Annotated in this window: 51 protein-coding genes and 2 pseudogenes; 30 read left to right on the top strand and 23 right to left on the bottom strand. The window is 66.0% G+C overall.

Going from position 1 to position 56,233, the window contains the following annotated elements; genetic code table 11:
• Positions 1-300: 300 nt before the first annotated feature.
• Positions 301-1,293 carry a serine/threonine-protein kinase gene (locus tag VXJ37_RS16095; RefSeq protein ID WP_331324042.1) on the top strand — a complete coding sequence of 331 codons (993 nt, stop codon included), beginning with the start codon at positions 301-303 and terminating at the stop codon, positions 1,291-1,293.
• On the opposite strand, the gene VXJ37_RS16090 is transcribed toward VXJ37_RS16095, so the two are convergent.
• Positions 1,290-1,967, bottom strand: coding sequence for a histidine phosphatase family protein (locus tag VXJ37_RS16090; RefSeq protein WP_331324041.1), 678 nt, complete (start codon positions 1,965-1,967; stop codon positions 1,290-1,292). The genes VXJ37_RS16095 and VXJ37_RS16090 overlap by 4 nt on opposite strands.
• Before the next feature lie 134 nt (positions 1,968-2,101).
• Positions 2,102-3,544: an adenylosuccinate lyase gene (purB, locus tag VXJ37_RS16085; RefSeq protein WP_331324040.1), complete on the bottom strand. Its 1,443-nt coding sequence runs from the start codon at positions 3,542-3,544 to the stop codon at positions 2,102-2,104.
• A gap of 185 nt (positions 3,545-3,729) precedes the next feature.
• Here purB and VXJ37_RS16080 point away from each other — a divergent pair, with 185 nt between their 5' ends.
• Both VXJ37_RS16080 and VXJ37_RS16075 read left to right on the top strand, forming a co-directional pair.
• Complete coding sequence (locus tag VXJ37_RS16080) at positions 3,730-4,017, top strand: hypothetical protein (RefSeq protein ID WP_331324039.1); 288 nt, start codon at positions 3,730-3,732, stop codon at positions 4,015-4,017.
• Positions 4,017-5,363 (top strand): hypothetical protein, encoded by a 1,347-nt coding sequence (locus VXJ37_RS16075; RefSeq protein WP_331324038.1) that lies wholly within the window; start codon positions 4,017-4,019, stop codon positions 5,361-5,363. Before VXJ37_RS16080 ends, VXJ37_RS16075 begins: the two co-directional genes overlap by 1 nt.
• A gap of 59 nt (positions 5,364-5,422) precedes the next feature.
• On the opposite strand, the gene VXJ37_RS16070 is transcribed toward VXJ37_RS16075, so the two are convergent.
• Positions 5,423-6,340: a hypothetical protein gene (locus tag VXJ37_RS16070; RefSeq protein WP_331324037.1), complete on the bottom strand. Its 918-nt coding sequence runs from the start codon at positions 6,338-6,340 to the stop codon at positions 5,423-5,425.
• A 193-nt stretch (positions 6,341-6,533) separates the two neighbouring features.
• Complete coding sequence (locus VXJ37_RS16065; protein WP_331324036.1) at positions 6,534-6,959, bottom strand: phage holin family protein; 426 nt, start codon at positions 6,957-6,959, stop codon at positions 6,534-6,536.
• Positions 6,960-7,063: 104 nt separating this feature from the next.
• On the opposite strand from VXJ37_RS16065, the gene VXJ37_RS16060 reads away from it, so the two are divergent.
• The 5 genes from VXJ37_RS16060 to VXJ37_RS16040 all read left to right on the top strand — a co-directional run bounded on the left by VXJ37_RS16060 (position 7,064) and on the right by VXJ37_RS16040 (position 12,658).
• The gene (locus tag VXJ37_RS16060) at positions 7,064-8,182 is read left to right on the top strand and encodes a histidinol-phosphate transaminase (protein ID WP_331324035.1); all 1,119 of its coding nucleotides are present in this window, start codon (positions 7,064-7,066) and stop codon (positions 8,180-8,182) included.
• A gap of 150 nt (positions 8,183-8,332) precedes the next feature.
• Positions 8,333-9,565, top strand: coding sequence for a pyruvate dehydrogenase (acetyl-transferring) E1 component subunit alpha (gene pdhA / locus VXJ37_RS16055; RefSeq protein WP_331324034.1), 1,233 nt, complete (start codon positions 8,333-8,335; stop codon positions 9,563-9,565).
• Positions 9,565-10,545, top strand: a complete 981-nt coding sequence (locus VXJ37_RS16050) for an alpha-ketoacid dehydrogenase subunit beta (RefSeq protein ID WP_331324033.1) — start codon at positions 9,565-9,567, stop codon at positions 10,543-10,545. Before pdhA ends, VXJ37_RS16050 begins: the two co-directional genes overlap by 1 nt.
• A 7-nt stretch (positions 10,546-10,552) precedes the next feature.
• Entirely contained in the window at positions 10,553-12,037 is a 1,485-nt protein-coding gene (locus tag VXJ37_RS16045) for a dihydrolipoamide acetyltransferase family protein (RefSeq protein WP_331324032.1), read from the top strand.
• A gap of 3 nt (positions 12,038-12,040) precedes the next feature.
• Entirely contained in the window at positions 12,041-12,658 is a 618-nt protein-coding gene (locus VXJ37_RS16040) for a phosphatase PAP2 family protein (protein ID WP_331324031.1), read from the top strand.
• 46 nt (positions 12,659-12,704) lie between these two features.
• On the opposite strand, the gene VXJ37_RS16035 is transcribed toward VXJ37_RS16040, so the two are convergent.
• The 4 genes from VXJ37_RS16035 to VXJ37_RS16020 all read right to left on the bottom strand — a co-directional run bounded on the left by VXJ37_RS16035 (position 12,705) and on the right by VXJ37_RS16020 (position 15,695).
• Positions 12,705-13,040: a hypothetical protein gene (locus VXJ37_RS16035; RefSeq protein WP_331324094.1), complete on the bottom strand. Its 336-nt coding sequence runs from the start codon at positions 13,038-13,040 to the stop codon at positions 12,705-12,707.
• A gap of 171 nt (positions 13,041-13,211) precedes the next feature.
• Positions 13,212-13,640 (bottom strand): universal stress protein, encoded by a 429-nt coding sequence (locus VXJ37_RS16030; protein WP_331324030.1) that lies wholly within the window; start codon positions 13,638-13,640, stop codon positions 13,212-13,214.
• 44 nt (positions 13,641-13,684) lie between these two features.
• Complete coding sequence (locus tag VXJ37_RS16025) at positions 13,685-14,977, bottom strand: aminotransferase-like domain-containing protein (RefSeq protein WP_331324029.1); 1,293 nt, start codon at positions 14,975-14,977, stop codon at positions 13,685-13,687.
• A 160-nt stretch (positions 14,978-15,137) separates the two neighbouring features.
• The gene (locus tag VXJ37_RS16020) at positions 15,138-15,695 is read right to left on the bottom strand and encodes an NAD(P)H-dependent oxidoreductase (protein WP_331324028.1); all 558 of its coding nucleotides are present in this window, start codon (positions 15,693-15,695) and stop codon (positions 15,138-15,140) included.
• A 119-nt stretch (positions 15,696-15,814) separates the two neighbouring features.
• Here VXJ37_RS16020 and VXJ37_RS16015 point away from each other — a divergent pair, with 119 nt between their 5' ends.
• The 6 genes from VXJ37_RS16015 to VXJ37_RS15990 all read left to right on the top strand — a co-directional run bounded on the left by VXJ37_RS16015 (position 15,815) and on the right by VXJ37_RS15990 (position 23,805).
• A complete protein-coding gene (locus VXJ37_RS16015) occupies positions 15,815-16,426 on the top strand; it encodes a TetR/AcrR family transcriptional regulator (protein ID WP_331324027.1) in 612 nt (203 codons plus the stop codon).
• Between the two features lie 266 nt (positions 16,427-16,692).
• Positions 16,693-17,676 (top strand): ABC transporter permease, encoded by a 984-nt coding sequence (locus VXJ37_RS16010; RefSeq protein WP_331324026.1) that lies wholly within the window; start codon positions 16,693-16,695, stop codon positions 17,674-17,676.
• A gap of 2 nt (positions 17,677-17,678) precedes the next feature.
• The gene (locus tag VXJ37_RS16005; protein WP_331324025.1) at positions 17,679-18,668 is read left to right on the top strand and encodes an ABC transporter permease; all 990 of its coding nucleotides are present in this window, start codon (positions 17,679-17,681) and stop codon (positions 18,666-18,668) included.
• Entirely contained in the window at positions 18,665-20,863 is a 2,199-nt protein-coding gene (locus VXJ37_RS16000) for an ABC transporter ATP-binding protein (RefSeq protein WP_331324024.1), read from the top strand. The genes VXJ37_RS16005 and VXJ37_RS16000 overlap by 4 nt, the downstream gene beginning before the upstream one ends.
• Positions 20,864-20,913: 50 nt before the next feature.
• The gene (locus VXJ37_RS15995; protein WP_331324023.1) at positions 20,914-22,629 is read left to right on the top strand and encodes an ABC transporter family substrate-binding protein; all 1,716 of its coding nucleotides are present in this window, start codon (positions 20,914-20,916) and stop codon (positions 22,627-22,629) included.
• A gap of 93 nt (positions 22,630-22,722) precedes the next feature.
• Positions 22,723-23,805 (top strand): Gfo/Idh/MocA family protein, encoded by a 1,083-nt coding sequence (locus VXJ37_RS15990; protein ID WP_331324022.1) that lies wholly within the window; start codon positions 22,723-22,725, stop codon positions 23,803-23,805.
• Positions 23,806-23,858: 53 nt separating this feature from the next.
• On the opposite strand, the gene ald is transcribed toward VXJ37_RS15990, so the two are convergent.
• Complete coding sequence (gene ald / locus VXJ37_RS15985) at positions 23,859-24,977, bottom strand: alanine dehydrogenase (protein ID WP_331324093.1); 1,119 nt, start codon at positions 24,975-24,977, stop codon at positions 23,859-23,861.
• A 233-nt stretch (positions 24,978-25,210) separates the two neighbouring features.
• Between ald and VXJ37_RS15980 the strand changes: the two genes are divergently transcribed.
• The gene (locus VXJ37_RS15980) at positions 25,211-26,431 is read left to right on the top strand and encodes a PucR family transcriptional regulator (protein ID WP_440589826.1); all 1,221 of its coding nucleotides are present in this window, start codon (positions 25,211-25,213) and stop codon (positions 26,429-26,431) included.
• Between the two features lie 24 nt (positions 26,432-26,455).
• Here the strand turns inward: VXJ37_RS15980 and VXJ37_RS15975 are convergent, their stop codons facing one another.
• Genes VXJ37_RS15975 through ptsP form a run of 3 tightly spaced genes read right to left on the bottom strand, consistent with a single transcriptional unit; the run spans position 26,456 to position 29,460 of the window.
• Entirely contained in the window at positions 26,456-27,241 is a 786-nt protein-coding gene (locus VXJ37_RS15975; RefSeq protein ID WP_331324021.1) for an alpha/beta fold hydrolase, read from the bottom strand.
• A gap of 59 nt (positions 27,242-27,300) precedes the next feature.
• Positions 27,301-27,738, bottom strand: coding sequence for a helix-turn-helix domain-containing protein (locus VXJ37_RS15970; protein WP_331324020.1), 438 nt, complete (start codon positions 27,736-27,738; stop codon positions 27,301-27,303).
• A gap of 36 nt (positions 27,739-27,774) precedes the next feature.
• Positions 27,775-29,460 (bottom strand): phosphoenolpyruvate--protein phosphotransferase, encoded by a 1,686-nt coding sequence (ptsP, locus tag VXJ37_RS15965; RefSeq protein WP_331324019.1) that lies wholly within the window; start codon positions 29,458-29,460, stop codon positions 27,775-27,777.
• A 161-nt stretch (positions 29,461-29,621) separates the two neighbouring features.
• Between ptsP and VXJ37_RS15960 the strand changes: the two genes are divergently transcribed.
• The 6 genes from VXJ37_RS15960 (at position 29,622) to VXJ37_RS15935 (ending at position 36,067) form a co-directional block, all read left to right on the top strand.
• Positions 29,622-30,350, top strand: coding sequence for a TetR/AcrR family transcriptional regulator (locus VXJ37_RS15960; RefSeq protein WP_331324018.1), 729 nt, complete (start codon positions 29,622-29,624; stop codon positions 30,348-30,350).
• A gap of 87 nt (positions 30,351-30,437) precedes the next feature.
• Complete coding sequence (locus VXJ37_RS15955; protein ID WP_331324017.1) at positions 30,438-32,483, top strand: PTS mannitol transporter subunit IICBA; 2,046 nt, start codon at positions 30,438-30,440, stop codon at positions 32,481-32,483.
• A complete protein-coding gene (locus tag VXJ37_RS15950; RefSeq protein WP_331324016.1) occupies positions 32,483-33,646 on the top strand; it encodes a mannitol-1-phosphate 5-dehydrogenase in 1,164 nt (387 codons plus the stop codon). The genes VXJ37_RS15955 and VXJ37_RS15950 overlap by 1 nt, the downstream gene beginning before the upstream one ends.
• 177 nt (positions 33,647-33,823) lie before the next feature.
• Entirely contained in the window at positions 33,824-34,315 is a 492-nt protein-coding gene (locus VXJ37_RS15945; RefSeq protein ID WP_331324092.1) for a GNAT family N-acetyltransferase, read from the top strand.
• A gap of 41 nt (positions 34,316-34,356) precedes the next feature.
• Positions 34,357-34,797 carry a MarR family winged helix-turn-helix transcriptional regulator gene (locus VXJ37_RS15940; RefSeq protein ID WP_331324015.1) on the top strand — a complete coding sequence of 147 codons (441 nt, stop codon included), beginning with the start codon at positions 34,357-34,359 and terminating at the stop codon, positions 34,795-34,797.
• Positions 34,798-34,840: 43 nt separating this feature from the next.
• Positions 34,841-36,067: an MFS transporter gene (locus VXJ37_RS15935; protein ID WP_331324014.1), complete on the top strand. Its 1,227-nt coding sequence runs from the start codon at positions 34,841-34,843 to the stop codon at positions 36,065-36,067.
• Between the two features lie 92 nt (positions 36,068-36,159).
• Here VXJ37_RS15935 and VXJ37_RS15930 read toward each other — a convergent pair whose 3' ends face one another.
• The 3 genes from VXJ37_RS15930 to rraA form a co-directional block, all read right to left on the bottom strand.
• Entirely contained in the window at positions 36,160-37,599 is a 1,440-nt protein-coding gene (locus VXJ37_RS15930; protein ID WP_331324013.1) for a sugar porter family MFS transporter, read from the bottom strand.
• 200 nt (positions 37,600-37,799) lie between these two features.
• Positions 37,800-39,464 (bottom strand): MDR family MFS transporter, encoded by a 1,665-nt coding sequence (locus VXJ37_RS15925; RefSeq protein WP_331324012.1) that lies wholly within the window; start codon positions 39,462-39,464, stop codon positions 37,800-37,802.
• 96 nt (positions 39,465-39,560) lie between these two features.
• A complete protein-coding gene (gene rraA, locus VXJ37_RS15920) occupies positions 39,561-40,055 on the bottom strand; it encodes a ribonuclease E activity regulator RraA (protein ID WP_331324011.1) in 495 nt (164 codons plus the stop codon).
• A gap of 133 nt (positions 40,056-40,188) precedes the next feature.
• Between rraA and VXJ37_RS15915 the strand changes: the two genes are divergently transcribed.
• The 5 genes from VXJ37_RS15915 (at position 40,189) to VXJ37_RS15895 (ending at position 44,723) form a co-directional block, all read left to right on the top strand.
• Positions 40,189-41,475, top strand: coding sequence for an MFS transporter (locus VXJ37_RS15915; protein WP_331324010.1), 1,287 nt, complete (start codon positions 40,189-40,191; stop codon positions 41,473-41,475).
• A gap of 136 nt (positions 41,476-41,611) precedes the next feature.
• Positions 41,612-42,220: a TetR/AcrR family transcriptional regulator gene (locus VXJ37_RS15910; RefSeq protein ID WP_307309097.1), complete on the top strand. Its 609-nt coding sequence runs from the start codon at positions 41,612-41,614 to the stop codon at positions 42,218-42,220.
• A 287-nt stretch (positions 42,221-42,507) separates the two neighbouring features.
• A complete protein-coding gene (locus VXJ37_RS15905; RefSeq protein ID WP_331324009.1) occupies positions 42,508-43,707 on the top strand; it encodes an NAD(P)-dependent malic enzyme in 1,200 nt (399 codons plus the stop codon).
• A 97-nt stretch (positions 43,708-43,804) separates the two neighbouring features.
• Entirely contained in the window at positions 43,805-44,308 is a 504-nt protein-coding gene (locus VXJ37_RS15900) for a DUF456 domain-containing protein (RefSeq protein ID WP_331324008.1), read from the top strand.
• A 40-nt stretch (positions 44,309-44,348) separates the two neighbouring features.
• Positions 44,349-44,723 (top strand): nuclear transport factor 2 family protein, encoded by a 375-nt coding sequence (locus VXJ37_RS15895; RefSeq protein ID WP_331324007.1) that lies wholly within the window; start codon positions 44,349-44,351, stop codon positions 44,721-44,723.
• Positions 44,724-44,743: 20 nt separating this feature from the next.
• Here the strand turns inward: VXJ37_RS15895 and VXJ37_RS15890 are convergent, their stop codons facing one another.
• The gene (locus VXJ37_RS15890) at positions 44,744-44,974 is read right to left on the bottom strand and encodes a hypothetical protein (RefSeq protein ID WP_331324006.1); all 231 of its coding nucleotides are present in this window, start codon (positions 44,972-44,974) and stop codon (positions 44,744-44,746) included.
• A gap of 135 nt (positions 44,975-45,109) precedes the next feature.
• Here VXJ37_RS15890 and VXJ37_RS15885 point away from each other — a divergent pair, with 135 nt between their 5' ends.
• Positions 45,110-46,087, top strand: a complete 978-nt coding sequence (locus tag VXJ37_RS15885; protein ID WP_331324005.1) for a hypothetical protein — start codon at positions 45,110-45,112, stop codon at positions 46,085-46,087.
• 14 nt (positions 46,088-46,101) lie between these two features.
• Here the strand turns inward: VXJ37_RS15885 and VXJ37_RS15880 are convergent, their stop codons facing one another.
• Positions 46,102-46,743, bottom strand: coding sequence for a LysE family translocator (locus tag VXJ37_RS15880; RefSeq protein WP_331324003.1), 642 nt, complete (start codon positions 46,741-46,743; stop codon positions 46,102-46,104).
• Positions 46,744-46,848: 105 nt separating this feature from the next.
• Between VXJ37_RS15880 and VXJ37_RS15875 the strand changes: the two genes are divergently transcribed.
• A complete protein-coding gene (locus VXJ37_RS15875) occupies positions 46,849-47,304 on the top strand; it encodes an Lrp/AsnC family transcriptional regulator (RefSeq protein WP_331324002.1) in 456 nt (151 codons plus the stop codon).
• Between the two features lie 21 nt (positions 47,305-47,325).
• Here the strand turns inward: VXJ37_RS15875 and VXJ37_RS15870 are convergent, their stop codons facing one another.
• The 3 genes from VXJ37_RS15870 to VXJ37_RS15860 all read right to left on the bottom strand — a co-directional run bounded on the left by VXJ37_RS15870 (position 47,326) and on the right by VXJ37_RS15860 (position 49,969).
• The gene (locus VXJ37_RS15870; protein WP_331324001.1) at positions 47,326-47,886 is read right to left on the bottom strand and encodes a hypothetical protein; all 561 of its coding nucleotides are present in this window, start codon (positions 47,884-47,886) and stop codon (positions 47,326-47,328) included.
• An 86-nt stretch (positions 47,887-47,972) separates the two neighbouring features.
• The gene (locus tag VXJ37_RS15865; protein WP_331323999.1) at positions 47,973-49,445 is read right to left on the bottom strand and encodes a WXG100 family type VII secretion target; all 1,473 of its coding nucleotides are present in this window, start codon (positions 49,443-49,445) and stop codon (positions 47,973-47,975) included.
• A gap of 65 nt (positions 49,446-49,510) precedes the next feature.
• A complete protein-coding gene (locus tag VXJ37_RS15860; protein ID WP_331323997.1) occupies positions 49,511-49,969 on the bottom strand; it encodes an Lrp/AsnC family transcriptional regulator in 459 nt (152 codons plus the stop codon).
• A 327-nt stretch (positions 49,970-50,296) separates the two neighbouring features.
• Between VXJ37_RS15860 and gluQRS the strand changes: the two genes are divergently transcribed.
• Positions 50,297-51,178: a tRNA glutamyl-Q(34) synthetase GluQRS gene (gene gluQRS / locus VXJ37_RS15855; RefSeq protein ID WP_331323995.1), complete on the top strand. Its 882-nt coding sequence runs from the start codon at positions 50,297-50,299 to the stop codon at positions 51,176-51,178.
• Here gluQRS and VXJ37_RS15850 read toward each other — a convergent pair.
• From VXJ37_RS15850 to VXJ37_RS15840, 3 genes and pseudogenes are all read right to left on the bottom strand, one after another.
• Positions 51,179-51,723, bottom strand: a pseudogene (locus tag VXJ37_RS15850) (flavodoxin domain-containing protein).
• A 52-nt stretch (positions 51,724-51,775) separates the two neighbouring features.
• On the bottom strand, positions 51,776-53,092 hold the full coding sequence (locus VXJ37_RS15845; protein WP_331323994.1) for an ATP-binding protein: 1,317 nt from the start codon (positions 53,090-53,092) through the stop codon (positions 51,776-51,778).
• Between the two features lie 115 nt (positions 53,093-53,207).
• Positions 53,208-54,156, bottom strand: a pseudogene (locus VXJ37_RS15840) (L-lactate dehydrogenase).
• An 87-nt stretch (positions 54,157-54,243) separates the two neighbouring features.
• Here VXJ37_RS15840 and ggt point away from each other — a divergent pair.
• Positions 54,244-56,076, top strand: coding sequence for a gamma-glutamyltransferase (ggt, locus tag VXJ37_RS15835; RefSeq protein WP_331323993.1), 1,833 nt, complete (start codon positions 54,244-54,246; stop codon positions 56,074-56,076).
• Positions 56,077-56,233 lie beyond the last annotated feature (157 nt).

The raw sequence follows: 56,233 nt of genomic DNA, 5'->3' as shown, positions 1-56,233 counted from the left end.
GTTGGTTACTTTCCTTGAAGTTTCGCCGCCTGATGCCCGCTTGGGTGCCCCAGTTCCGGGCCTGACCCCTTCCTCCCTGGACGGCACCACTGCGCCGCAGGGAGAACCGGCGGTCCACTGCGGCGCACGCATGGAGCTCGTCACACCGGCACTTGGGTGGGAGGGCACCAGCTACACATTTGCGTCCATGGGGGCCCATGCCACCGAGCTTCCCCCCGTGTGGCGTTGCAGCTGCGGCTTCCAGCTGGATGCATGCTTCGCCGGACCACGTCACGATCATGCGTCCATGGCCCTGACGGCATGAGTGTCAGCGAAGCAACCCGGCCAGCCCCGCGACCGGCCCTCGAAACGGACGGGCGCGCTCCCTTCTCCGGGCGTTACCAGCTCAGGGAACGCCTGGGCCGGGGCTCTGCCGCCGAAGTCTTCCGTGCGGTGGACCTGGAGGGCGGCCCAGACGTCGCCGTCAAAATCGCCGCAGCCAACGGCCCCAAGCAGCACGAACGGGTCCGCAACGAAGCCGCGGTCCTGGCCGGGCTCAAGAACCCCTCGATTGTGCGGCTCATTGCGCACGGGGTCATGCCCGGCGGCGGCAACCCGCTGTCGGGGCGGCCCTTCCTGGTGGAGGAACTTGCTTTGGGGGCCAGCCTGGCCGAAGCCGGCCGGGTGCAGCGCCCCCAGCCCGGTGATTTAGCACGCTGGGCCCGCGGCCTCTTCGACGCGCTTGCGCACCTGCACGCCAGGGGGCTGGTGCACCGCGACATCAAACCTGCCAACCTGATGCTCAGCGGGCTGCGAAGAAGCCCGGTAAGGATCATCGACTTTGGGATCGCAGCGGCAGCGGGCTCGGCTCCGGAACCCGGCATCTCCTCCGGAACCGTCCACTACATGAGTCCGGAGCAAGCAGCAGGCGGGGCAACAGATCCTTCCTGGGACGTGTACTCCATGGGGCTCGTGCTGCTGGAGCTCCTCACGGGCGCCAAGGCATTCCCGGGGACTGCCATCGAGTCCCTGGTGGCCCGTACCCTGCGGTCGCCGGAGATTCCGGAGACCCTCGGCGACTGGAGCGTTTTCTTGCGTCACCTCACCGCCATGAATCCCCATGAGCGCCCGACGGCGGCAGCGGCCGCCGCGATGGCCGCCCGCTTCATCCAGGTGGCGCCGTCAACGGATTCAAGTAACAAGCCCCGCCCAAGCCTCCAGCGCGGGGAAGGTACCCTTCGCAGCCGGGCCGCCGTCCGCCCGTGTTCGGCAATGCCGGTGTTCCCGGCGAGGCGCAAGCGGCAGCAGGCCTAGGGCGCCGCCACGTCCCGTCCTGTCGGATCCTCTGCCGTGGGGTCTGCCAGGGCCAGGCCGCCCACCGGGCTTCCGTCCCAGTGGATCAGCTTCCAGCCCGTATCCGTGCCGCCCTCCAGGGCCACGATCCCGGTGTTGGCCAGGACATGGCGGGCAGCGAATTCGTGGTCCGCTCCGTCGGCCCGCAGGCCCGCCCAGGTGCGGATGGCCGCACCGTGGCTCACCACTGCGACGGTGCGGTGCTGCTGCCGTTCGGCCCGCTCCACCACGTGTGCGATGGCGGCGTCGAACCGTTCGAAGAAGCCGTGGCCGTCCGGGCCGGCAGGCATGCGCCGGTCCAGGTTACCGGCCGCCCAGGAAATAACCGTTCCCATGTAGAGCTTGTGGGATTCGTGGTCCGTGAGTTTCTCGAGGGACCCGGCCTCGATTTCGTGCAACCCGTCCAGGACTTCAACATCGAGCGTTTGCAGCCGTGCCAGCGGGGCAGCGGTGATCTGTGTCCTGATCAGCGTGGACGCATACAGGGCCCCGATGCGCTCGTTGGCCAGCGACCGGGCCATTGCCTCGGCCTGGCGCTCGCCGAGTTCCGTCAGTCCGGGTCCCGGGTGGTCGGTATCGAGTTGGCCCAGCACATTGCCCGGCGTTTCGCCGTGGCGGATCAGGAGCAGTTTCATGTTCCCAGTTTCCCACTGGGCCGCGGTGGTGTGCCTGCTTCGGTGCCGTTCGCCACGCTGCCGGGGCAAAAGGAAAGCGCCGGGCCCGCTGGGAGCCCGGCGCCGCCGTCGTACGTTTTGCCCTGCCCGTGGCCTTACTTCAGGTGGTCCACCAGCTGGTCGGCGATGCCGGTGTATTTGCCGGGCGTAAGCGCCAGGAGGCGGGCTTCTGCTTCCGGGGAAAGGCCCAGGCCCTGCACGAATTCCTGCATGCGGGCCGCGTCCACGCGCTGGCCGCGGGTGAGGTCCTTCAGCCGCTCGTAAGGGTTTTCCATGCCTTCGACGCCGGCGATCGCCTCGGCGCGCATCACCATTTGGATGGCCTCACCCAGGACTTCCCAGTTGGTGTCCAGGTCCCCGGCCAGCACGTCCTCGGCAACGTCCAGGCGCTCCAGGCCCTTGGCAACGTTCGAGATGGCCAGCAGGGAGTGGCCGAAGGCGACGCCGATGTTGCGCTGGCTGGAGGAATCGGTGAGGTCGCGCTGCCAGCGGGAGGTCACCAGGGTGGAGCCCAGGACGTCCAGCAGGCCGGAGGAGATCTCCAGGTTGGCCTCGGCGTTCTCGAAGCGGATCGGGTTGACCTTGTGCGGCATGGTGGACGAACCCGTGGCGCCCGCAACCGGGATCTGCGCGAAGTAGCCGATGGAGATGTAGCTCCAGATGTCCGTGCAGACGTTGTGCAGGATGCGGTTGAAGCGCGCGACGTCGGCGTACAGCTCGGCCTGCCAGTCGTGGCTTTCGATCTGCGTGGTCAAAGGGTTCCAGGTGAGGCCCAGGCTCTCGACGAACGACTTGGATACCTGCTGCCAGTCGGCACCGGGGACGGAGGCAACGTGGGCGGCGTAGGTGCCGGTGGCGCCGTTGATCTTGCCCAGGTATTCGGTCTTGGCAATCCGGTCGAGCTGGCGGGTCAGGCGGTGCGCGATGACCGCCAGTTCCTTGCCCAGGGTGGTGGGGGTGGCCGGCTGGCCGTGCGTGCGGGACAGCATGGGTACGGAGCGGTTTTCCTCGGCCATGGTGCTGATCTGCGCCACGAGCTTGCGGGCGGCGGGCAGCCACACGTCCTCCACGGCACCTTTGACGCCGAGGGCGTAGGAGAGGTTGTTAATGTCCTCGGAGGTGCAGCCAAAGTGGACCATCGCGGTCAGGTTTTCGATGCCGATGGCGGGCAGGCGGCGGCCGATGTAGTACTCCACGGCCTTCACGTCGTGGACGGTGACGGCTTCGATCTCGGCGAGTTCCGTCACTGAGTTGGCATCGAACTCCGTGACGATCGCGCGGAGCTGGTCCTGCTGTTCTGTGCTGAGCGGTCCGGCGCCGGGAAGGACGCTGTTGCTGGTCAGGTGGATGAGCCATTCGACTTCCACGGCCACGCGGTCACGGTTCAGTGCTGCCTCGGACAGGTAGTCCACGAGGGGCGCGACGGCGGCCTGGTAACGGCCGTCGAGGGGTCCAAGCGCGATTTTCTCCGATGACGCGGCGAGGGCCAGGCGTCCTGAGGGCGTGCGGGTATCAGCGGTGGCGGCAGTTTCAGGCATGTACTGATTCTTTCATGAAGTCAGGCGGCGCCTTAAGCGTGCGGTCCACGTTACTTGTCCACATAGCCGACGGCGGCGCTTACCTGGGGGCGGCTGCTTCCTTAGCGTGGACAGAGGCAGCCCCGGGGCGATGGCCAGGCCAAGGCCGGGGCTGCGGGCTGTGGCATGGGGGAGGGGGAGTTCTGATGGACGAGATCTGGGGCGGCGGCCTGCGCGCGAGCCTTGAAGTGCAGCGGGTGGCGAGGAAGGTAGAGCAATGTGCCGGAATGGTCGACGAGATACTGGACAGGTTCCACGACATCCAGATGGTCGACTGGCAATCAGCCGCCGGCCGGGCTTATCGCGATGCAGTGAGCCTGCAGGCGGTTGCGGCGCGGCGTGCGGTTGAGCGGATCCGGGAGGCGGCTGCCGCAGTGGCAGCACATGCGAATGCTGCCTTGACGTCCGACTGTTCACCCGGCGACCGGTTCTGATGGCGGACGCAACGCCCTCCGGGTCCGGAGGGCCCATCCAGGTTTCACCGCCGCCACCTGACGGTGACCTGGCAATCTCCGGGGGCGTGGGCGGCATCACGGTGCAGTTGGAAGAGCTGGACGTGGGGGCCGGCAAGCTGGACGCGCTCGCAGCACGGCTCGCCGCTGTCGAGGTGGATCTTTTCGCCGCGTGGCAGGAGCTTGGCGCTCACCAGAACCAGCCGCGCGTCACGGGAACCGCCGCCCTGGTTGCCGTGGGTGAGGCACAGGACGCGGTGCAGAGAGTCCGGCTGGAACTTCAGCGGATCAGTGGGCAGGTGCGCAGTTGCAGGTGGGACTACGGAATGGCGGATTCTGCCGCCCACATGAAGCGGATGCTGGGGGTGTCCGGTCCTGCAGTGGAGCTGCAAAAGCACGTGGACTTCTGGCGAACAGGATTCCTCAACGGCGCTGCAACTGAGATGTTGGTGGCAAATGCTGTGACTTTGCTTCCTTGGATCAAACCCGTTCTTGAACAAAACATTCCCTCCCTGAGTACGGGACCGGTCACGGCAACAGAGGAAGAAAGCGTGCGCATCAACCTGGATTCAAGCCCTGCCGGTCTGCTTGAGCGCGTCCGGCTGCTTGAGGAGCGCGGGAGTGGCTGCATCGAAGTTATCGAGGTGGATGCCGGGGGCCGCAAGGCGTACGTCGTGGTGGTTCCCGGGACCCAGGTGAACGAGGCTGACGGAGGGGCCAATCCCTTCGATCTTGGCGGAATCGTGGACGGCATGGGCGCCCGCTCTGAGCGCGTGAACGCCGCGGTCCTCCAGTCGCTGCGGGCGTCCGGTGCGGAACAGGGAGCAGACGTGGTTGCCGTCGGCTACAGCCAGGGGGGAATCCACGCCATGAACCTGGCAACCGACGAGGCCTTCCTCAAGGAGTACACCATGAAATATGTCCTGACTGCAGGGTCGCCGATTTCGCGCATAACGCCTCCCCCGGACGTCACCACACTTCACCTGGAACACCGCACTGACTGGGTGCCGGGCAGTGACGGTATGCCCAACCGGGACACGCGGAACCAGGTCACCGTCACCATGACCAACGACCTCTATGTGCGCGGGGGAGAAGACGCCGGCCTGGGGCCAGGGCACAGCCTCAGTGGCTATGAAGAGGCGGCCCGCCAGGTAGGAACCAGCACGGATCCGTCACTGGTTCAGTCCACGGCGGCGCTGGGTGCTGTCCTGGGTGCGGGCGGTGCTGCCACTGCCACGCGTTTCTCCCTGTCCAAGACCCCGCCGCCCCCGGTTCCCAAAGACCCCCGGGACCCCTTTCCCGGACGGCCGCAGCCGGGTGCCCGGTAAGCGACCGGCCTGCGTGAAACCGCGGGACCCGATGCCCGGTCTGCGCGCGGCGGCCGGACTTACGAGATTTGAGCAGCGTGCAGTTCGGCGAACACATTCGAGCGCGTCTTGTCCGGTGCAGGAGCCGGCTGGGGAGCCGGTGCAGGAGCCGGTTCCGGCTCCGGGGCGGCGGAAGGGCAGCGGTAGTCATAGTCCAGATCGTCTGCCGTGAACTGCGTGGTGGTGACGGTTCCACCCGGGGTCAAAGGGGCGGCAGCGCAATACTCCTGCGCGGACTCTGCGGAGTAGGCGCCCGCCAGCCAGTTCGGGAGGTGGTACAGGTTGCTGCGCGGACTGACGTCGCCCACAATCTCGCTGAACTGGTACCCAGAGGAGTAGATGCCCACTTCGGCCCCTGTCCCCTGCAGGTAAGCAGTCATGCCCTCCAGCTCCGCCGTGTTGACTGCCGTGTCCCATTGCCAGCTGTTACCGGTTTCGACGTCCAGCCACCACATCTGCCGCACAGCATTGCCGCCCGCGTCCTTCAGAGCGGCCGCGGCGCCGGACGCCATGGCGTAGCCATGGATGAACGCGCAGGCCGGAGAGGCATCCCCGCCGCACATCCCGTAAGGACTCGCGACTTCCACGCCTTGATAGGTGTTGTTTGCGGGCCACCACAGGGACTCCACCGGCCCTGGGGCTGCAGTGTTCACATAGACAGCAGCCTGCTTGGCCCCCTGTGGATCTCCGCTTTGGTCCGCCCAGACAAGCTGGGCAGCCAGGCAGGGGTTGACCGTGTCAGGCCGCCCTCCATTGACGCCCACCACCGCGAAGGCAGAGGGGGCAGGAAGATCACCACCGCATTGGGGCCAGGAGATGTCGTTGCCCATCGCCGCGGCCACGGGCACTGTGCTGCCGGCCCCGGCATCCGCGAAGGCCGGGGCCCCTGGCCAGGCAAGAAGCAGGCAGGCAGCGAGCAGGGTTTTTATGGGCTTCATGTGTGGCCCCCAAATTTCCGGAACTGACAGTACGGGCCATTTGCCGGCCCGGCTTGCAGCCTAGAAGGCAGGCCGCTGCAGGGTCATGGGTGGCCGGTACTGGAATTCGGCGAGCTGTAACGGTGATTGGCACCTGTTGGGTACCTGTTTCCGGGCGCCCACGTACTCGGACGGGCAGGCCGTTGGAGGACGGTCAGCGCCGGCCGCCCGGCAGCAGCCCCGCCACCAGTGAAACCAGGGAAATGATGATTGCGGCCAGGACGGCAGTCCAGAAGAAGGAGTCGATGGTGAGGTGCACCGGGGTGTAACTGCTGATCCAGGCCGTCAGGTACAGCATCGCTGCATTGATGACGATCGCGAAAAGGCCAAGGGTCAGGATGGTGATGGGAAGCGCAAGCAATCGCACCAGCGGCCGCACGAATGCGTTCACCACGCCGAAAATGAGGCCGATGAAGAGATAAGCCAGGACAATCCCCACGGTCTGGGTGTCCTGCGAAATACCGCTCCGGGCCACGGCGTCTGATGCCGCAGTGCTGGAAATGTCCATGCCCGGCAGGACCCAACTGGCCACCCAGAGGGCTGCGGCGTTAACGATGACCCGAAGGAGGAACGAACCCATGCCACTATGCTTCCATATGGTCCTGTCGAGCGGCCGGCGCCAGCCACTAAATTCACTCGGCCACTCCCCGGCTCCGCGCAGGGGCTGGAAGTAGGCTAGGGGCCATGACTTCATCTGAGACCGCGGCGGGCGGAGTTCCGCCGCGCCCGGTGCTGAGCCGGCTGCCCCGCTACGCGGCAGGAAAGCCGCCTGCCGCCGTCAGCGGACTGGCCAGCTACAAGCTGTCCTCGAATGAGAACCCGCTGCCGCCGATTCCGGCCGTCCTTGATGCAATTTCACACCAGACGGACTTCAACCGCTACCCGGACCCGCTGAGCAGCAAGCTCCGTGCGGCGCTGTCGGGGTTCCTGGGCGTTCCCGCCGGTGACATCGTCACCGGCGCCGGAAGCCTGGGTGCCCTGAACCAGATCCTCGCAGCTTTCGCCGGCCAGAATGACGACGGCAAAGCCGACGAGGTCATCTATGCCTGGCGCTCGTTCGAGGCATACCCCATCAGCGTGGGCCTGGCAGGGGCCGAGAGCGTCCGCGTCCCCTTGACCCCGGACGGGCGGCACGACCTGGAAGCCATGGCGGCCGCCGTGAGTGCCCGCACCAGAGTCATCCTCCTCTGCACGCCCAACAACCCCACCGGCCCGGCCCTCACCGCAGCAGAAACGGAGGCCTTCATCCGGTCGGTCCCGGCAGATGTAGTGGTGGTGATCGACGAGGCCTACCAGGAGTTCGTCAGGGCGCGGGACGCCGTGGACGGGATAGACCTGTACCGCAAATACCGCAACGTGGTGGTCCTCCGGACGTTCTCCAAAGCCCACGGCCTGGCCGGATTGCGGGTCGGTTACAGCGTGTCCCACCCGGAACTGACCCAGTACCTTCGGGTGGCGGCAACACCCTTCGCCGTGTCCCAGATAGCCGAAGCGGCGGCAATTGTTTCCCTTGAGAATTACCCCCAGGTTGTGGAAAGGGTACAAAAACTCGTGGACGAACGGGACCGCGTAACCGCGGGCCTCCGGAAGCTCGGATGGACCATCCCCGATCCCCAGGGGAACTTCGTATGGCTTGCCCTCGGGGCTGAAAGTGCAGCTTTCGCTGAGCTCGCAGGCTCGCGGGCCCTCTCGGTGCGGGCTTTCGCCGGAGAAGGCGTCCGGGTCAGCATCGGTGAACCCGAGGCCAACACCCGCTTCCTTGAGTTGTGTGCCGACTATACAAAGGCGCCCGCAACTTCCTAGCACTTAACAAGTAGCCCTCCCGCTACTTACCGAAGATAAAGTTAGGATCAGTAAGCCAATGTATATGCCGCAAACGGAATGTATTCCCTCTGCGGCATATATCCCAGCGACATTGCATTGCATCCGGATGCGGCAAGCGAGGAGAACGGTATGGGCACTCATCTGCCTTCCACCGAGTTCGACGGAACAGCGGTAGACGACCAGCGGGAAGCTGATGCTGAAGCCGTCATGGGCGAGCCACCGGCCCAGATGGTGCAGTTGCTCGCACCTGACGGAAAACTGGGCACCGATCCGGTGTTCAGCGGATATGCGGACAAGCTCACCCCTGAGGACCTGCGCGGCCTCTACGCCGACATGGCTGCCATCCGCCGGTTCGACGTCGAGGCAACCGCCCTGCAGCGGCAAGGCCAGTTGGCCCTTTGGGTGCCGCTTACCGGACAGGAGGCAGCGCAGATCGGCTCCGGCCGGGCCAGCCAGCCGCAGGACTATATCTTCCCCACGTACCGTGAGCACGGAGTCGCACTGACCCGCAACGTAGACCTTGCCGAACTCCTGCGCCAGTTCCGCGGGGTGTCCAACGGCGGCTGGAACCCCAAGGACACCAACTTCCACCTGTACACGCTGGTCCTGGCGGCACAGACACTCCACGCCGTTGGCTATGCGATGGGCATCCAGCGGGACCAGAAGCTCGCCGCCGCATCGGAGGCCGCAGGCGAGAAGCCCGATGCCGCGGTGATCGCCTATTTTGGCGACGGTGCCAGCTCGGAGGGCGACGTCCACGAGTCAATGGTCTTCGCCTCCTCCTACAAGGCCCCGGTCGTGTTCTTCTGCCAGAACAACCACTGGGCCATCTCGGTTCCCACCAACGTCCAGACCCGGGTTCCCCTCTCCAACCGGGCCAAGGGGTACGGCTTCCCCGGCATAAGGGTGGACGGCAACGACGTCATCGCCGTGCACGCGGTCACCGAGTGGGCGCTGGAGCATGCCCGCCAGGGCAACGGGCCGGTCCTGATCGAAGCCTTCACCTACAGGGTGGGCGCGCACACCACCGCCGATGATCCCACCAAGTACCGCCAGTCGGCGGAGGAGGACGCCTGGCGGGCCAAGGATCCGCTGGCCAGGCTTGAGAAGTACCTGCGTGCCGAAGGCCTGGCCGACGACGCCTTCTTTACCAAGGTCAAGGCCGACGGTGACGATCTCGCCGCCTACGTCCGGCGCACCGCCCACGATCTGGAAAACCCCGACATCCGGCAGTCCTTCGCCAACGTCTATGCCGAAGCGCACCCCCTGGTGGCCGAGGAGCTGGCGTGGTTTGAGGAGTACAGCGCAGGATTCGCCGACGGGGAAGAGACCGCCGGACAGGCAGCAAAGGCAGGCCACTGATGCCCACCATGACCATCGCCAAGGCCATCAACGAAGGCCTTCGTGCCACGTTGGCCGCCAACCCCAAATCGCTGCTCATGGGCGAGGACATCGGCCCGCTGGGCGGCGTTTACCGCGTCACCGACGGGCTGATCGGCGAGTTCGGCCCGGACCGCGTGGTGGACACGCCGCTGGCCGAATCCGGCATCATCGGCACCGCAATCGGCCTTGCCCTGTGCGGATACAGCCCGGTCTGCGAGATCCAGTTCGATGGTTTCGTCTTCCCCGGCTTCAACCAGATCACCACCCAGCTGGCAAAGATGCATGCCCGCAGCCACGGCAACCTCACTGTGCCGGTAGTGATCCGGATCCCCTATGGCGGCGGCATCGGCTCGGTGGAGCACCACTCCGAGTCCCCTGAGGCGCTGTTCGCCCACACGGCGGGCCTCCGTATCATCACACCGTCCAACCCGCACGACGCCTACTGGATGATCCAGCAGGCCGTCGCCTGCCAGGACCCCGTGATCATTTTCGAACCCAAGCGCCGCTATTGGCTCAAGGGCGAGGTGGACGTCGAGGACCAGGGCCCGGCGGAAGACCCCTTCAAGGCGCACGTGCTCCGTGAAGGCACGGATGCAACCGTCGTTGCCTACGGCCCCCTGGTTCCCGTGGCGCTTGCGGCTGCCAACGCCGCAGCTGAGGATGGCCGGAGCGTCGAGGTCATCGACCTGCGGTCCATCTCGCCGATCGACTTCGACACCGTCACCGCCTCAGTGCAGAAGACCGGCCGCCTGGTCGTGGCGCATGAGGCGCCCACGTTCGGCGGGATCGGCGGCGAAATCGCGGCCCGCATCAGCGAACGCGCCTTCCACTCGCTTGAATCGCCGGTGATCCGCGTCGGCGGTTTCCACATGCCGTACCCCGTTGCCAAGGTGGAGGAAGACTACCTTCCGGACATCGACCGCATCCTGGAGGCGCTGGACCGCGCCTTCTCCTACTGAGGACACCATGACCCTGAACAAGTTCAACCTGCCCGATGTCGGCGAGGGCCTGACCGAAGCGGAAATCGTCTCCTGGAAGGTCAAGCCGGGAGACACCGTCGCCATCAACGACGTCCTGTGCGAGATCGAAACCGCCAAGTCCATTGTGGAACTGCCATCCCCGTTTGCCGGGACCGTCACGGAGCTGCTGGTGGAGGAAGGGGTGACGGTCGACGTCGGCACCGCCATCATCAGCGTCACCGACCAGGTGGCCGGCGACCCCACGCCCGCGGATGTCCGGGCCCCGCAGGCGCCGGCCCAGCCGCTGTACGGGAAGCTGCCGGAGGACGTGGCAGGGGAGGAAATGCCCGACGGCGGTTCGGACGGAAGTGCCCCGGCCGGCGGTCCGCTGGTGGGTTCAGGCCCCAAGGCCGACGCCGTCAAGCGGCGCCCGCGGATTTCGACCGGCTCAAACGCCGCCAGTCCGGCGTCCGCCGTGACGCTCAACGCCCCCCAGGTGGAGCCTGTCCAGCCCCGCACCCCTGCCGCGGTGTCCGCGGACGCCGCGGCCGCCGTCGACAACCGGCCCACCTTCGGCGGCACCATCACAGGCCTGGTCAACCGCGTCCTGGCCAAGCCGCCGGTCCGCAAGATTGCCCGCGACCTTGGCATCGACCTTGCCGACGTCGTCGCCACCGGTTCCCGGGGCGAGGTAACCCGTGAGGACCTGGTCAGCTACCAGGCGCAGCGCGATGCCGAACTGGACAAGGCGACCGGCTTCTGGGGCAAGGCGGGAAAACCGCAGGACCAGAGGGTGGAGCGGATTCCGGTCAAGGGCGTCCGCAAGGCCACGGCCAAGGCAATGGTGGAATCAGCCTTCGCTGCACCGCACGTAAGCATCTTCGTGGACGTTGACGCCAGCCGCACCATGGAGTTCGTCAAGCGGCTCAAGGCCTCCCGCGACTTTGAGGGCATCAAGGTTTCCCCGCTCCTCATCCTGGCCAAGGCCGTCATCTGGGCTGCCGCCCGCAACCCCAGCGTGAACGCAGCCTGGGTGGACAACGGAGACGGCAGCGCCGAGATCCAGGTCAAGCACTTCATGAACCTGGGCATTGCCGCAGCCACACCGCGCGGCCTGATGGTGCCGAACATCAAGAACGCCCAGGACCTGTCGCTCAAGGAGCTGGCCCTGGCGCTGAACAACCTGGCCACCACTGCCAGGGCCGGCAAGACGCAGCCGGCGGAGATGCAGGGCGGGACGCTCACCGTTACCAATATCGGTGCACTGGGCATTGACACGGGGACTCCGATCATCAATCCCGGCGAGGTGGCAATCGTTGCTTTCGGAACCATCAAGCAGAAACCCTGGGTCCTGGATGGCGAGGTGATTCCCCGCTGGATCACAACGCTGGGCGGATCCTTCGACCACCGCGTGGTGGATGGTGACCTGTCGGCCCGCTTCATGGCTGACGTCGCGGCCATCCTGGAAGAGCCCGCGCTGCTCCTGGACTAGGCGGTGACAGCGACCAACGGCGCAATCCGGCTGAAGAACCGCACGGCCACATGGGTGACAGAGGTCCTCCAGCCACCGGTGGTGGTGAGCCTGCAGCTGCTGATCAGTCCACTGTCACAGCCTGGATTCCCCGGGACCATTGGATACGGAGCGCTGGCGGCCCTCTTTGTCTGCGTGCTGCCGCTTGTGGCGCTGCTGGTCCTGGTCAGGTTGGGGAAGGTGACGGACCACCATGTGAGCGACCGGAAGCAGCGTGCGCCCGTTCTCCTGATGGCGCTGGGCAGCATCGCCGTGGGGTTGCTCGTGCTCAACGCAGTTGGGGCGCCCCCGGCCGTGGTTGCGATGGTCCTGGCGGTGGTGGGCGGCGTAGCCGTCATGGCCGCCGTCAGCCCCTTCTGGAAGATGAGTGGCCATGCCGCTGCCATGTCCTGCGCCGCCGTCGTATCGGTGCTGATGCTGGGTTCTGCGTGGGCTCCGCTGCTGCTGCTGATCCCTGCGGTCAGCTGGTCGCGGGTGGTTCTGCGGGCCCACTCCCTGGCGCAGGTGGTGGCCGGTTCGCTCTTCGGTGGCGTGGTGATGGCCGGGATTTGGTGGCTGCTGCAGGGCTGGATGGTGAACTGAAGAACGCCCCATTGCCGTGCGGGGCAGCTCTTCAGGGGCGCGGGGCCTAGTAGGCGTTGTAGGAACTCAGGGCGTCGAGGATCGCGGGATCGGCCGTGGTTCCCAGCACCACTGCGGCGGCGGTCATCAGGCCACCCACCAGAGCGGCCATGCCGGCCCATGCGCTCAGCATCTTCCAGTCCTCGCGCAGGACGCTGCGTACGGTCGGCGGCAGCTGCAGATTGGGGCTGATGAGGTTCGGTGCACTGTCCAGGCTGCCGTCATCAAGCAGGGCCACCACCCGGTCATTGCTGCGGTCCACCCGCATGGAGCTGATGTGGTTGCCATGGCGGGCCAGGAGGATATCGTGGCCAACAAGCTGGCGGCGCTGCAGAGTGAGCAAGGTAAGCCCTTCGCTGGAGGTGGATTCTTCGGAGTCCACGCCGTTGGGGGCCTACTCAATTTTATCGTTGCGCCATCAGCTGAAAGGGTGCTAGGGCGGTGAGAACGGACACCCCCCGCAGCGATATCCGCCACCACGGGGGGTGTTCCGGGTTACTCCCCGGCGGTTGGCTTACTCGGCGTCGTAGGTGTTGGCGATGTATACGTCGCAGGGGGCGTTGTGGGCGACGCTGTTGGCCACGCTGCCGAGCACCCGGCCGATGCCGTGCATGCGCCGGTTTCCCACCACGATGATGCGTGCGTCCATCCGCACAGCTTCCTTGATGAGGGCGTCGGCGGGGCGGCCGCGGGCTGCCGAATACGTGACGGGGGTGTCGCGGCCCAGTGATTCGGCCACGGTGCGGGCCACCTGCTCGGCGGCATCGGCGTCGGAAACGATCCAGCGGTCGCTGCCGCTGCCGAAGACCTCCGTGCGGTCGCTGTCGAAGGCTGAGACGACGTGCAGCGAAGCGTCCATGCCTGCGGCCAGGTCCCTTGCGGATTCTGCCGCCCTTTTCGCGGTCTCACTGCCGTCCACCCCTACAACGATGATTCCAGCCATATGCATGTTCCTTTGTTCGGTTGTCGGCTCTCGTGTGGCTTACGCTACAGCGCGGCGATGGCTTCCTGCAGCACCGGCGCCAGGCGGCGCACCCCTTCGGCGATGGCGTCTGGAGGCACGGCACTGAAAGCGAGCCTGAGTTTGTTGGATGGCTCGTCCGATGGCGTGAAGGCGGCGCCGGGGATGAACACGACGCCGGCGTCGATCGCTTTGTGCAGGAGCGGGTACGTGTCAACACCCTCAGACAGCGTCACCCAGACGAAGAAGCCGCCCTGCGGGCTGGTCCAGGTGCTTCCGGCGGGCATGTACTCCTTGAGGGCGGCCAGCATGGCGCGGCAGCGCTCGGCATACAGTCCCCGGTAGGTGGCAATCTGTCCCTTCCAGTCGTAGTCGCGCAGGTAGGCGGAGACCAGCATCTGGTTGAAGGCCGGCGGGCAGAGCGTTACAGATTCCGCCGCAAGGTAATAGCGGCGCTGCAGGTGCTCGGGCACCAGGGCCCAGCCGATGCGAAGGCCCGGAGCGAAGATCTTGGAGAAGGAGCCCAGGTAGATGACGTCGTCCGGGTTGCCGGCACGCAGGGGAGGGAGGGGATCGCCCTCATAGCGAAGCAGGCCGTAGGGATTGTCCTCGAGCACCAAGATATTCGCCCTGCTGCATATATCGACCACCTGCTGCCTTCGTTCCTTGGCCAGGGTGATGCCTGAGGGGTTGTTGAAGTTGGGAATCGTGTAGAGGAACTTGATGGTCTTTCCGGCAAGCTGGAGGGCGGCTATCCGCGCCTCCAGAAGGTGCGGCACCAGGCCATCCCGGTCCATTTCCACGGTCTCCACCTGGACCTGGTAGGCCTCGAATGTGTTCAATGCGCCCACATAGGTGGGGTCCTCGACCAGCACCACGTCGCCCGGGTTGCAGAACAGCTTGGTGGCCACGTCCTGTGCCGATTGGGACCCTGCAGTGATCACCACGTTTTCGGGGCGGCCATCCACGATGCCTTCCGCTGACATGACGTCGCATATCTGCGCCCGGAGTTCGGCGGTACCCTGGCCAGCGCCGTACTGGAGGGCGGTAAGGCCGTCCTCTGCAATGATCCTGGCTGCCGTCGCTGCCAGCCGCTCCATGGGAAGGGACTGCAGGTACGGGCTTCCGCCGGCAAGGGACACCAGGCCGGGCCGCATGGAAATGTCGAAGACATCGCGCACAGCGGACTGGCGGATGTTGGCTGCGCGTTCCGAAAACAGCTCGTCATGGCGGTGGGCCGACGTGGCGGCGCGCTCGATAGCGTCAATGGCCTCCGCGGGGAGGGTGCCTGCGGACCTGTCAAGTGTTTCGTGGGTCACAGAGTCAGGATACAGCCAGGCGTTGTCCGTAAAGCAACGTTTGTTTATCTGTGCTGCTACTTCAGGGACACGTAGGCTGGCTGCGGAACGGGGGGGGCGGTGAAACGGGCGGTGCCCGGCACGCTGAACGCGTACCGGGCACCGTGCGGGGCAGGATTTGCTAGGCTGCCGGCGCGGAAGCGGCGAGGGTGTCGAAGATGCCCTTGATCTGCTCCACCACCTCAGCGTCATCCTTAGGGTGGACCTCGGCGAAGCGAACCAAGGAGCCCGGGACGGCGAGCTTTACGTCCTCAAGGATCTGGGCGCCTGCGATGCCGGCGGCCTTGCGGGCTTCGTCCTGGGCCCAGACTCCGCCGTACTGGCCGAACGCCGTCCCCACCACGGCAGTCGGCTTGCCTGACAGTGCACCGGCGCCGAAGGGGCGGGACAGCCAGTCGATGGCGTTCTTCAGGGCTGCGGGAACGGTGCCGTTGTGTTCGGGGGTGACCAGCAGGACGGTATCGGCCTTCTCAGCTGCTGCGCGCAGTGCCGCTGCGGCAGCCGGAACTTTGCCCTCCACGTCGATGTCCTCGTTGTAGAACGGGATGTTGCCCAGGCTTTCATGGATGACCACGTCAACCTGCTCGGGGGCGTTGAGCTGGATTGCCTCGGCCAGCTTCTGGTTGGTGGACTCGGCGCGGAGGCTGCCGACAAGGGTCAGGACTGTGCTCTTGGTCATGGGAACTCCTGGTAGCTGGGCGGCGGGGGCCGCTTGCGGTCGAAACTGGGGCTCGGGGAGCCTTCACCAGACTAAACGGACCGCGGTCCGCTTGTATTCCCGATGACTACACTGTCCTTGTGAGTTCCATCCCAGTGCGCCCGGACATGACGCCGGCAGCAGCCGCGGAACGCAGTGATGCCGCCAGGAATCGGGAGCGCCTCCTGTTGGCCGCCCGCGATCTCATTGAGCAGGGTGGCGTGGCCGCCCTCACCATGGACCGCTTGGCGGAGCGCGCAGGTGTGGGCAAGGGGACGGTCTTCCGGCGGTTCGGGAGCCGGGCCGGACTCATGCTGACCCTCCTGGACGACTCCGAGGCCGCCTTCCAGGCACGCTTCCTGTTCGGGCCGCCGCCGCTGGGACCCGGCGCCCCGCCACTGGACCGCCTCCTTGCCTTTGGGGCCGAGCGGATTGCCTACGTGGTGGAGTACGGGGACCTGGTCCTGGCCGCCGGACACGCAGCCAGGGGAAGGTTCGAGGTCCCCGCCGTTGCTCTCTGGAACCGCCATGTGGAGATGCTGCTTGTCGAGGCGGGCTTCCGTTCACCGGAGCCGTGGCTGATGGCCGGATCGCTGACCGCCACCCTGGACCCGGAGCGGCTCCTGCATCTCATCCGTAAACATGGCGTCACAACTGAACGGTTGGCAGTGTCGTGGCGCGATCTTGTCACACGGGTTGTAATGGCCGCGTAGAGTACGCATTGCGGTTCCCTGCGTCCAGTCAAAACAACTTCACAGAACTATTCATAACGATCTGATACGGCGCGCCGGATTTCGGGGTATCCGCGCCCTTTTCGGCTTGGGCCTTGTGATAGTTTCCTCTGGAATGTGACCCGCGACATAGTCCACCAGGGCATGCCCATAAGGCAGCGGGAAGGCCAGCTACCGCTGGTGCGGGACCCGGCGACGCGGCACAATCCGTGCTTGTCCGGGGAAGACGGAAGGATGCAGCAGCGCCCATGCTCAAGTACCTCGCCAAGCGCGGCATCACGTATGTGGTGATGATCTTCCTCACCACGTCCGCCGGCTACCTCCTGGCCGTCAGCTCGCTTAAGCCGGCGCTTCTGGAGCAGGAACGCATTCCCCGGCCCACTCCCGAACAAGTTGCCAAGTCCATGCGGTTGAAGGGCCTGGACCCGGACCTCAGCCCGTGGCAGCGCTACGTGGACTGGCTCACCGCAATCGTGACCCGATGGGACTGGGGCCGGAGCCCCAACGGCGCATACATCAACGCCGAGTTCGGGGACCGGGTCTGGATTTCCACCCGGCTCTTCCTGGCGTCCATCATCCTGACCCTTATCATCGGGGTCGCACTGGGTGTCTACTCGGCGGCGCGGCAGTACAAGTTCCAGGACCGCGTCATCACGTCCTACAGTTACCTCGCCTACATCGTTCCCGCCCCCATCGCCTACTTCCTGGTGCAGCTGGGTGCCATCAACATCAACGATTCGGTGGGTGACCGGATCTTCTTCGTCACCGGCATCTCCACGCCAGGAGTCGCCCCCGGATGGCCCCAGTTCGTTGACCTTCTGGCGCATTATGTGGTGCCCACGGTTGCCATCACGCTGGTTGGCTGGGGTGCCTACCAGATCGCGCAGCGGCAATACCTTCTGGACAACGTCAACGCGGACTTCGTCCGGACCGCCCGGGCCAAAGGCCTAAGCCGGAACCGGGCAATCGCCCGGCACGCCCTCCGCGTTTCCTTCATCCCCGTCGCCCAGAGCATCGCATTCACCATCCCGGCCATCTTCGCCGGCGGGTTCTTCGCCGAAAAGATCTTTGCGTGGCCCGGCGTTGGCTCCTGGAGCATCGATGCCATCTCCCTGCAGGACGTCAACGCAGCCACGGCAACGCTGGCCTACGGCTCTGTCATCTTCGCCATCGGCGCCATCCTGGCGGACTTCGCCACCACGCTTGTCGACCCCAGAGTGCGGGTGCAGTAGCCATGACCAACCTGAACGCCGTTGACCCGGCAGCAGTGGCGCAGGACGCGCATCTGGAAAGTGCCGACGTCGTCATCGGCAAGAACACCATCATCTTCCGCCGCTTCCTGCGCAACAGGACGGCAGTGGCGGGCCTCGCCATCTTTGCGGCCCTGACGGTCTTCTCGTTCATCGGCGGGTTCTTCACGACGTGGGACAAGGAAACCATCGACCCCTTCAACATCGGGATGCCGCCGTCCGCCGACCATTATCTAGGGACCTCCCAGGCGGGAATCGACCTCTATGCCATGACCGTGGAGGGCACCAGGATCTCCATCCTCATCGGCCTTGTGGTGGGCCTGGTATCAGTCCTGATCGCTGCCGTCTACGGCTGCACCATGGCCTACTTCGGCGGCAAGGTGGACAAGGTGATGCTGTTCATCCTGGAGGCGCTGATCATGATGCCGGCGCTCCTGGTGGTCGCCGTCGCCACCAGCGGCGGAGGTGCGGGCCTTAAGCGCGACGTTCCCTCCTGGCTGCTGCTGATCATCGTCCTGCTGGTGTTCAGCTGGATGGGAACGGCGCGCCTTATCCGTTCCATGTCCATGTCACTGATGCAGCGGGACTTCGTCAAGGCAGCCCAGTACATGGGCGTCCCGCCGCGGCGGATCGTGTGGCGGCACCTGGTTCCGAACATCGGTTCCCTCCTGATCCTGGACATCACCCGCGGTGTCACGGCGGCGATCCTTGCCGAGGTGGCCTTTTCGTTCATTGGCATCGGCATCAAGGTGCCGGACGTGAGCCTTGGCGTACTGATCGGCGGCGCCACCTCCCAGGTGCAGACCTTTCCCTGGATGTTCTGGGTGCCCCTGACCGTAATGTTCCTGCTCACAGGCTCCCTGGCCATGATGAACGACGGCCTCCGCGACGCCTTTGACCCCAGCTCCACTTCCAGCGGCAAAGCCAAGAAAGCCAAAGCCCGGACGATCCGTGCGGAGAAGAAGACGCCATGAGCAGCGAAACCACCACCGGAGCCACGGACCCGTCACGTTCAACCGTGGAGCGCCTGCACGTAGCAGGGCTGCACGCCCCCGGCGACGCCGTCCTGTCCGTCCGCGACCTGAACGTCCGGTTCAATACCGAAAACGGCGTGGTCCACGCTGTCAGGGGCGTCGACTTCGACCTCCTGCCCGGGAGGACGCTGGGAATCGTGGGTGAATCGGGGTCGGGCAAGTCCGTCACCTCCCTTGCCATCATGGGACTGCTCCCGCCAACGGCCGAGGTCTCCGGTTCCGTACGGCTCAAGGGCCGGGAATTGCTGGGATTGAGCGATAAGGACATGTGCGCGTTCCGCGGCAACGACCTTGCCATGGTCTTCCAGGATCCCCTCTCCTCGCTGACCCCTGTGTTCACCGTAGGCACCCAAATCATCGAGGCGCTGACCATCCACCACCCAGCCATGAGCAGGAAGGCAAAGGAAGCACGCGCCGTCGAGCTCCTGGCCAGGGTGGGCATCCCCAGCCCCAGGGAACGGTTGAAGGCGTTCCCGCACGAATTCTCGGGCGGGATGCGCCAGCGCGTCATGATTGCCATTGCCATCGCCAACAACCCGCGCGTCCTGATCGCCGATGAGCCGACGACGGCCCTGGACGTTACCATCCAGGCGCAGGTCCTTGAGGTGCTCCACGCGGCACAGGAGGAGACCGGCGCCGCCGTCGTCATGATCACGCACGATCTTGGCGTGGTGGCCGGGATGGCAGACGACATCATGGTCATGTACGCGGGAAAGTCGGTGGAGACCGGCGCCGTGGACGATATCTACTACAGTCCCCGTATGCCCTACACCCTGGGGCTGCTCGGCGCCGTCCCCCGGGTGGACGTGACGGAAAAAACCTCGCTGGTTCCCATCGAAGGAATGCCGCCGAACCTCCTGACCCCGCCCACGGGTTGCTCGTTCGCCCCCCGTTGCCCGCTCGCGACGGACGCATGCCTCGACGGTGAACCGGTTCTGGAACCGGTCGGCGGCGGAACGCTGCACCGTGCCGCCTGTATCAAGTCGGGGTCCCTTGGCGGCTCCGTGGATGTCCACGACGTGTTCGCTGCCCCGCCGGTGCCGGTGTCCCGCTTCGACGCGGTGCCCCGGGAGGAGCGCCGGGCCGTGTTGCAGCTTAATGAGGTGCGCAAGCACTTCCCCCTGACCAGGGGAGCCCTGATCAAGCGCAAAATCGGCACCGTCAAGGCCGTGGACGGCGTGAGCTTCGACATCCGCGAGGGCGAGTGCTTCTCCATTGTGGGCGAGTCGGGCTCGGGAAAGACCACCACCCTGCTGGAAATCATGGAGTTCCACCCCGGCCAGGACGGCGAGGTGGTGATCGGGGGCCTCAGCAACAAGCAGGCGGCCGACGCGAAGACCAAAGCCGGGATGCGGCGCGAACTCCAGATGGTGTTCCAGGACCCCACCGGCGCGCTGGATCCCCGGTTCACCGTGTACGAAGTCCTCGCTGAACCCCTGGAGAACGCCGGCATGGACCGGGACGCCATCAGGAAACGGATCATGGAACTGATGAGGCTGGTAGGCCTGCAGCCGGACCACGTCAACCGCTTCCCCAACCAGTTCTCCGGCGGCCAGCGCCAGCGGATCGGAATCGCCCGGGCCCTCGCCGTGAACCCCAAGCTGGTGGTCCTGGACGAGCCCGTCTCAGCCCTTGACGTGTCTGTCCAGGCCGGCGTCATCAACCTGCTGGACCACCTGCGCGCGGACCTGGGCCTGAGCTACCTGCTGGTGGCGCATGATCTATCGGTGGTGCGCCACATCTCCAACCGCGTGGCGGTCATGTACCTCGGGAAGATCGTGGAGATCGGGGCGGTGGACCGCGTCTTCGACAACCCCCGGCACCCCTACACCCGGGCGCTTCTCTCCGCCATCCCCGTACCGGACCCGCAGCTGGAACGCACCCGGGAAAGGATTATCCTCCAGGGCGACCTGCCGTCGCCGCTGCAGGCTCCCAAGGGGTGCAACTTTGCCACCCGTTGTCCCGTCTTTGCGGCGCTGCCGCCGGCCAAGCAGGAAAAGTGCCTCACCCTGGAACCGGCACTGGAAGCGGCGGCCTCCACCGCAGACCAGCGGTTCGCCTGCTTCTTCCCTGACGGGGAACTGGATGAGGACATGCTCGTGGTCCACGAAGCCGCGGAGCACCACTCCCCCTGAGATTTCTCGACCCCAAGCACCACCACTCGCAGCACAATGAAGGGAAAACCATGAGGAAACTGAACAGGATCGGCGGAGCCGCAGTCATTGCTGCGGCCCTGGCGCTAACGGCCTGCGGCGGTGGCGGTGCCAGCGGCCCGGAGTCAGCAAAGGCACAGGACTCGGGGAGCGACCTCTCCAAACTGATCAGCATCAACGAGAAGCCGGCAGCCGATCTTCAGCAGGGCGGCAAGGTCACCCTTCCGGTGGGCAACATCGGCCCTGACTTCAACGGGTTCTCCAACAACGGCAACAGCGCTGACAACTCCGCACTTCAGGTGCCCATGAACCCGGTGGCAATGAACAGCGGCGGCATTGGCGGCTGCTGGAAAGTGGACTTCAAGGGCAAGGTCACCCCCAACCCGGACTTCTGCGAGTCGGTGGACAGCGTAGTCAAGGACGGCAAGCAGACCATCACCATCAAGGTGAACCCCAAGGCCACCTACAATGACGGCACGCCCATCGACGTCAGGGCCTTCAAGAACACCTGGAACATCCTCAAGAGCCCGGACGCCGGCTATGACATCGTCAGCTCAGGCGCCTACGAATTCGTCGATTCGGTCGAGGCCGGCAGCAACGACAAAGAAGTCATCGTCAAGACCAGCCGTCCGGTGTTCCCGGTGGATTCGCTCTTCTTCGGCCTCATCCACCCCGCCGTCAACACCCCTGCGATCTTCAACGAAGGCTTCAACGGCAACCTGCACCCCGAGTGGATGGCCGGTCCGTTCAAGCTGGACCAGTACGACACCGCCGCCAAGACGGTGACCATGGTGCCGAACGACAAGTGGTGGGGCCAGAAGCCCGTCCTCTCCAACGTGACCTTCCGCCAGCTGGAGACCAGCGCACAAATTGCAGCGTTCAAGAACGGCGAGATCGACGCCATGAACGCCAACACCATCTCCCTCTACAAGCAGCTCGACGGCACCAAGGACACCGACATCCGCCGCGGCCAGCGGCTGTTTGCCGGTGGCCTGAACCTGAACGCCCAGCGCATCACCGACGTCAACGTCCGCAAGGCAATCTTCGCCGCCGTGGACCGCGAAGCCCTCCGGAAGGTCCGCTTCAACGGCCTCAACTGGGAGGAACCCAGCTCCGGATCCATGATGCTGATGCCGTTCTCCGACTACTACCAGGACAACTACCCGGTCAAGGAGACCGGACCCGATGCCGCCAAGAAGGTCCTCACCGACGCCGGCTACACGCCCAACGCCAACGGCATCATGGAAAAGGACGGCAAGCCTGCCGCCTTCAAGATCAGCAACTTCGGTGACGATCCCACCACCCTCGCCGTGGCCCAGACCCTGCAGAAGCAGCTCCAGGCCGGCGGCATGGACGTCGGGATTGACCAGCGCGCCTCCGCCGACTTCGGCAAGGTCCTCGGCAGCCGCGAATTCGATCTGAGCATTTCCGGCTACACCGTTGGCCCCGATGCCACTGATGCGGTCAAGCAGTACTACGACTCCAAGGTCAACGAGAACAAGCTGGGCGACGCCGAGCTGGACAAGAAGATCGCCGACCTCGCTTCCATCGAAGACAACGCCGCCCGCAACAAGGCAGCCATGGACGTGGAGAAGGAGCACATGGCCAAGTACTACTCCATGGGCGTGGTCTTCAACGGCCCGCAGATCTCCTTCGTCCGCACCGGCCTGGCCAACTACGGCCCGTCCCTGTTCCAGAGCCTGTCCCAGGTCCCGGACTGGACCACCATCGGCTGGGAAAAGAAGTAACAACACCACAGCGCAACCGAAAGGACGGCACCCCTGGTCACCAGGGGTGCCGTCCCCGTTTAACGGTGCGCACCGAGGGGTAGCGTAGCTTCCATGACCGGAACCGAAGGCAAGCCGCGCACCATCCGCACCGCCGTCGTCGGCTACGGGCTGGCAGGGAGCGTATTCCACGCCCCGCTGCTCGCTGCCAACCCCGGCTATTCGCTGGACGTCATTGCAACGTCCGACGCCGGGCGGCAGGCGGGTGCCTCATCGCGGCTTCCGGGGGTGGAGGTGGTACGCGACGCGGCGGAGGTCCTTAAGCGGGCAACTGACCTTGACCTGGTGGTGCTGGCCACGCCGCCAGCGACGCACCACCAGGTGGCCAAGGCCGCCCTGGAAGCAGGGCTGGATGTTGTGGTGGACAAACCGTTTGCCGTGACCAGCGCGCAGGCACAGGAGCTGGTTGACCTGGCGCGGCAGCTGGGCCGGGTGCTGACGGTGTTCCACAACCGGAGGTGGGACGGCGATTTCCTTACCCTGCAGAAGCTGCTGGCTGCCAGGGCCTTTGGCGACGTGGCCCGGTTCGAATCACGTTTCGAGCGCTGGTCCCCGGCCATCGCCAAGGCGTGGAAGGCGCGGGCCACGGCTGCGGACGGGGGCGGCGTGCTCTTTGATCTTGGCAGCCACCTCATCGACCAGGCCCTGCAGTTGTTTGGACCCGCCACCGTGCTCCACGCGGAGCTGAAGGCGCGGCGGTCCGACGAGCGTGCGGACGACGATGTCTTCCTGGTCCTGAGCCATGAGTCCGGGGTGATCAGCCACCTCACCATGAACGTGCTGTGCGCGCAGCAGGGGCCCCGCTTCCGGGTCCTTGGCTCCGTTGGCGGCTTCACCAAGAACGGCGTGGACCCGCAGGAGCCCTACCTTGCTGCCGGCGGCAGCCCTTTGGATCCTGCCTACGGCCGGGAAGACACGGAATGGGCGGGGTTTTTGGGCCGGGACGGACACTTGGACCGGCTCCCCACGGAACGGGGGAATTATCCGGAGTTCTACCAACTGCTGGCAGCGAAAATCCTCGACGGCGGCACCAGTTCACAGTTGCCCCTCCCCGTGAACCCCGAGGACGCCGTCGAGGTCCTGAAAATCATCGAAGCCGCCCGGGAACTGGTTAAAAGCCAATCGATTGCTCCGTAGTTGTCGTTCTGGGGGTCCAAAACGACAAGTACGGAGCAATCGATGAAGGGTGACTAGGCCGAAACCACCTCGTGCCAGTTTGCGACGAGGGGCAGGCCGTGGGCCTCGGACACGGAGTGGTGGGTCACGTGGCCGGCGGCGATGTTGAGCCCGGCGGCGAGGGCGGGGTCGCGGTCGAAGGCGGCCTTGACGCCCAGGTTCGCCAGGGAAACGGCGTAGCGCAGGGTGACGTTGGTCAGCGCGTAGGTGGAGGTGTTGGGGACGGCGCCCGGCATGTTGGCGACGCAGTAGAAGATGGTGTTGTGCACCTTGTAGGTGGGTTCCTGGTGCGTGGTGGGGTGGGTGTCCTCGAAGCAGCCGCCCTGGTCCACGGCGATGTCCACAAGGACCGAGCCGGGCTTCATCCGGGCCACGAGGTCGTTGGTGACCAGCTTGGGGGCCTTGGCGCCGGGGATCAGGACTGAGCCGATGACCAGGTCCGCGTCCACCACGGACTTTTCGATCTCGTACTTGTTGGAGGCCACCGTCTTCAGCCGGCCCTGGTACTGGGCGTCCAGTTCACGCAGGCGGTTGATGTTGATGTCCAGGATGGTGACGTCGGCGCCCAGGCCCAGGGCCATGGCTGCCGCGTTCGTGCCGGCAACACCGGCGCCCAGGACAACCACCTTGGCGGGGCGCACACCGGGCACGCCGCCCATGAGCACGCCCTTGCCGCCGGCGGGAGCCATCAGCGAGGTGGCGCCGACCTGGACGGACAGGCGGCCGGCAACTTCGGACATCGGTGCCAGCAGCGGGAGGGAGCGGCCCTCCTGGACGGTTTCGTAGGCGATGGCGGTGACGCCGGAGTTGATGAGTTCCTTGGTCAGTTCCGGCTCGGCCGCCAGGTGCAGGTAGGTGAAGAGGATCAGGCCCTTGCGGAAGCGGTGGTACTCGGACTTGATGGGCTCCTTGACCTTCATCACCATGTCGGCGCGTGCCCAGACGTCATCGGCTTCGTTGACGATCTCGGCGCCGGCGATCGAGTATTCCTCGTCCGTGATGCCTGAGCCCAGGCCGGCCCCGCGCTCCACGAGGACGGTGTGGCCGTGGGTAAGGAATTCGTGGACACCGGCGGCGGTGATGGCCACGCGGAATTCGTTGTTCTTGATTTCTTTGGGGACGCCGATGATCATCGTCTGCTCCAGTTTGTAGGGCCGGTGGGCCGGAAGTGCGGAAATGCTTTCGTGTTTCAACGATAAATCCGGCTGTGAGCCAGGCGACATGGGCCGCCAAACCTGGAACATTGGCAACCCTTAGATTCCGCGGTTTTTGCCGCCGCCGGCTCGACAGCTGTCGACTCCTGAAGCGTCAGGTGTCGCCTGCTGTTGGTTCGTCTGTCGCGCCGCCCAGGCAGTAGTGTTGCCCCATGCAGCAGCAGGATGTGGAACAGCTCGTGGAGCAGGTGGCCCAGAAGCTGGGCCGCGGGTTGTCCCTCGAGGACCTGGACGGACTCCTGCTCGCCTACAGCTCCAACCAGTCGCACGCGGACCGGGTGCGCGTGAATTTCCTGTTGAGCAAGAAGGTCCCGGCGGACGTGAGCGCATGGCAGCTCTCGCACGGAATCGCCACGGCCGTCCGCCCGGTCGTGATTCCCGCCAACCCGGAGCTCGGCATGCTGGGCCGCGTCTGCGTCCCGCTGATGGTCCGGGGTTTCCGGGTGGGTTACCTGTGGGTGCAGCAGGAGTCGGCAGAGGAGAGCCCGACGGCGATCCTCACCCAGTTGCCGGGCGTCAACCATGAGCTTGAGCTGCTGTCCGGCCTCCTGCTCGACTCAAACACGGCTGAGTCCGAGTTCCGCCGGGGCCGTGAGCGCGAGTTCCTACTTGCATGTTCCGGGGAGCCGAATGCGGTGGCCGCAGTAGCGGGCTGGAAGGAAGTCCAGGGCCGGGGTCCATGGCAGATGGTCACAGTGCTGGACGCGGACGGCTGGGCCAGCGGACCTGACCCCATTGCGTCCACCCTCATCCATCGGTCCACCGCACTGCAGGCGACGGTGGGAATGGATGCTGCACTCTTTAGCGCCGGAACGGAAACGCACTCCGTGGTGTTGTTCCGCGAGACCACGGGCCGGGCCAACCACGCCCAGCTTTTGGTCCATTACCAGCTTGAGCTGGCCAAGCGTTCTGGCCGCCCGGTGCACCGGATCATCCTGGGCATCAGCGAGGGCTTTGCGAAAACCCGCCAGCTCTCGGAGGCGTACCGGCAGTCCCGGGTGGCAGCCCAGGCGGCAGCGGTGGATTCCCAGCTTGGGGAGCTGGTGGACTGCCGGTCCATCGGCGTCTACCAGCTCCTGGCCTCGGCCGGGGGAGGGGTGGGGGCCTGGGCGGACTCGGGCTCCGTGTACTTCCGCATGCTGGAGGACCATGACCGCAACGGCGAGCTCATCCCTGTCCTGGAGCTGCTCTATGACAACGACGGTTCAGTCCAGGATGTGGCCACCAGGCTCCACCTGCACCGCAGCAGCATCTACAACAGGCTGGGCCGGATTCGGCAGCTGCTGGGGGTGGACCCGCTGAAGGGCCTGCCCCGGCTGGAACTGCACGCGGCACTCAAGATGCGCCGGTGGGCGTCGCGGCCGCGCATCTGAGGAAGTCAAGGCCCGGGACCAGAACTACCCGGCGGCCGCACCATCCGCCGAACCGTCCGCCGAACCGGCAAAGGACCTGATCGCGGCCGCCACCTGGCGCGGGCGCAGATGCTGGGCCACGTGTCCTGCCCGGGCAATTTCAGTGAAGCTTCCCTGCGGCACCACCTGCGAAAGCCGGAGCGACCAGTCGGCGCCGGCCACCTGGTCATGGTTGCCGCGCAGGACCAGCACGGGAACGTTGATCCCTGCCAGCCTCGACTCCGTGGGGTAGGCCAGCATCACGGGCACCATGGTGAAGTACCAGCGCGGGCCGCAGCGGAAGTAGTCCGAGAAGACCAGCCAGTTGGAGGAGGCACTTTCCCGGAGGAGCGCGTCCAGGAACAGCGCCAGGCCCTGCCGCCGGACACTGCGGTGCCGCGCGTCCACGACCGGACCCATCAGGACCAGCCGCTGCGCGTGCCCGGGGGCGTAGAGGGCCGTCTCGATGGCGAACTGTGCTCCCATGGAGTGGCCCACCAGGATGTACGACCTGATACCGTTCGCTTTCAGCGCCTGGGCGATGAAGGCGCCATAGTCCGCCACGGACAGCTGCCGCCCGGGTTTTGGCGTGCCGGCAAAGCCCGGCAAATCCAGGGAATAGGTGGGGGCAACGGCGGCGAGCTCGTCGTGGAGCCGCCGGAGGTAGCGGTGGGAAACACCGATGCCGTGGATAAGGATGTAGGCGGGCCCCGTGGAGCCGGCGGCGTCCGGTCCCGGGGCGGGAGTCCCGCCAGCCCAGAGGATGCGGCCCCTGAGTCCGTTTGCTTCCACCCCGGTTGCCTGAAGCCGCGGGTCCTTCCGGCCCCGCACGCGGGACAATCGGGGCAGCACTACGTACCTGCGCCGGCGGGGTCCGCGGCAGCCTTCCCGTGTTTCCGCTTTTGGTCCGCGTGCTTTTGGGCAGTGGCCTTCTGGTCCTCGAGCCACGCCATGATGTCGGCTGTCCGGATCCGGCGGTGCGACCCCCGGTACTCCACGGGAATCTCCCCGCGGTCCGTCATGTTCCGCAGGTACGTGTGCGAAATGCCCGCAAGTTCGGCTGCCCGTGAGGTGGTGAGCATCTCCTCCACGCTGCTGACCGTCACAGTTTCGCCGCGGCTGAGCCTGGCGAGCAGATCCACGACGGCGTCCCGGGCCTGCCCGGGCAGGCGGTGGACGGTGCCGTCCACGAAGACGGTGATGTCATTGCTGTCCTCGAGGGAGCGCGCAAGGCTGCGGGCCTCACCGGCAGGGAGGCCGGCCGTGACGCGGGGGGCTATCAGTGCCATGGACGTAGCCTATCCCGCGCCCGGCCGCGGCGGGCGTCAGAGTCCCAGTTCCTCCAGGACCGGCAGCTTCTCCCGCACCCAGGCCCGGGCTTCGGTGGCGCTCGGTGCGGACAGGGCCAGCTTGGCCAGTTCCTGGGCCTCGGACAGGGTGACCGTCTTCAGGACCGCTGCCACGGCGGCGAGCGAACGCGCCGTCATGGACAAGGTGCTGACACCAAGGCCGGTGAGGACGACGGCGAGGGCCGGGTCCGCGGCAGCCTCACCACAGACGCCCACGGGCTTGTTGTGCCCTTCCGCCCGGGATCCCTCCACCGTCAGCCCCACGAGGCGCAGGACCGCGGGCTGCCACGGGGTGTTCAGGTTGGCCAGCGGGCCGAGCTGGCGGTCCGCGGCCATGGCGTACTGCGTGAGGTCATTGGTGCCCAGGCTGGCGAAGCCGACTTCGCGGAGGATGGACTCGGCGGTGAGGGCCGCGGAGGGGACCTCCACCATCACGCCGGGGGTCTTGATCCCGGCGTCCGCGCACATGGAGGCGAAGCGTGAGGCTTCCTCCGCGGTGGAGATCATGGGGGCCATGACCCAGACGTCGGCTTCGGACTGCTGTTGCGCCAGTGCAATGGCTTCAAGCTGCCGGTCCAGGACGCCGGGGGTGGTGAAGTCGGTGCGGTAGCCGCGGACGCCAAGGGCCGGGTTGGGCTCCGTGGAGTCGGTGAGGAAGGGCAGCGGCTTGTCGGCGCCCGCATCCAGGGTGCGCAGGACCACCTTCTTGCCCGGGAAGGCATCGAAGACGCTCTTGTAGGCGGCCGCCTGTTCCTCGACGGACGGTTCGGTGTCCCGTTCCAGGAAGCAGAACTCGGTGCGGAACAGGCCCACGCCCTGGGCGCCGAGCTTCGCGGCCGCTTCCGCGTCCTTGCCGCCGCCCACATTGGCGAGCAACGGCACTTCGTGGCCGTCCGCCGTCGTGCCCGTGCCGGTGAACTCAGCCAGCAGTGACGCCGTGGCAGCCCAGGCCTCCGCCGTCGCGCGAAGGGATTCGTCGGGCTCGGCGGTGATGAGGCCGGCCGCGCCGTCCACGTACACCTCGGTGCCGTCCGCCAGCTCGTCAACGCCCACGGCGGCCACCACGGCCGGCAGGCCCAGGGAGCGGGCGATGATGGCGGTGTGCGACTGTGGGCCGCCGCCCGCGGTGACCAGTGCCAGCACCTTGTTGGGATCAAGCGTGGCGGTGTCGGCCGGGGCGAGGTCCTCCGCCACCAGGACGAACGGGGTGCTGGAGGCGGGAATGCCGGGAGCGGGCACGCCACGCAGTTCGGCCACGATACGCGCGCGGACGTCCAGGACATCGGTGGCGCGCTCGGCCATGTAGCCGCCCAGGTTGTGCAGCATTTCGGACACGGAGGAGCCGGATTCCCAAATGGCCCGTTCGGCGGAGGTTCCACGGGCCACCAGCTTGGCCGCGCCCTTGATCAGCATGGTGTCCTTGGCCATGAGTGCCGTGGCTTCCAGTACCGCCTTGCCATCGCCCACAGCATGCGCAGCGCGCTCCTTCAGTTCGTCATGGACGGCCTGGGACGCCGCCTTCAGTGCTGCAGTGGCTTCGTCGGCAGTGGTGTCCGGGGCCAGCTGCTCACCGGCGGGAGGCTCACTGATGGGTTTGGGCATCTGCCGGATGGTGCCGATGATACGGCCGGGGCTGACGCCTACTCCTGGGAAGTTCTGCACTGAAGGTCCTCATTCTCTGCCGGTAGACAGGCCCGCCAAGTTCTCCGGCGCCGTGCCGGGTCCGCCGGAGGACTGCTACGTCCAGGGGCAGGAAACGTGCCTGAAAAAATTGTATGTGATTCAGTTCATATAGCAACGCTATAGGTGCTAGGGTAGCGGTTATGAGTTTGGATGGCCAGCTTCCCCCCAAAATGCGGCTGCTCCGTGCTGCCGCGGAACTGCTGGCAAAATCCGCGGGAGCTCCGGTCTCCACCCGCCAGATCACCCAGCTGGCAGGGGTTTCGGCTCCTACGCTGTACCACCACTTCGGTGACAAGGAAGGTTTGTTCGACGCCGTCGTCGCCGCAGGGTTTGAAGAATATGTCGCGGGCGAAAGGGATTTCGCCCCCTCCGGGCAGCCTCTTGAGGACATCCGGAGAATGTGGGACAACCACGTCCAGTTCGGCCTGAACCAGCCCGAGTTGTACCTGGTGATGTTCGGCAACATCCGCCCGGAAAGCCGGCCGGCCATCGTGGCTGACGCCGAGGCGCTGATGGAGGAGATGCTGAACAAGGCAGCGGCGGCGGGCCAGCTCAACGTCCAGCCCAGGGAGGCGGCCAGGTCCATCCTGGCGGCCAACGTGGGCGTGACGCTGATGCTGATTGCGGAGCCCGCCACCGAACGCAACCTCGAACTGTCCACCATGACCCGGGACGCCATGATCTTCGCGGTGTCCGCCGAGCCCGCCAGCGGGCCGGCCGCGGGCGGCACCGGGAAGTCCTCGGTGGTGGTGGCAGCGATCGCCCTGAACGCCGCACTTCAGGCCTCGCACTCTGACCAGCTTTCCAGCTCGGAACTCAAGCTTTTCCTCGAATGGCTGCACCGGATCTCCACCAGCCCGGCCGGTTAGCCCCACAACCCGCAATACCCAGCAGTACGTCGTCGTAATCATCGGACCAATCCTGCGGAGCAGCAGGAATGACGGTTAGGAAATCACATGGCAACAGAGACAGTTGCAAAACCCCGCACCAGCGCGCGCGTGCACGTCCAAAAGTTCGGGACATTCCTGTCCGGCATGATCATGCCCAACATTGGCGCGTTTATCGCCTGGGGCATCATCACCGCCCTCTTCATCGAGAAGGGCTGGCTGCCCGTTCCGCAGCTCGGTGGGTTCGGCGAGACTGACGGAAAGCCCAACATCGGCCTGGTGGGCCCCATGATCACCTACCTCCTGCCGCTGCTGATCGGCTACACCGGCGGCAAGATGGTCTACGACGTCCGCGGCGGCGTGGTAGGTGCCATCGGCACCATGGGCGTGATCGTGGGCGCCGGCATCCCGATGTTCATCGGCGCCATGATCATGGGCCCCCTGGGCGGCTGGACCATGAAGAAGATCGACATGATCTGGGACGGCAAGATCCGCCCCGGCTTCGAAATGCTGGTCAACAACTTCTCCGCCGGCATCTGGGGCGCGCTCCTGGCATTGTTGGGGTTCTACGGCATATCGCCGCTGGTCACCGCGTTCAGCACGGCCGCGGGCAACTTCGTGCAGTTCCTGGTCCACAACGGCCTGCTGCCGCTGACCAGCATCTTCATCGAACCCGCCAAGGTCCTGTTCCTCAACAACGCCATCAACCACGGCGTCCTCACCCCGCTGGGCGTGCAGCAGTCCCTGGAGCAAGGGAAGTCCATCCTGTTCCTGCTGGAGGCCAACCCCGGCCCCGGCCTGGGCCTGCTGCTCGCGTACACGTTCTTCGGCCGCGGCGCTGCCAAGGCATCGGCCCCCGGCGCGGCCATCATCCAGTTCTTCGGCGGCATCCACGAGATCTACTTCCCGTACGTCCTGATGCGCCCGCTGCTGATCCTGGGCACGATCGCCGGCGGCATGACCGGCATCGCCACCCTGGCCGTCACCAACTCCGGCCTCGTGGCACCGGCCGCGCCTGGTTCCATCTTCGCCGTGCTGGCGCAGACTTCCCGCGACAGCTACTTCGGCGTGATCCTGTCCGTGGTGCTCGCGGCGACGGTCTCGTTCCTGGTCTCCGCGGTGATCCTGCGGACCACCAAGCACAGCGACGAGGCGGACCTCGGCGACGCCACCTCCCGCATGGAGGCCATGAAGGGCAAGAAGAGCTCCGTTGCTTCCACGCTCACCGGTGCCGGTGCCGGGACTGCCGCAGGTGCCGCTGCCGAAGGCCGCGGTGGAGTGGGCGTCCTCGCCGGCCCGGTGCGGAACATCGTGTTCGCGTGCGACGCCGGCATGGGCTCCAGTGCCATGGGCGCGTCGGTGCTGCGGAACAAGATCAAGGCGGCCGGCTTCCCGGACGTCAAGGTCACCAACGCCTCCATCGCCAACCTCAGCGACACCTACGACGTTGTGGTCACCCACCAGGACCTGACCGAACGCGCCAAGCCGGTCACCTCCAGCGCCGTCCACTACTCCGTGGACAACTTCATGAACAGCCCACGCTATGACGAGATCGTGGAGCTGGTCCGGGAGAGCAACACCGACGGCGAAACGGCCGACGCCGGTGCCACCCACGGTGCGCACGCCGCCGACGCGCCGGTGGACGCCACGCCCGCTGCCGCCGCGGCGGCACCGGCAGGCTCCCCGGAGATCCTGGCCCGCGAAAGCGTCATCCTGACCGGTTCCGCCACCACCCGCGACGCCGCAATTGACGAGGCGGGCCGGCTGCTGCTGGCCCGTGGCGCCGTGGACGAAGGCTACATCGCCGCCATGCACGAACGCGAGGAATCGGTGTCCACCTACATGGGCAGCTTCCTTGCCATCCCGCACGGCACCAACGCCGCCAAGGACCACATCCGCAAGTCGGCAGTATCCGTCATCCGCTACCCCGAAGGCATCGACTGGAACGGCAAGGAAGTGAAGTTCGTGGTGGGTGTCGCAGGCATCAACAACGAACACCTGCACATCCTGTCCTCCATCGCCAAGGTCTTCACTAACAAGGAACAGGTGGCACGGCTTGAGGCTGCCACGACCGAGGACGAAGTCCTGGAGCTCTTCGGAAAGGTCAACGCGTAGTGAAGGCAGTACATTTTGGTGCCGGCAACATCGGCCGCGGGTTCGTGGGCCTGCTCCTGCACGACGCAGGCTACGAGGTGGTGTTCGCGGACGTCGCCGAGGAGCTCATCAACCGGCTCAAGGAAGCGGACAGCTACGCCGTGCATGAGGTGGGCGAGAATCCCGCGGTGCGCACGGTGGACAACTTCCGGGCGCTGAACTCCAACGCCCAGGAAGCCGAGCTGGTCCGGGAAATTGCGACGGCGGACATTGTCACCACCGCCGTGGGACCGCACATCCTGAAGTTCGTGGCGCCCGTCATTGCCAAGGGCATCGTTGCCAGGGAGCCTGGCCTGGCGCCCCTGCAGGTGATGGCCTGCGAGAACGCGATCAACGCCACGGACATCCTGGCAAAGGAGGTGGCCTCCCAGCCTGGGGCCACCGCCGCTGTGCTGGATGGGAAGGCGGTGTTCGCCAACACCGCCGTGGACCGGATCGTGCCCAACCAAGAGGCGGGGCAGGGCCTGGACGTTACCGTGGAGACCTTCTACGAGTGGGTCATCGACCGCACCGCCTTTGGTGATGCCGCCCCGGTAATCCCCGGAGCCACTTTCGTGGACGACCTCTCGCCGTACATCGAGCGGAAGCTGTTCACCGTCAACACCGGTCACGCCTCGGCGGCATACTTCGGGTTCGAAGCAGGCCTGGAGAAGATCTCCGACGCCATGGCGGACCAGGATGTGGCCGAGGATGTGCGCGCAGTGCTGGAGGAGACCAAGCAGCTCCTGGTGGCCAAGCACGAGTTCAGCAATGATGAGCAGGAGGCCTACGTCCAGAAGATCCTGGGCAGGTTCACCAACCCGTACCTGCCGGACACCGTGAACAGGGTGGGCCGGGCTCCGCTGCGGAAGCTTGGCCGGCACGAGCGCTTCATCGGCCCGGCAGCGGAACTCGCAGAACGCGGCGTGGTGCCGGAGGCCCTGCTGGGTGCCATCGCTGCAGCACTGCGGTTCAACGATCCCGCCGATGCCGAGGCCACCCAACTCGCCGCCATCCTGGGGTCCGAGAACCCCGCGGACGCCACGGCCAGGATCACCGGCCTCGAGCCCGGGCACCCGCTGTTCAACGCCGTTGCCACCCTGGTGGAGGAACGGCAGGCGGAAATGGCAGGCACCCCCGCCTGACACACCCCCGGCACGCGCCATCACTTCCTGCACCCCTGAGCCAACGCTCCGTCAGATCCTGCAGGAATTCCGGCAACGCCGCATCAGAATGACGCCGGCACTTCCGCGAGTGCCGGCGTCGTTCGTTTCCTGTGCCAAGCTGGGCTCGTGACGTCGAATTCCGCTGCCGCTCCTGCTCTGTTCACCGCCAGCGTTGAAGGCGGCACGTTCCGCCTGCGCCATGCCACCCGTGGCGACCTGCCTGCCGTGGTGCGGCTGCTGGCAGACGATGCCCTGGGCGCAGGCCGCGAAACAGCCCTGGATATGGAGCCGTACCTGCGCGCTTTCGAAGCGATCGAGGCCGATCCCAACCACCTGCTGCTGGTGGGCGAGCTGGTGCCGCCAGGCGAACCGGGCTCCCCGGTGGTAGCCACCTTCCAGTTGAGCTTCCTCCCCGGGATATCCAGGCAGGGAGCGTGGCGCTCGCAGCTTGAGGGCGTCCGGGTAGCGGCGGAACTTCGCGGCCAGGGCGTGGGGAAGCTCATGGTGGGGTGGGCCATCGGGGAGTCAAGGAGGCGCGGCTGCAGCCTGATGCAGCTGACCACCCATGCAAGCCGTTCAGCGGCCCAACGGTTCTACGGGCAGCTCGGGTTCGAGGGAAGCCATGTGGGCATGAAGCTGGAGCTTTAACCCTTGACTGTTAGGCACCCTAACTGTTAGGCTACCTAACGATGAATACGAACGATGCCCACCTGCAGGAACTCGCCAGCGGGTTCCGCGAAGCCCTCCGACACGGTGTTTACCTTGTTCGACGCCTTGACGCCGACGGTGAACTCAGCGCCGCCCAGCTCAGCACCCTCAAGATGTTGATGGGAGAAGGCCAGCGCGTCGGCGAGATTGCCCGGAACCTTGGCGTGCGCGTCCCCAGCGCTACGGAGCAGATCATCAAGCTTGAACGCGCCGGCCTTGCCCGGCGGGAGCCGGACCCGACTGACTCCCGCGCTGTCCAGGTGGTCCTGACTGACGAAGGCCGTGCCGCCGTCGACTCCGCGAACAAGCGCCGCAACCAGGTGATGGCCGAGATCCTCGGCACCCTCACTGACCAGGACCGCAAAGCCCTGGCGGACGCCCTGCCCGTCATCGACAAGATCAATGCATTCATCCAGAACTGAACTGATCAGTAACAAACCAGCCACAGACTTAGGAGTACCCTCCATGGACGGCCAGCTCGCAGAATCCCTGCAGGCACCCGAATCAACCTTGCAGGCCGAAAAGGCCTCGCTCCTGAAGCAGCCCAAGGCAGTCTGGGCCACAGCCCTCGCCGCCGTGTTCGCCTTCATGGGCATCGGCCTGGTGGACCCCATCCTCCCCGCCATTGCCAAGAACCTGGAAGCCACTCCCAGCCAGGTCTCCCTGCTCTTCACCAGCTACTTCATGGTCACGGCGCTGGCCATGCTGATCACCGGGTTCGTCTCCTCCCGGATCGGCGGTAAGAAGACACTGCTGATTGGCCTGGCCATCATCGTCGTCTTCTCCTCGCTCTCCGGCCTGTCTGCCAGCGTCGGTGAGCTGGTGGGCTTCCGCGCCGGCTGGGGGCTGGGCAACGCCCTGTTCGTGGCCACCGCCCTCGCGGTGATCGTGGGCGTCGCCAGCGGCGGCGCAGGAACCGCCATCATCCTCTACGAAGCAGCCCTGGGCCTGGGCATCTCCCTCGGCCCGCTGCTTGGCGCCCTTCTCGGCGGCTGGCAATGGCGTGCCCCCTTCTTCGGCACCGCCGTCCTGATGGCCGCCGCCTTCATCGCCCTGATCGCCCTGCTGCCCAAGACGCCGCTGCCCGAACGCAAGGTGCGGCTGCGGGACCCCCTGCTGGCACTGGGCCACAAGGGACTGCGGACGACGGCGGCAAGCGGACTGTTCTACAACTACGGCTTCTTCACCATCCTGGCCTTCACCCCGTTCATCCTGGGCATGGACGCGTACGGCATCGGCGGCGTCTTCTTCGGGTGGGGCGTGGCCGTGGCCATGTTCTCCGTCTTCGTGGCGCCACCCCTGCAGGCCCGCTTCGGCGCCGTCAAGGTACTCACAGGCACGCTGTTCCTGCTCATGCTGGACCTGGCCGGCCTGGGACTGGCGGCCGGGCACTCCGTTCCTGCCGTCGTCGTCCTCGTGATCGTCGCTGGCGCCCTGCTGGGAGTCAACAACACCATCTATACCGAGCTGGCCATGGGCGTCTCCGACTCACCCCGCCCCGTGGCATCCTCCGGCTACAACTTCGTCCGCTGGATGGGCGGCGCCCTGGCCCCGTTCGCGGCCGCGCAGCTGGGCGAGCACTTTGGCCCCCAGGTACCGTTCTTCGCCGGCGCCGTAGCCATGGCGGTTGCCATCATGATCGCCTTGGGCGGCCGCACCTACCTGTCCGCGCACGAACCGCACGTGGTCTGACCGCCGTTCCTCACCGCAGTAAACAGCCAACCCTCCATCACGTCACGTGATGGAGGGTTTGCTGTTCGACCTCGGAAGGTGATGGGGCGTTCCTAGGCCTTGGCGGATCCCTTGGGTACGAACAGGGTGTCTGCCTGCTCCAGGGACATGCCGTTGGTCTCCGGCACCTTGAACATGACAAAGAAGAAGGATGCCGCGGCAAACAGGGCGTACATGGCGTAGGTCAGCGGCAGCGAAACGGCGGCCATCACCGGGAAGCTGAGGGTGATCACGAAGTTGGCCACCCACTGTGCCGCTGCCGCCAGGCCGAGCGCACGGGCACGGATCTTGGAGGGGAAGATCTCGCCGAGGAGCACCCACACCAGCGGCCCCCATGACGCGCCGAAGCTGACCACGAAGACGTTGGCGGCCACCAGCGCGATGGGTCCCCAGGCGCCGGGCAGGGTGATGTCTTCGCCGCTGCCCTTTGCCGAGGAGAACGCCAGCGCCATGGCGCCGAGGGACACGGCCATGCCCACGGAGCCGGTCAGGAGGATGGGGCGGCGGCCCACGCGGTCCACCAGGGCGATGGCCACCAGGGTCACCAGGATGTTGGTGATGGAGGTGGCCACCGAGATGGTCAGGGAGTCCTTTTCCTGGAAGCCCACGGCCTTCCACAGCGTGGTGGAGTAGTAGAAGATCACGTTGATGCCCACGAACTGCTGCAGCACGGACAGGATGATGCCCACCCAGACCACTGCCTGCAGGCCGAACGTCTTTCCGCGGATGGAACCTTTTTGGCCCGCCAGCTTGTCTTCCTCGATGGCCTCCCGGATGTCACGGATATGCCGGTCGGTGTCCTCCCCCGGGGCGATGGAGGCGAAGATCGTCCGGGCCTCATCCTCCTTGCCCTGGAAGACCAGGAACCGCGGGGACTCGGGCAGGGTGAAGGCGACCCAGCCGTAGACGACGGCCGGTACTGCGGCGGCCAGGAACATCCAGCGCCACGACTCGATGCCCAGCCAGAACGACTGGTCCGCGCCGCCGGCACTGGTGGCAAAGAGCGCGTCCGAGAGCAGGGCGGCAAAGATACCGGTGGTGATGGCCAGCTGCTGCAGCGACGCGAGGCGGCCGCGGACCTTGCGCGGCGAAATCTCGGAGATGTATGCGGGCGCGATCACGGAGGCCAAACCGATGCCCAGCCCGCCTACCAGGCGCCAGAACACCAGGTCCCACACGCCGAACGCGAATCCCGTACCGATGGCGCTGATCAGGAACAGCAGTGCCCCCAGCTTCATGGCCGGGATGCGGCCATACCGGTCGGCCACCTTGCCTGCCAGGAAGGCTCCGGCGGCGCAGCCCAGCAGGGCGATGGCGACGGCGAAGCCGGTGACGGCCTCGGACAGCGCAAATTCTTCCTTCATGGCGTCCACGGCGCCGTTGACCACGGACGAGTCAAAGCCGAAGAGGAATCCGCCCACCGCCCCCGCGAGCGCCAGCCAGATCACCCGCCGCGGTATCCCGGTGGTGGTCTGCTCCTGTGCAGTGGGCATGGTTCTCCCTGGGTTTGGGTTTTATGGATGCGGTGCGGACGTCGTCGGCTGCGGTACCGGCCAGAGAGGCCGGCGCACACGCGCTAAACAGTGTGGCACGTCACCGGCTCAGGTTCCACTTGGCACCTCCCATCCCCCTTAAAGCAGGACGACGACGGCGGGCCGTGCCGCCGTCGTCGTCCATTCCCCGCCCTTCCGGCCTAGTGCGCCGGAATCTGCATGTTGTCCTCGTCCTGCGGGGATGCCTTCTGGTCGGTCAGCTTCTTCCGGGGAAGGGCGAAGCTGATGAGGAACGCCAGGCCGGTCAGGGCCGCGGCGGTCAGCATCACCGTGTCGATGGAGTTGGCGAAGCCCTCGGTGATGGGCCTGGTCAGGGTGCTGTTGGCGGTGTGCAGCCAGCTGGTGTCGTTCAGCGAATCGTTGGAGGCGCCGTTCTTGAAGAAGTCGTACAGCTTGGCGTTGGCCGGGTCCGACGCGACTGCCGGGTCCTTCAGGACTGCCAGGTAGGCCGGATCGGTGGTGGCGGTCTTCATGCCCTCGGCGATCTTGTCAGCGGCCAGGCTGAACAGCATGGAGATGAAGACGGCGGTTCCCACGGCGCCGCCCATGGAGCGGAAGAACGCCGCGGAGGAGGTTCCCACGCCCATGTCCCGCGGCGGAACCGAGGTTTGCATGGCCAGGGTGAGGGGCTGCATGCAGAAGCCCAGGCCCACACCGAAGAACACGGCGATCACGCCCGGCACCCAAAGCCCGGTGTCCACCCCGAGGGAGAAGCCCATCACCAGGGCCGCGGCGGTCAGGATGCCGGTGCCCATGATGGGGAAGATGCGGAACGTGCCGGACGCCGAGATGGTGCGGCCTGCCGTGATGGAGCCGAACAGGATGCCCACGGTGAAGGTGATCATCATCAGGCCCGCTTCGGTGGGAGTGAGGCCCTTCACCAGCTGGAGGTACATGGGGAGCATGGCGATGGCGCCAAACATGCCGATGCCGATGATGAAGTTCAGCAGCGAGGACAGCCCGAACGTCACGTTGTGGAAGAGCCGCAGCGGGATCAGGGCGTAGTCGCCGGCGCGTTTTTCGGCCACCAGGAACCAGGCGATGCCCACGGCGCCCAGGCCGTAGCAGAGGAAGGAGTTGGTGGAGGTCCAGCCCCAGGTGCGGCCCTGCTCAGCGACCAGGAGGAGCGGGACGATGGCCACGGTGATGGCGGCGGCGCCCCAGTAGTCGATCTTCTGTTTCAGGTGCTTTGCGGGCAGGTGCAGGAACAGGAACACTACGGTCAGGGCGGCGAGGCCGATGGGGATGTTGATGAAGAACACCCAGCGCCAGCCGTCGAAGCCCAGGATGTTGGCTGAACCGGCGAAGGCGCCGCCCACCACCGGACCCAGGACCGAGGAAATCCCGAAGACAGACATGAAGTAGCCCTGGAATTTTGCCCGGTCCTTGAGTGAGACGATGTCGCCGATGATGGTCAGCGCGAGTGCCAGCAGGCCGCCGGCGCCGAGGCCCTGGATGCCGCGGGCGATGGCCAGTTCGGTCATCGAGTGGACCGACCCGGCGTAGAGCGAGCCCACAAGGAACACGGCGATGGCGGTCAGGTACAGCGGGCGGCGTCCGAAGATGTCGCTCAGCTTTCCGTACAGCGGGGTGCTGACGGTGGAGGTAATCAGGTAGGCCGTGGTGGCCCACGCCTGCAGGGAGAGCCCGTCCAGGTCGTTGGCAATGGTGTAGATGGACGTGGAGACGATGGTCTGGTCAAGGGATGCCAGGAACATGCCCAGCATCAGGCCCACCATCACTGTGACGATCTGGCGGCGCGTCAGGACTTCGCCGGCGCCGGGCGCGGAAGTGGCTTTGGACATGGGTGCTCCAAGGGAAGAAAGGGACTTAAGCAGCGATAGTTGCTTTCAGTAACTATCTTAGCTGTTCTTTCTATTCCCTGCCCCCGCAAAATTCCCCTACGGTTCTACGAGGATGCCGTCCGGATCGCACCAGATGGTGGCCCCGGGGCGGAAGGTCACGCCGTCGATCACCACGTCCACGTCCACCTCGCCGGCGCCGGTTTTCAGGCTCTTCCGCGGATTGCTGCCCAGGGCCTTGACGCCAAGGTCCAGCCGGGCGATGGCCACCCGGTCCCGGATGGCCCCATTGATGACGACGCCGGCCCATCCGTTGGCCACGGCGCTTTCGGCGATCATGTCCCCCATCAGGGCGGTGCCCAGCGAGCCGCCGCCGTCCACCACCAGTACCGCGCCATTGCCGGGCGAGCCGAGGGTGGCCTTCACCAGGGCGTTGTCCTGGAAACAGCGGATGGTCCGGACCGGACCGCTGAAGTGCGAGCGTCCGCCCAGGGACTGGAACTGCAGTGAGACGGACGCCAGCCCGTCGCCGCGCTCGTCGTAGAGGTCCGCAGTGTTCACTGCTGTGCCTTCAGCCGGTGTGGGTGCGCTCATCTGGTTCTCCTCCATGCTTGGACTTGGCTCGCGGGCAAGCGGGCAAGCGGGCCGGCGCAGGTTCGCGGGCCCGGCCAAGGCCCACGATAGTCTGATCCCACCGCCAACCGGCCGCACCAGGGGAGCTACGCCAATGAGTCTGTCCAACACGCCCGCGCCGCCGCATGGCGCTCCGGCAGGCAAAAGCGCGACGGCGGCGCTCGCGGAGCCGGTGGAAAAAGTCACCGCACGCTGGGTGACGGGCCTGGTGTTGGTCAACGTGGGCATCAATGCCGCGTTCTTCGGTCCCATCAACGTGTTCATCGGCCAACAGGCCATCAGTATCGACGCGCCCGGCAAGGAAGCAATCCTGTCACTGGTGACAGCCTGCGGCGCCGCCGTCTCCCTGGTGGCCAACCCGCTCTTCGGTGCGCTCTCGGACCGCACCACTTCGCGCTTTGGCCGCCGCGCCCCGTGGGTGCTGGCGGGAGCCGTGCTGGCAACGGCGGCGCTGCTGGCCATGTCGTTCTCGGCTGCCGTGGCGCTGATGGTGCTGTTCTGGTGCCTGGTGCAGCTAGGGGCAAACGCCGCGTATGCCGCCATCACGGCCGCGGTCCCGGACCGTGTTCCCGTGGTCCAGCGCGGGGGAGTGGGCGGGCTCGCGGCGATGGGCCAGACCCTTGGCATCCTGACCGGCGCCGTTTTCGGCGCCGTGGTGTCAGGAAACTTCATGGTGGGCTACTGGCTGTGCGCTGCCGCGCTGCTGCTGTCCGTGCTGCCGTACCTGTTCCATCGGGACGACCCGGCATTGCCCGGGGACGCCAACGCACGGTTCCGGATTGCCGGGTTCCTGCGGGGCTTTTGGATCAGCCCCGTGCGTTACCCGGACTTCGCGTGGGCGTGGCTTACCCGCTTCCTGGTCAACGTGGGCAACCAACTGACCATCGTGTACCTGCTCTTCTTCCTGCGCGACGTCATCGGCCATGAGGATCCCGCTGCCGGGGTGCTGGTCCTGACCGGGATATACGCGGTGATGGTGATGATCACTGCCGTGGTGGCCGGCCCCTGGAGCGACCGGGTGGGCAGGCGGAAGCCTTTCGTTATCGGGTCGTCCGCCACCATTGCCATGGCCGGGGCCATCATGGCCTTCTTCCCCGTCTGGCCCGGCGCGCTCGCCGGAGCAGCAGTGCTCGGCATCGGCTTCGGCGCCTACCTGGCAGTCGACTTTGCGCTGCTGACCCAGGTCCTGCCGTTCGCCGTCAGCCGGGGCAGGGACATGGGGGTCATCAATGTGGCCAACTCGCTGCCCCAGGTGGTGGCTCCGACCCTGGCGCTGGTGGCCGTGACGTATTGGGGCGGTTACCGCGCGCTGTTCCTCACGGCTGCCGTTATTGGGCTGCTCGGCGCCGTCTTCGTGGTGAAAATCAAGGGCGTCAGGTGACCCGGAAGTACCGATAGTAAGGCTGGCTGACGAATTAGGGCACGGAGGTGTGCCGTATAGTTGAAGCGGCTGCAGGGCGGTACGGAAGTGGGGGCGCTCCTGGCCGCAGCCGCTAAAACACAACCCCGGAATGCTGATGCCCGAGACTTTTTCAGACCATCCGCCCATGGCCGCCCGGCCTTCCGCTCCACGCCAGCGCCTCCGGTACGCCCGGATCCTGGAGACGGCTGCCGGGTTTGCGCGCACGGGGCTTGATGCCGTGGAACTTTCCCAGGTCGCAGAGAAAGCCGACGTGCCGCTGGGCACGCTCTACCGCTACTTCCCCTCACCCACGCACCTGATGCTCGCTCTGTACCGGCAGCAGCTGGACGAGCTGCAGTCCGGTGCCCGCGGTTCCTCGCCTCGCTTCCGCGGCCGTGCCCTCTCCGGCCTGCTGATGGAGATCTTCCACATGCGCGTCATGCAGCCCGCGGTGGAGCAGTGCCTCAGCAGGGGCGTCTACGTCCCCGAGAAGGACACCACCGAACTCCTGCGCGAGATAGACGCACTCAGTGAAAAACTCGTGGCCGGAGCCTGCGGGGACGCTGTGGGCGCCCGGGTCCTCCTCTTGACGGTCACTGGTCTGGTCCAGTCCGTGCGCAACCGGCGGCTTTCCCTGTTCGAAGCCGAGGAGGACCTGAAAAAGGCCTGCGGCAGGCTCTCCCCGGACGCTGAATCCGGCTTCACAGTAGGCAAGTCCGCGTAACTGGTCTAGACCAAAAGCGCATTAAATACGCCATAATCCCGTGATGTGGGTCACTAAAGCGCCCGATTAATCGTTTTGGCAGCGCGAAGGCGTGTCAAGAGGCTCCTCCCTGCCGTTCCACGGCTGCCTACCATGGAGGCACCGGAGCGGCAGGGCGGAAACATCCCCGGCGTTCCCATGGACCCACCACCCCTGGGTTTCCTGTCGCACTTCTTTCCCCGCTTGGGCCCGGCCGGGCTCCAGCCCCATGTGCCGTGTGCCCACGGCGAGCACCAGGAGACAATGACGTGTCCATTGACGCAATCACCGCCACCGACAATTCAGCAGCCACGGCCCTCACCGAGGACGAGATCTTCGGCGCCCACCAGAGCGGCAAGCTATCCGTGACCAGCACCGTTCCGCTGTCCAACAAGCGGGACCTTTCCATCGCCTACACCCCGGGTGTGGCCGAAGTCAGCCGTGCCATCCACGCCAGGCCCGAACTGGCGCGGACCCTGACCTGGGCCGAGCGCCTGGTGGTCGTCGTCAGCGACGGCACCGCCGTCCTGGGCCTGGGCAACATTGGTGCCAGCGCCTCGCTGCCTGTCATGGAAGGCAAGTCCGCCCTCTTCAAGACCTTCGGCGACCTCGACTCCATCCCGCTGGTCCTCAACACCACCGACGTGGACGAGATCGTGGAAACCCTGGTCCGCCTCCGCCCCAGCTTCGGCGCCGTGAACCTGGAAGACATTTCCGCGCCGCGCTGCTTCGAGCTGGAGGAAAAGCTGATCGAAGCCCTGGACTGCCCGGTCATGCACGACGACCAGCACGGTACCGCCGTCGTGGCACTTGCCGCCCTGACCAACGCCGCCAAGGTGACCGGCCGCGGCCTGGAAGGCCTCAAAGTAGTGGTGTCCGGTGCAGGCGCCGCCGGCATCGCCGTCGCCGAAATCCTGCTCGCAGCAGGCATCAGCGACGTCGTGCTGCTCGACTCCCGCGGTGTCATCAACAGCAGCCGGGAGGACCTGGCTGCCAGCCCCGGAAGCAAGAAGGCGGACATTGCCGGCCGCAGCAACCCCCGGGGCGTCACCGGCGGACCGGCCGAAGCGCTTGCGGGAGCCGACGTCTTCATCGGCGTCTCCTCCTCCAAGCTGGACGAGGCCCACCTGGCCACGATGAACCAGGACGCCATCGTCTTCGCCCTCTCCAACCCGGACCCCGAAGTCCTGCCCGAGGTGGCGGTGAAGTATGCAGCCGTTGTGGCCACGGGCCGCAGCGATTTCCCCAACCAGATCAACAACGTGCTGGCGTTCCCCGGCATCTTCCGCGGGGCCCTCGATGCCGGCGCCCGCCGCATCACGCCGGCCATGAAGCTTGCCGCGGCGCGCGCCATCGCCGACCTCGCAGCGGAAGACCTCTCGGCCGACTACATCGTCCCCAGCCCGCTGGACGCGCGTGTGGCCCCGGCGGTCACCGCCGCCGTGGCTGCAGCGGTGGAAGCGGAGTAGGCCCCTTTCCTTTCGGAAACCACGACGGCGGTGCCTCCTATGTCTAAAGGAGGCGCCGCCGTCGGGCGTTAAAAAGCGCCGCCCTAGACTGGGGTCCATGAGTTCCGAGACCGTGGTGACCATCCTGTGCGGCCTGGCGATCCTGGTGGGGGTGGCCGGCATCATCATTCCGGTTCTGCCCGGCAGCGTCCTGGTCGGCGTGAGCCTGCTGGCCTGGGCCATCTGGGGCGGGGCCGGGACGCTTGGGTGGGTCATCTTCGCCGTGGCCATGGTCTTCGTTGCCGCCGGGATGACGGCCGGTGCCGTCCTCACGGGCAGGAAACTGAAGCAGCACGCCATTCCCAGCCGCAGTGTGGTGGTGGCCCTCGCGGCCGGCGTGGTGGGCATGTTCGTCATCCCGGTAGTGGGCCTCTTCGCGGGCTTCGCTGCCGGCCTGCTGGTCAGTGAGTTCCTCAGGACCCGCAACTTCCCGACGGCGGCGCGGTCCAGCTGGGCTGCCTTGAAGGCCACCGGCCTGGGCATGCTTGCCGAATTCGGGCTGGCCTGCCTCGCTGCCAGCACCTGGGTCATCGGAGTGTGGATAGCCGCCGCCAACGGCTGAATCCGTTGCGTACGACATGCGGCCCGGGTACAACCAAGGTATGACCCAGCCAGCTTCAGCCGCCGAGCACGTCCACGCCTGGATGGAGAAATACCAGGCCGCATGGACCAGCAACGCGGCGGACGATATCGGTGCCCTCTTCACACCTGACGCCGTGTATGAAACCCGCCCCCATGATCCCGAACCCTGGCGGGGCAGGGACGGGATCGTCGACTGCTGGCTGGCTGCCCGGGACGAACCGGGAGGCTGGACGTTCAGCTGGGAGCTGCTCGGGTGCGACGGCACCACCGCCTTTGTCCAGGGGATCACCGTCTATTCGGGCGGCCGCCCGACGTACGACAACCTCTGGGTCATTAGGTTTGACGAGGCCGGCCGCGCCGCCTTCTTCACCGAATGGTTCATGGCCAGGAGCTGACTTCTCCCGGTCCGGTAGTCCTACAGCCCCAGTCCGCCGAGCTTGTCTCCGAGGCCACCCGGAAGTTTGTCCCCCAGACCGCCGGGAAGCTTCGACAGCAGGTCGGCCGGATTGATGCCCAGTTTGGACAGCAGGCCCGCATGCTGCTCGGTGTCCACCTGGTCCGGCAGCTCCGACTCCGCTTGGGAGGCCTTGTCCTGCTCACCCTGGGACCGAAGAAGTTCGAGGATCTGGTTCTTGTCGATCTGCATGGCACTCTCCTTGCTGAATGATTACTAAGGGTACTTACTACCTTTCCTGAAAATACTGCCCGGGACAAGGCCCCATCGCTGGGCGTCGTCCTCGATGCGCCCGTCCAGCCCGGGGGCCGCGGTTAGCATGGAAGGATGAGCGCCGGGGATACTGCACCGATCTACTGGGACAGCCGCGACCTCACCCCCTTCGGCCAGGCCCAGCTGCGCACTCCGGTGCACGACCTCGCCGGCGGAGTGGGCGGCCTGCTGACCGGCGTTCTGGGCGGACGCAATCCGGCCCTCCTGTCCATCGACGGCGAGGTGCCGCGGCTCAAGCGGCTGATGCCCAGACCGGCCAAGGCCGTCCACGAGGCCGTCTTCACCAGCCGCGAACCGGAACGCCTGATCACCCTCGCCCGGGCCTACCCCGGTTGGGCCGGGCTCTGCTACCTAATGGCGGGGCTGCTCGTGTACAAGCACGGCGGCTATCTGCGGGCCTCCGAGCTCCTCCAGCGCGGGCCTACCACCAGGAACGACGAGGAAGCCAACCGCTACTCCTCCACTTACCTCACCCGGATCGTCACCAGGATCGAACTGGCTGAGCGGGTGGAGATCCCCGTCCTGTTCAGTGAAGAATCGGTGTTCCTAGCCCTGGCCCACTCATTGCGAGAGACGGGCCGCACGGAAGCCGCGCTCGACGCGCTGACCGGGCTGCCGCCGTCGCTCCCCATGGCACTGGCGCGCTGCTCGCTGGCTCTCACGCTGGGCCGAAGCCGTACCGTCATCGACTGGACCGAGGGACTGCTGAACGCGGATGATCTTTCCGCCGCCCTGTTGCTTGTGCGCGCCCGTGCCCTGCGGCGGGAAGGCCGGTTCGACGCCGCGCACCAGGCCATTGCAGAAGTCCTACGTCGCCGCAAGACCCACCTGGCGCTGCGCAACGATGCGCTGACGGACCGGGCGCTGCTGGTGCTGGAATCAAGCCGTCGGTCCCTGAACCCGCGTGACTGGGGCCGTCGGCGCCCGGATCCGGAACCCCAGCGTGAACTCGAGGCGCCGGTACCCATCCGCAAGGACGAGGAAATGCGCCGGATCTGGGAGCAGGACTGGAAGGAACTCAGCGGGGACTAGGGCGGCCGCCGCTATCAAGCATGACCGGCCAGGAACGGCACCACCTGCTCGCCGAGGAGTACGGCTCCCAGCGCCACCATGATGATGCCGCTGGCGAGGGTCACTGCCCGGGCGGCGCCAGGCCGGCTTTGGAGCAGTTTGCGCGAGAGCAGGGCCACCGCGGTGTAGACCACGCCTACCAACGCAACGAATGTCATGCCGAGCAGCCCGGACTGCACCGGCACCGGCAGGGAGGCGTCGGCGCTGATGAACTGCGGGATGAGCGCCACGTAGAAGAGCAGGCCCTTGGGGTTGATCCCGCTGGTGCCCATCCCCTGCAGGAAGGTACGCAGCTGGGTGCCGGAACCGCTGTCGGCATGCGCGCTGAAGCTGGCGCCCCGCCAGGACCGAAGGGTTCCCACCCCGAGCCACAGCAGGTAGCCGGCGCCCGCCAGGGTGATCCAGCCCAGGACGCCGGGCATCCCGGCCAGCACCGCGGCGAGTCCTGCCACCAGGAGCGCGGTGTGCAGGACATAGCCGCCGCAAAGCCCGGCTACCGCAGGAACGAAGCTGCGCTGCCGGAGTCCTGCCGCAATGGTGTAGGCCCAGTCCACTCCCGGGGTGCAGGCAAGCGCTGCGGCCACCACCAAGAAGGCCAGGAACAGCTGCGGATTCATCGGTTCTCCTGTCGAAGGGCTCTCAGGAGCAACCATAGGAAGAATTGCGCCAAAAGTGCTGTCCGGTTTTCGCTAAACCCGCGGCAAGGACGATATGTTTATTGCGTGTTGGACGCTATCGATAGAAACATTTTGCGTCACCTACAGGAGGACGGTCGGATGACGGCCACTGCCCTCGCTGCCAAGGTGGGTCTAACGGTGGCGCCGTGCCACCGGCGGCTGCGGGAACTGGAGCAGTCCGGAGTCATCCGGGGGTACAAGGCCGACGTTGACCCCGCTGCCGTGGGCCTGGGATTCGAGGCAATCGTGTTTGTCACGCTGCGCCAGGTGGACAGGTCCACGATGGAGGTCTTCGAGAACCGGGTGGCGGAGAATCCCAACGTCATCGAGGCGCAACGGCTCTTCGGTTCACCGGACTATCTGCTGAAGATCATCGCCGAGGACCTGCCAGCCTACCAGCGCTTCTACGACACCGAGCTCACATCCCTGCCCGGTGTGGAGCGGCTGACGTCAACGCTGGTCATGAAGAACCTGAAGTCCAACGCAGGGCCCCCGGTGTAGGTCGCCCGCCAGGCCCCGATATCAGAACTTGCCCGTGTCAGCTATCCGTGCCCGGGCCTCCGGGGAGTAGTACTCCTCGGACAGGTAAGCGGTGTAGATGAAGGTCATCCGCCCCGTGGTGTGGTTGGACATAATCGACAGTGCGAAAACGGTGCCCGTGGCATTGCCATAGCCGGGATTCCAGGTCTCCTTGCCTGTCCCGTCTTTGAATTCGGGGTCAATCGGTTCGGCGTCCTGCAGGACCACAAATCCGAGTTCATCGGCTGCCCGCTTGATTTCCTGGTTGGCATCCTGGGCGTCCGGGTAATTGACGAAGATGTCGATGCTGTCCACGTTGTCGTGAACTCCTCCACCCCGAACGCGGATGGTGTCGGTCTCCATTTCGACCACCCCGTTGGGCGTCGCCATGGCTACCTTCATCCGCTTGTCGGTGTCGGTCGCCACCATCGCACCGTCGGAACGGTCGCCCAAGCCCAGAGCAGCCATTTTCACCGGCAAGGACGTGAAGTCGAAGCTGACCTTTCGGCTTGCTTTCATGGCCTCGATGCCGTCCTTGGTGAATTGCGAATTTCCGCCGGCCACGATCGGTTCCTTTTCCTGGGAGGGTATGACAGCACAGCCAGACAGCAAAAGTGCGCTGCTCAAAATTGCAGTAATTGACAGGGACCTCATGGTGCACCTACTACCCTTCGGACAGGAACCGGCACCTTCCGGTAAACCTCGACTCGATCAGGCATGGATTTCACCATCTCACCGTACGGGTCCTGTTGTGTATGCAGCCAGTTCTCGTAGGCCGTGAGGGTGTCCTGATCGATAAGGGCCCACCGGTCCTCGCGATTTGAGATGTTTCCAAGGTGCACGTCGATGCCGGTCAGCGGAATCCTTTTGATGTCAAAGTACGGCTCGATCGCAGGAAACTGTTCATAGTAGGATTTCGCTCCGGCGATACTGGGGTCTCCCGCCCAAGTCATGGCCGCTGTGAAGGCTTCCCCACTGGTCCGGCCCCGAATGTTGTCGTAGTCATCAGCGATGACGTCGTTCTGTTCCTGATCTGCCATGCTGTACGACGCCTTGTGAAGGGCTGCCTGCTGGGCGGGCCCCAGTTGGTGGTAGCCCTCCGGCTCTGCAGAGCGCGGGACGGAATCCAGGTTCATCCATGCCGTAGTCATCTTGGGAGTTACAACTTCGGCGTTCTTCATCCTTTGGATCTCTTCCATGCCGCCCTGCTGATAGGCGAAGTGCTGCGACCCGATATCTGAAAAGATTTCCTTTTGCATGGAGAGAAACGTTTGCTCGTAATAGGCGAGATCAGACTCGCCCAGCGAAGCCAGGAGAGTGATCCAGCTTTGGTGCGCCGGTTCTACGCCGTCAAGCTGATCTGAGAGGTCCTTGCCGGCTGCAGCGGCTTTCCGCAGCACGGCGATGTCCTCGAAGCCTGCGATGAATGTCGGCCCCACTTGGTTGGCCATGCCGATCCACTCCATGCGGGGATCGGCCTTGTACAGCTCTGCGTAAAAGGCGTACACCTTGTAGATGTCCGCGCGGTTGTAGTCAACGCCCTTTGACGGATCCCAGTGGTTGGGATCGATCCCGGCCTGCCGCATGGCGGATTCCGCCCAGTACTGCTGGAGGAAAGTGCCATAGCCGTTGGCCCCTCCCGTCCCTGTCGTGGGTAGCACACCTGAGTCCACCAGGCCGTCCAAAACTGTCTTGGCGGCATCGGCGTTGGCCTGACTCTGCCGGACCCATTGCTGAAATTCCCCAGACTTCAGGTAGGCGTCGCGATCGGCCGGAGTCATGCCGCTGAGCCTGTCCGCCAGTTCATGGGAGGTGCCGTCCGCGGAGGCCGTGCCGCCGCTGCCCGAGCCCCCTGGTTCGCTGGCGCGGTCCTGTTCGTCGGCATTCTGCAGAAGCGCCTTGGACGCGCTCCGAACACCGGCTGCTGCCGCCTTCAGCGTCTGTGCGTGGGCGCCGTTCCAGTCGCCGCGGAACCGCTCGCCGTCACTTCCCTTCCAGGTGGTGGAGGCAATGGAACCGCCTAATTGCTGCCCCAACTGCTCCAGCCGGCCAGCGCCCCTGGCCAGCTCCTTCGCAAGCTGGCGCAACTGCGCGACGTCCGCGCCGTAGAAGGTTCCCGCCATTTTCCCCCCAGTGAGTCTTACGGTGCCAGCCTAGCGGCGCGCGCCGGAGCGGGCGATGGGGAGCCCTATCCGTCCAGGAGCCCGGTGGTGCGGTACGGGATGACCTCGCGCAGGAACATACTGGTGGAGGTGCGGACGATGCCGGGGCAGAGACGGATCTCTTCCGAGACGCGGTAGAGATCGTCCGGACTTTTGGCCACCACACGGATGAGGAGGTCGGTATCACCGGCCGGCGCATGGCACTCCAGGACCTCGGGGATCTTGCGCAGCGCGGCGATGGCCTCGTTCAGGTGGCTTTGGTCCAGTTCTGCGCTCACAGCTGCGGCCACGCCCCGGCCGAGGGCTGACGGGAGGACCCTGCTGCTGTTGGGGCGGAGGGCGCCGGACGCCGTCATCCGCTCCAGCCGTGACTGGACCGTCCCGCGGGCCAGCCCGAGCCGCTGCGCCAGGACCATGATAGGGACGCGGGGGTCCTCATCGAGGGCACTGAGGATTCGCTTGTCCGTGGCATCCAGTTCCTGCACTTTGACCACTTCCTGCCTGATGTAGCTCGGTTAACTGGTCAGATTGACCAATGCAAATGACGCTTGTTGCTCCAACTGTAGGTTGCCTGCTGGAATAGTGGCAACAAGGGCAAAAGCTACCGCTGGTGCCCGAAGGCTACAGGTTCCTGGCACACCACCCGGAACCCTGGACACCGCTTCCCGCAAGGAGGCCGCCGCTGATTGAGACTTGTTCACACCACGCTCACTCTGCATACACGGCAAGAGCCCCTGAGCTACCGACGTAGCGGATTTCCGCACTCATCGGTAGCTGAGGGGCTCTTGTGTTGTTCCGTCTAGGGTTGGCTTATGACCTCCGCCGGCCGCTTTGCCCCCAGCCCCTCCGGTGAACTGCACGTGGGCAACCTGCGGACGGCCATCCTCGCCTGGCTCTTCGCCCGCTCCACGGGCCGCAGGTTCCTGCTGCGGGTAGAGGACCTGGACCGCGCCCGGGCAGGAGCGGAAGAAGTGCAGCTGCGCGACCTGGCCGCCATCGGGGTGACGTGGGACGGGGACGTCGTCCGGCAGACAGATCGGGGAAACCTGTATGCCAACGCGATTGCCCGGCTGGAGGAAGCGGGCCTGACGTATGAGTGTTTCTGCACGCGCCGGGAAATCCAGGAAGCGCCCTCGGCCCCGCATTCCCCTCAAGGCGCCTACCCCGGCACATGCCGCAACCTGGACCCTGCGGAGCTGGAGTACAAGCGTTCCACGCGACCTGCCGCCATCCGGTTGCGGGCGGACGTAACGGAATACACGGTGCAGGACGTCCTTTGCGGCGAATACACGGGGGCTGTGGACGACTTCGTGCTCCGCCGCAATGACGGTGTGACGGCGTACAACCTTGCCGTGGTGGTGGACGATGCCGCGCAGGGCATAGACCAGGTGGTCCGCGGCGATGACCTGCTTCCCTCCACTCCCCGGCAGGCCTACCTCGCGACCCTCCTAAGTATTCCTGTTCCGGAATATGCACACGTTCCGTTAGTGGTTAACCACGACGGCGCCAGGCTGGCCAAGCGCGACGGCGCGGTCACGCTCGCGGACCTGGCTCAGGCCGGAGTTCCCGTCGACAAGGTGCGGGACCGGCTGCTTGCCTCCGTTGGGCTGCCTGGCGGGACGCTGGAGCAGGCGTTGTCGGCGTTCAGTCCCGCCGCCCTGCCCCGGGAGCCCTGGGTCTGGCCCGGAAGCTAACTACTCCGGGGAGGGTTTCCGCTCGAAACCGGCCACGAACTCCTCGGCGAACCGCCGCACACCGTCCCATTCGGTGTAGATGTAGTCGCGTCCGGTATCCGTGTCCGGGCTGCCCTGGCCACCGACGATCTTCTTCATCATCATCCGCTTAAGGAACCCATACTCGGTGTACAAGAGCGCGCCGCCGAACATTGCCACCTGTGCCGGGTGCCAGCCGGTTGCGTCCTGGAACTCTGACACATACTTCTGTGCCTCTCCCGGATCCGCATGGGCGGAGAGGCTGACGGAAAACAGGCAGCGGGCAGGTTCTCCAGGGCAGCCAAGTTCCTGCGCACGAAATCAGCGACGTACCCTTCATGTTTTCCTGCATGGATGGAGGCCCCCACGATGACGCCGTCGTAGCCCACCGGCAGGTCGTGGGCTGCGTGCCTGAGGTCCAGTGTTTCCGCGACATGGCCGTGGGCGCGCAACACATCGGCGATGTAGTCGGCGATCCGGGCGGTCTGGCCCTCGGTGGTCCCGTAGGGGATCAGAATCTTTGCCATGCCCACCACTCTGGGGTCCACCGGGCGCCGGGCAAAGGGGCAAAGGTCCCAGCTACACCCGGCCCAGAGCCTCGATATCTTCCAGGAAATCCGCCTGTACTTCGGGACTGACCGTGGTGCGGGTATCACCGATGGCGTCGAGGTAGTCCTGGGTGGAGGGGCCCTTCCGCACCGCCTCGCGGACGGAAACCTTCCCTCCGGAGGCCAGCCCCCCGTCGTCGTACACTGCTTTTTCCAGCGCGCGCTGCGAGGCGCTGCGGGCCGCATACTCGATGTCCGCGGGGGAGAAGCCCTCGGTCCGTTCCACCAGGAGTTCCACGTCCACGCCGTCCACCACGGTGGCGGGGATGAACCGCTGCCACATGGCCGCCCGGGCCTGCCGGTCCGGCAGGCCGATGGGGATGACATAGTCGAACCGGCCGTGCCGGAGAAAGGCCGAGTCCAGGGCGCGGATGAAGTTGGTGGCGCAGACCAGGAGCCGGCCCGGCTGCTCGCGGAACGCCGGGATGATCTTCAGCAGCTCGTTGGTGACGCCCTGCAGCGGGGACGGCGGGTCCCCGGCACGCTGCGAGGCGATCTCCTCCACCTCGTCGATGAACACCACGGCATGTTCCAGCTCGGCGATCTCCAGGAAGGTCTCGCGCAGCGCCCCTGCCAGGCCCCGGGGGTCGCCGGCAAGGCGCGAGGGGAAGACTTCAACGAATGGCCACTCCAGGCGGGAGGCGATGGCCTTGGCAAAGGTGGTCTTGCCGGTACCGGGCGGACCGAAGAGGACGACGGCGCGCGGCGGCACCACGCCGAACTCATCAGCCAGGTCCGCCTCTGCGAGGGGGAGGACCAGGCGGCGTTCCAGCAGCTCCTTCTCCCGGTGCATGCCCGCGACGTTTTCCCACAAGTCGCGGGCCAGGACGCGGCCGCCGAGCTGGCCCAGGGCGCCGAGTTCCTGGCGCTGGACCGGGATGGTGCGTTCGAAGTAGCGCAGGTTCTTCTTCAGCGCGAAGCCGCGGCCCAGGAAGGCCTCCACCCGGGTCTCGGATTCCGGCATCAGTGCCGACAGCTTGTTCAGCCCATGCGGGGCCATCCGGTTTTCGACGGCGGCCAGCAGCGAAGTGCCGATGCCCCGGCCGCGGTACTCGGGCAGGGTGGCCAGGAACACGATCCAGCCCTGGTCATGCGCGGCACGTCCGACGGCGGCGCCCACCACCTGTTCGCCCTGTACCGCCACCACGGCATGGTCCTTCTCGCAGGACGCGAGGACCTCGGACAGGGCATAGACGGGTTCGACGTTATTGGCCTTCAGGGTCTCCCACAGGTGCAGGATCCCGTCCAGGTCGGCTGAATGAAAGTCCCTGATCCGCCAGTTGGTCATGCGTTACTCCTGTGGGTTCGTCGTTGAGCCGTTCAGCGTGCATTTCTGTTGTGAGCTTATGCGAACCGTTCCGGCGCAGGGTTGCGGCGGCGTTGCATTACGCACGCTGACCCACTCAAATGCCCAGGGCGTCCATGGTGCTGCGCAGGGTGTCCGCGGAACGCCGCAGGGCCGCCAGCTCGCCGTCGTCCATGGGTGTTTCCAGGACCCGGTGCACGCCGCCGCGGCCCACCACGCTGGGGAGGGAAAGTGCCACCCCGGAGATCCCGTGAAGCCCGGACAGCACGGTGGAGACGGGCAGGACGGCATTATCGTCCCGGAGCAGCGCCTCGACGATCCTGGCGCCGGACAGGCCGATGGCGTAGTTCGTCGCGCCCTTGCCGGCGATCACCTTATAGGCGGCCTGCACAACTTCCTGGGCCGTGGCGGCCAGATATTCGGAGGTGAAGATCCGCTCCCCGCCTTCAGTCCACTCGCGGATGGGGACGGGGCCAATGGTGGCGCCTGACCACAGCGGGAATTCCGTGTCGCCGTGTTCACCCACCATGCTGGCGTGGACGCTGGTGACCGAAACCCCCGCGCGGCGGGCCAGGAGCCAGCGCAGCCGGGAGGTGTCCAGCACCGTGCCGGAGGAGAAGATCCGTTCCGCGGGCAGTCCGGAAATACGCTGGGCGGCCACCGTCAGGACGTCGCAGGGATTGGTCACCAGGACGTAGACCGCGTCAGGGGCACGGTCCAGCAGCTGCGGCATCAGCTGCTCCAGGATCCGCACATTGGTGCCGGCCAGGTCCAGGCGGCTTTGGCCGGGGTTCTGCTTTGCGCCCGCCGTAATGACCACGACGTCGGCGCCCTCGATCACGGCGATATCCCCGCCTCCGGTGACGGTGGCCGACGCCCGCTGCAAACTGGCTGCCGTGCGCCAGGTCCAGGGCTTCCGCCTCCGCCTTGGGTGCGTTGACATCGAACAATGCGATATTGGCTGCCGAGCCGCGGATCAGCGCGGCGTAGGCCAGCGAGGTCCCCACACTGCCGGCGCCGACAATTGCGAGTTTGGATCCTGCCATGGTCCCCGTCCTTCCCGGAGTCGTTGAGACTGTCCTACCCGAAGAGTAGCGTGGCCCACATCACTCGACCCCCACCTAGGAGCCACCATGCCACATCTCGGACGCCGGCTCGCAGCTGTTACTGCGGCGCTGGCGATGAGCGTCACCACGGGAGCCATGAGCCCCGCGTCAGCCGACCCCCGGCAAACCGACAAAAACCCCACCGCCACCGGGTATGGCGGGGCGGTCAGCACCGTCGATCCTGAAGCGTCGGCAGCGGCCATCGAGGTCCTCCGCAAGGGCGGGAACGCGGTTGATGCTGCCGTCGCCGCGGCAGCAACCCTGGGCGTCACTGAGCCGTACAGCGCCGGAATCGGCGGTGGAGGCTACTTTGTCTATTACGACGCAAAGTCCGGGAAGGTCAGCACCATCGACGGGCGGGAAACGGCACCGGCGGGGATCAAACCGGATGCCTTTATCGATCCCAAGACCGGAAAGCCCTACAATTTCACGCCTGAACTGGTCACCAGCGGCGTCTCCGTAGGTGTCCCTGGAACGCCTGCCACGTGGGAACGTGCCCTGGAACGGTGGGGGAGCATCAGCCTCGGGGACGCCCTGAAGCCGGCTATCAAAGTGGCCGACCGGGGCTTCGTGGTGGACGATACCTTCCGCAACCAAACCAAGGACAACCAGACCCGGTTCGAGGCGTTCACCTCCACCAAGGACCTGTACCTGCAGGGCGGCAAGCTGCCGGAGGTGGGGTCGGTCTTCAAGAACCACGACCTCGCCGACACGTACCGGATGCTGGCCCGCGACGGCATGGACGCGTTCTACACCGGACCGCTGGCCGAGGAGATCGCCAAGACCGTCCAGAGCCCGCCGAAGTCCCCTGACACCACGCTGCCCGTCCCGGTGGGTTCCATGACCGCCCAGGACCTGGCCCACTACAAGGCTGTGGACCAGGACCCCACCCACGTGAACTACCGGGGGTATGACGTGTACGGCATGGCACCGTCCAGCAGCGGCGGCACCACGGTAGGGGAGTCGCTGAACATCCTGGACGTGTTCGACCTCCCGGGCCTGAAGGCTGATCAGCCCGCCGTGCTGCACCACTACCTCGAAGCCAGCGCCCTGGCCTTCGCCGACCGTGGCAAGTACGTGGGCGATCCGGCGTTCGTGGACGTGCCCACCAAGGAATTGACCGATCCCATCTTCGGAAAGGAACGGGCCTGCCAGCTGGACCCGAACCACGCCGCAACCAAGCCTGTGCTGCCCGGGAACGTAACCAACTACGACGGCACCTGCCCGGCCAAGCCGGCAGCGCTCGCCGATGAAAAGGACACGGAGAACATTTCCACCACCAACATGACCGTCTCCGACAAGTGGGGCAACGTGGTGGAGTACACGCTGACCATTGAGCAGACCGGCGGTTCCGGCATGGTTGTTCCCGGCCGCGGTTTCCTGCTCAATAACGAGCTCACTGACTTCTCGTCGGTCTACAGCGCCACGGACCCCAATCGCATTGAGCCTGGCAAGCGGCCGCGTTCCTCCATGTCACCCACCATCCTGCTGGAGGACGGCAAGCCTTTCCTGGCACTGGGCTCCCCGGGCGGCTCCACCATCATTACCACCGTCCTGCAGACCATCGTCAACCGCATTGACCTGGGCATGAGTACCCCGGACGCCATTGCGGCGCCCCGCGCCTCCCAGCGGAACACGGCCAGTGTCACCGCTGAGCCTGCCTTCATCGACAAGTACGGCGCGGCGCTGACGTCACGCTTTGGCCACAAGCTGACCCCCTCCGGCGACTCGTTCACGTCCGCCTCGGAGATCGGGGCAGCCACCGCCATCGAGTTCCTGAAGGACGGACGCGCCCTGGCTGCCGCGGAACCCGTCAGGCGCGGCGGCGGTTCGGCCATGGTGGTGAAACCGGCGAAGTAACCGAAAAGGACCGCCCGTTTAAACCCCGACGGCGGCGCCTGGGTTCTGGAAATTCCGGAACCCAGGCGCCGCCGTCGGACGCTTAAGGCGGTTACTTCTTGAAGGTGTCCGCCGGCGCGTTGGCGACAACCGGGGACATCCCGGTGAAGCCTTCGCG

The sequence above is a fragment of the Pseudarthrobacter phenanthrenivorans genome (genome assembly GCF_036455295.1).
In the GTDB taxonomy this organism is placed as follows: Bacteria; Actinomycetota; Actinomycetes; order Actinomycetales; family Micrococcaceae; genus Arthrobacter; species Arthrobacter phenanthrenivorans_C.
This window is presented reverse-complemented; position numbering and strand designations above follow the sequence as displayed.

Coding starts and splice junctions, on each gene's coding strand:
- VXJ37_RS16095 (WP_331324042.1), top strand. CDS start 301: ATGAGTGTCAGCGAAGCAACCCGGCCAGCCCCGCGACCGGCCCTCGAA.
- VXJ37_RS16090 (WP_331324041.1), bottom strand. CDS start 1,967: ATGAAACTGCTCCTGATCCGCCACGGCGAAACGCCGGGCAATGTGCTG.
- purB (WP_331324040.1), bottom strand. CDS start 3,544: ATGCCTGAAACTGCCGCCACCGCTGATACCCGCACGCCCTCAGGACGC.
- VXJ37_RS16080 (WP_331324039.1), top strand. CDS start 3,730: ATGGACGAGATCTGGGGCGGCGGCCTGCGCGCGAGCCTTGAAGTGCAG.
- VXJ37_RS16075 (WP_331324038.1), top strand. CDS start 4,017: ATGGCGGACGCAACGCCCTCCGGGTCCGGAGGGCCCATCCAGGTTTCA.
- VXJ37_RS16070 (WP_331324037.1), bottom strand. CDS start 6,340: ATGAAGCCCATAAAAACCCTGCTCGCTGCCTGCCTGCTTCTTGCCTGG.
- VXJ37_RS16065 (WP_331324036.1), bottom strand. CDS start 6,959: ATGGGTTCGTTCCTCCTTCGGGTCATCGTTAACGCCGCAGCCCTCTGG.
- VXJ37_RS16060 (WP_331324035.1), top strand. CDS start 7,064: ATGACTTCATCTGAGACCGCGGCGGGCGGAGTTCCGCCGCGCCCGGTG.
- pdhA (WP_331324034.1), top strand. CDS start 8,333: ATGGGCACTCATCTGCCTTCCACCGAGTTCGACGGAACAGCGGTAGAC.
- VXJ37_RS16050 (WP_331324033.1), top strand. CDS start 9,565: ATGCCCACCATGACCATCGCCAAGGCCATCAACGAAGGCCTTCGTGCC.
- VXJ37_RS16045 (WP_331324032.1), top strand. CDS start 10,553: ATGACCCTGAACAAGTTCAACCTGCCCGATGTCGGCGAGGGCCTGACC.
- VXJ37_RS16030 (WP_331324030.1), bottom strand. CDS start 13,640: ATGGCTGGAATCATCGTTGTAGGGGTGGACGGCAGTGAGACCGCGAAA.
- VXJ37_RS16020 (WP_331324028.1), bottom strand. CDS start 15,695: ATGACCAAGAGCACAGTCCTGACCCTTGTCGGCAGCCTCCGCGCCGAG.
- VXJ37_RS16010 (WP_331324026.1), top strand. CDS start 16,693: ATGCTCAAGTACCTCGCCAAGCGCGGCATCACGTATGTGGTGATGATC.
- VXJ37_RS16005 (WP_331324025.1), top strand. CDS start 17,679: ATGACCAACCTGAACGCCGTTGACCCGGCAGCAGTGGCGCAGGACGCG.
- VXJ37_RS16000 (WP_331324024.1), top strand. CDS start 18,665: ATGAGCAGCGAAACCACCACCGGAGCCACGGACCCGTCACGTTCAACC.
- VXJ37_RS15995 (WP_331324023.1), top strand. CDS start 20,914: ATGAGGAAACTGAACAGGATCGGCGGAGCCGCAGTCATTGCTGCGGCC.
- VXJ37_RS15990 (WP_331324022.1), top strand. CDS start 22,723: ATGACCGGAACCGAAGGCAAGCCGCGCACCATCCGCACCGCCGTCGTC.
- ald (WP_331324093.1), bottom strand. CDS start 24,977: ATGATCATCGGCGTCCCCAAAGAAATCAAGAACAACGAATTCCGCGTG.
- VXJ37_RS15980 (WP_440589826.1), top strand. CDS start 25,211: ATGCAGCAGCAGGATGTGGAACAGCTCGTGGAGCAGGTGGCCCAGAAG.
- VXJ37_RS15970 (WP_331324020.1), bottom strand. CDS start 27,738: ATGGCACTGATAGCCCCCCGCGTCACGGCCGGCCTCCCTGCCGGTGAG.
- VXJ37_RS15960 (WP_331324018.1), top strand. CDS start 29,622: ATGAGTTTGGATGGCCAGCTTCCCCCCAAAATGCGGCTGCTCCGTGCT.
- VXJ37_RS15955 (WP_331324017.1), top strand. CDS start 30,438: ATGGCAACAGAGACAGTTGCAAAACCCCGCACCAGCGCGCGCGTGCAC.
- VXJ37_RS15940 (WP_331324015.1), top strand. CDS start 34,357: ATGAATACGAACGATGCCCACCTGCAGGAACTCGCCAGCGGGTTCCGC.
- VXJ37_RS15935 (WP_331324014.1), top strand. CDS start 34,841: ATGGACGGCCAGCTCGCAGAATCCCTGCAGGCACCCGAATCAACCTTG.
- VXJ37_RS15930 (WP_331324013.1), bottom strand. CDS start 37,599: ATGCCCACTGCACAGGAGCAGACCACCACCGGGATACCGCGGCGGGTG.
- VXJ37_RS15925 (WP_331324012.1), bottom strand. CDS start 39,464: ATGTCCAAAGCCACTTCCGCGCCCGGCGCCGGCGAAGTCCTGACGCGC.
- rraA (WP_331324011.1), bottom strand. CDS start 40,055: ATGAGCGCACCCACACCGGCTGAAGGCACAGCAGTGAACACTGCGGAC.
- VXJ37_RS15915 (WP_331324010.1), top strand. CDS start 40,189: ATGAGTCTGTCCAACACGCCCGCGCCGCCGCATGGCGCTCCGGCAGGC.
- VXJ37_RS15910 (WP_307309097.1), top strand. CDS start 41,612: ATGCCCGAGACTTTTTCAGACCATCCGCCCATGGCCGCCCGGCCTTCC.
- VXJ37_RS15900 (WP_331324008.1), top strand. CDS start 43,805: ATGAGTTCCGAGACCGTGGTGACCATCCTGTGCGGCCTGGCGATCCTG.
- VXJ37_RS15895 (WP_331324007.1), top strand. CDS start 44,349: ATGACCCAGCCAGCTTCAGCCGCCGAGCACGTCCACGCCTGGATGGAG.
- VXJ37_RS15890 (WP_331324006.1), bottom strand. CDS start 44,974: ATGCAGATCGACAAGAACCAGATCCTCGAACTTCTTCGGTCCCAGGGT.
- VXJ37_RS15885 (WP_331324005.1), top strand. CDS start 45,110: ATGAGCGCCGGGGATACTGCACCGATCTACTGGGACAGCCGCGACCTC.
- VXJ37_RS15880 (WP_331324003.1), bottom strand. CDS start 46,743: ATGAATCCGCAGCTGTTCCTGGCCTTCTTGGTGGTGGCCGCAGCGCTT.
- VXJ37_RS15865 (WP_331323999.1), bottom strand. CDS start 49,445: ATGGCGGGAACCTTCTACGGCGCGGACGTCGCGCAGTTGCGCCAGCTT.
- gluQRS (WP_331323995.1), top strand. CDS start 50,297: ATGACCTCCGCCGGCCGCTTTGCCCCCAGCCCCTCCGGTGAACTGCAC.
- VXJ37_RS15845 (WP_331323994.1), bottom strand. CDS start 53,092: ATGACCAACTGGCGGATCAGGGACTTTCATTCAGCCGACCTGGACGGG.
- ggt (WP_331323993.1), top strand. CDS start 54,244: ATGCCACATCTCGGACGCCGGCTCGCAGCTGTTACTGCGGCGCTGGCG.